The sequence below is a fragment of the Cupriavidus sp. 05N38 genome, from assembly GCF_056397345.1.
Genome location: NZ_JBFTNF010000053.1, coordinates 1 through 49,967 on the forward strand (window position 1 = coordinate 1; position 49,967 = coordinate 49,967).

A 49,967-nucleotide genomic window follows, 5' to 3' on the forward strand; every position below is an offset into this window, starting at 1 on the left:
ACGTCGAGCAGCAGGAAACGGATGCCGGCACAGAAGTGGTGGAGGTAACCCCAGATCAGGGCCAGCAGAACCAGCTTGACGAAGCCGCCGGACAGGAGCGCCGAGAACTTTGCGAAACTCAGTTCGGAGGTGACGCTTTGCTCGAACAGGTACAGGACGAAAGGAAGAAGGAGGAACATCATGGCACCGCTTGCGCGATGCAGGATGGACACCTTGCCGGCCCAGGGCAACCGGTAGCTCGCGATCTGCGAGATACCGATATTCCGGTATTCGGGCCTGGTTGGCTGCGATTTTTCCATGGGGGCTGATTCTCTTCGTTGGATTGATTCGTCGCCTTGGCCTCAAGTAGCATCTCCGCGGTCGTAGACAGCGGGATGTCGGCGAGGCACGATACGCGGCATTCTGGCCCTTCACTGATATACTGTCCAATATCTATCGCATCTTTCTGATATATATAAAACCAGATATCGTATGGAACTGCGGCATATTCGCTACTTCCTCGCCGTCGCTGATGAGCGCAACGTCACGCGGGCAGCAGAAAGGCTCGGCATTGGCCAACCGCCTCTCAGCCAGCAGATTCACGTGTTGGAGGACGAGCTAGGGGTAAAGCTGTTTCGCCGAACCGGGCATGGAGTGGTCCTGACTGAAGCGGGCGAGGCCTTTGCAACGGATGCTAGGCGAATACTCCATGACACTCGCGCGGCCGTAGAGAAAGCACAAAGCGCCGGACGGGGCGAAATCGGGCGCCTCAACATCGGGTTTACCGGCTCCGCCGCGTTCAACCCCGTGGTCTCCAGGCTGATCCGGGCATATCGGCAGGATTACCCCAATGTTGTCCTCACCCTGGCAGAAGGTAATACTTCACAACTCCTCGCCTATCTCAACGATGGCCGGGTCGATGTCGCCTTTGTCCGTTTGAGCGGGCAGTCACCGGCCGGGGTTCAACTGCAGCACATTGCCGTGGAGCCAATGAAGGTCGTGCTCCCCGCAACCCATCCTCTTGCGAAGCGACGCCGGATATCCCTCGACGCATTGGCGGAGGACCATTTTGTTCTGCTGCCTCGCGAAGCGAGTCCTACCTTGCATGACGTCATTATCGGCGCTTGCAAGCTGGCCGGTTTTGATCTCATCGCCGGGCAGGAAGCGCCGCAGCTCTCTTCCGTAGTGAATCTTGTTGCAGCGGAGTTTGGCGTGTCAATTGTTCCTGCCTCTGTTTGCCAGATTCAGGTCGAGGGCGTTGTGTATAAAGACATAATTGGCAGTCCAATCTCTATCCGCCTGGCGCTGGCGTCGAGGATTGAGCCAACACCTGCGAAGACGGCCAATTTTCTGGCGAAGGTTTCGGAGGCTGTGGCTGACGATCATTGAATTCTCCGTTTGACAGCTGGATTCGCGTCCGATGGTGAGCTGCCGCAATGATGGTACTCGCCGGACCGTTACCAGCGACATACGGTCGGGGAATGGCGCCCGCCTGCTGCAAATCCTCACACGGCGCCCGGCGCCCCACTAGCGCCGTCAGCGGCGCCATGCCTGGGCTGGCCGCCGCCAGCGCGCGCTGCTCGTCGAGGATGTCCTGCAGGATGGCATCCGTCGTATCCGGGTCGGCCAGCACCACTCGGAAAACGGCAATCGGGCGGCCACCCCGCTGTGTCGACATCAACAGAGTGCGCGATACAAACGAGTGGCCGGCATCGAGCTGCATTCCTGAAGGCTGATGGTCGGCGCATCCAGCGCGTCTAGGATCTTCTCGCGCCTGTCGGCAGAAGCCGTTGCCAGCGCGGCACGCACGGTCTCGGGCGCATGGCGATAGGTCAGGATGCAATACTGCGGTTGGCTATCGAGTTCGTAGGATGACAAGGACACACACAGCGTCCGGAAATTCTTGACAACAAGATGACCGGTCATATTATACTTGGGCCGGTGCCATAGGTGCACAAACCGAAGCGTTTCGAGCGAATGAGCATCGACGGCAGCTTGCCCGCATGGAACTGGGCGCAGTCGGACAGGCCATTTACATCGCGCCTTATGAACGTTAATGAGCTATCGATATGACCAAGACCCTACTAACCAGCCTGCTTGTTGCGGCCACGGCCACCGTCGCCGTGCCGGAAGTATTTGCGCAACAGCGAAAGGCTGTGGACCCCTATACCCAGGGCGCTAAAACCGAGAAGCCGGATCCGTACACCGACGGCGCAAAGACGGGAAAGTTTGATCCGTACACTGACGGCGCAAACTCGGGAAAGTTCGATTCGTACACCGACGGTGCAAGGTCGTCAACGGCCTCCCGGTTGGTCGATGACAAAGTCGAAACCAAGGTCCGCGCACGCGATCCATATACGGATGGCGCCAGGAGTGGTAAGCCGGATCCATATACGGAAGGCGCGCGCAAAAAACAATGATTGTGGAGACGTCTCATTCGGCACCGCACGGTGCCGAATGAGACTGGGCCATATTCAGCGTGCGTCGTGGCGCTGCCGCGAACGCTGTAATCCCTGGCCCTTGTTCAATTGGCGGCTATCGCCGCCCATAGCTAAGACAGGCCTCAGAGGCAGTCATTCAAGTCATTCAAGCGCGTGCAAGTCGCAGCATCTGTAGTGGACGTTCTATGTCAACAATGAAGAAGAAGTTGTTCGCCGCCATCGCCGGCGCAGTGCTTGCGCCAGCCGCTTGGGCGCAATCGTCCGTGACGCTCTATGGCGTCCTCACCACGAGCATCCAGTACGTCAACCACGCGCAGAACACCAGCAACGGCGTGCTGGCGCCGGGCAGCGGATCGGCCGTGTTCATGAACTCGTCGGGCATTGCACAGTCGCGTTTCGGCCTGCGCGGTGTGGAAGATCTGGGCGGCGGCCTGAAGAGCCTGTTCGTGCTGGAAAACCAGTTCAACGCCGACGACGGCAAGATGGGCAACGGCGGCCTGCTGTTCGGCCGCCAGGCATTTGTGGGCGTGCAGAACCCGTGGGGCAAGATCACATTTGGCCGCCAGTACACGTCCGCGTTCCTGACCATGGGCAGCTTCACGCCGGTGGCGTACGCCGGGGAGTTCGAGCCGTTGGTGGGTATTGCAGGACCGAACTTCCGCGAGAACAACATGGTGCAGTACCAGGGCACGTTCGGCCCGGTCACGGCCATGGCGCATTGGTCGTTTGGCGAGCGATCGGGGACCTTTGCCGTGGGTTCCGCTTATGGCGGGGGCCTGCAGTACAACAGCGGTCCGCTCGGACTGGCCGCCGCCTACGACGAAGTGAAGTCGCTCAATACCGCGCAGGCCGCCGGCACATCGGGCTCGAACGACTATGGCCGCGACATGCGCGCCATGCTGGGCGCCAGCTACCGGCTAGGCCAGGTCAAGATGGTGGCCGGCTATCGCTGGGGCAATTCGGTGGGGCCGGCAACCGGCACGCCGACACTGCTGCCGCATCGCGACGATATGTACTGGGTGGGCATGAACTGGGACGCCACCGCCGCGCTACGCCTGACGCTGGCCTATTACTACGACGACATCAAGGCGGCGCGCATCAACGGCGTATCGACCAACCCCAAGAACCCCCAGCAATATCTGGCGCTGGCCGACTACAGCCTGTCCAAGCGAACCGACGTGTTCTTCGCGGTGAACTACGCGCACAATGCGTCGCTGAACTGGGACAACATCGCCTACTTGCCGAACGGCCAGTCCGTGGGCTATTTGCCGTCGACCTCACAGGTCTACTACAAGACGCCCGATGCCAGCGGCCAGCTTGGCATTTCGTTGGGCATGCGGCACATCTTCTGATCGTCCTAGCTCATATCCTTATTAAAGTAGCAGGTAGCTCGAAAGGCTAAGATTTCCGCGATGACGTACACCTCACTATTTTTTTCGCCTTGCAATTCCGTCCGGAGAAGTTCATGAAGCGTGCCCTCGCATTGATCATCGCAGCAATTTCATCCGGGACTGCTCTTGCCGCAGGACCGTCGGATTCAGCAGATCGCTATGATTACAACATGCGCGCTACGAATAGGGATGGGTATGTTCCTGATGCTGCAAGATCTATGGACAAATTCGATCCATACACCGAAGGCGCCGACAAAAGTACTCGGGCGAATCTGGCCCCGACGAAAGTGAGGAGCCGTCACCCAAAGAGCACCAAGCCACATCGTACTGCCGTCACGGCGGAAAGATGAACAGTCTCGAAGGCCTGTGTTAGTCCGCCGCATCATTGAAATGACACTGGGCGAATTCGCCGCGACGGAACGTCCTACTTCCGCTTGATGGGCTTGGGATTCTTGTTGTGCTGACGGATATAGCGCATCAACTTGCGGTCCCGATCCTTCACCAGATGTGCGGGAAGCCCCGGAGTTTAGTCCGGGGTCGAGAGCACGGACGCCGCAGGCGTCCTAGTGGGACGCTTGCTGTTCCTCAATGTATTGCCGGAGGATATCTATCGGCGCACCGCCGCACGATGACGCGAAATAGGAAGGCGACCACAACACGCCCCGCCGCTTCAGCCACAGATGAGAGTCTCCAAACTGCTGTCGGAGCATACGTGATGACACGCCCTTCAGCGACGCGACGAGATTCGACAACGCCACCTTCGGCGGGTGGTTGACCAACAGGTGTACGTGGTCGTGCTCGCCGTTGAATTCCACGAACTCGGCCCGACAACGAGACCCAGTTCCGCAGCCTCAAGCGGTACTGCAGTCGCCCGAAGGTCTGGTTATCCGGCTTCGACCTGCAAAAACTGAACAATGGCTTCAGCAAGTGCGAAGGCGTCTCCATCGGGTCAGCCACGCAGCAGCAGGGGTGCGAAGAGTTCGCGACACGGCTCAAGCAGTTCAAACGGAAGCGTCTCAACTGGCGCGTGAGYGACCGCAAGTCCCCCAAATACTCGCTGGAATGGGTTCCATTCAAGGCCCGCGCGCTGACGTACAAGAACGGCCAGGTCCGCTTCAACGGCATTAATATTGGGCTGTGGGACTCATATGGCCTGTCGAAATACGAATTGAAGGCGGGCAGTTTCAACGAGGACTCGCGCGGGCGTTGGTATCTCAACGTGGCCGTCAAGGTACAGATCGAAGAAAAGCGCGTGCCGGATGGTGCGTCGGTGCTCGGCATCGACCTTGGCCTGAAGTCGCTTGCGCTATTGCAGTGGCGAAAAATTCGAGCCGAACCAGTGGTATCGCGAGTCGGAAGCGGCGCTGGGTATTGCGCAACGCGCTCGCAAGAAGAAGCGCGTGAAGGCTATCCACGCCAAAATCGCGAATCAGTGCAAGGACGCCATCCACAAGGAAACGTCGGCGCTTGTCAAAAAACATGCAGCAATCTTCATCGGCAACGTGAACGCGAAGGCGCTGGCACAAACGAACATGGCGAAGTCCGCGCTCGATGCCTCGTGGAGGACGTTCCGGACACAACTCAAGGACAAGGCCATCAGGCAGTGCGTGGTGTTCGCAGAGGTCAACGAAGCGTTTTCAACCCAAACGTGCTCGTGCTGTGGCGTTATCCCGCCCGGCAGTCCGAAAGGTAGGGCCGGACTTGGAATAAGGCAATGGACGTGCAGCGATTGCGGAGCGGTACACGACCGCGACACAAACGCCGCCCGGAATATTGCTCGCCTGGGACTTCAGGCGCTTACAGAAGGAATCTCCGGGGTTTAGCCCGGAGAGGAAGTCAATGAAGTGGTAGTTCAACTGTTCGCTGAGCAGTCGCCCCGCTTCTCACAGCTTTGTTTCGCTATCGGAAAGTTGACAACGCTATGGAATCAGTGACTGAAACGTTCGGCCGACATCGTCTTGACGAGCAGTGCTGCAGCAAACATCTGAATAACGGCCGCGGCGATGAAGCTTCCCGAATAGTCGCCCGTTGCGGTTTTCGCTAACCCAATCAACCAAGGAGAGGCGAAGCCGCCGAGGTTTGCGAAAGTGCTAATGAAGCCAATCGCAACGGCTACAGTTGTTGGCGTCAGCAGCCTTGGGGGAAACTGCCAGAACAGTGAAATGGCTGCCCCCATCGCACCAAGTGCTAGCGCGAGGAGAACAGTGGTGAGATACGGATGGCCATGCCACGCGAAGGTCACCGCCACAAATGAGACGGCAATGCAAAGCGAAGAAAAAACAAAATGGCTTTGGACTGATCTCTTTCGCGATGCGCTAGTGGAAATGGCAATGGTGATCAGGGCACCGAGGATGCATACCACTGCTGAAGCGGTACCGATGCTTCCGTAGTTGGTGAACCCTGACAGCTTGAGAATCGTCGGCATGAAGAAGACCAGTGCAGCATTTGCGTAAAGCGTACAGAAATAGACTGCGATCAGCAGCCACACGGCCCTATTTCTAATAACCTCAAGCATGCCTTCATTCTGCGCTGGCGCCTTTGCCTCACTGCGCAAGTCCGAGAGCATCAACGCCTTTTGCTTGTGGGATAGCCATCGCGCGGACGACGGATCGTTGGACAGCACAAAGGCGGCGACCATTCCAAGGATGACGGTCGGCACCGCCTGCACAAGGAACATCCACCGCCATCCAGCGAGGCCCATGTTTCCGCCGAGATGGTCGAACGCCACTGCCCCGGAAAGTCCGACAATAACCGGTGCCAGTGCGGCGAAAGACTGAAAGACCCCAAAATTCCTAGTGCGGATCCTCTCGGGAAACCAATATGTGAGGTACAGGATTACCCCAGGGTAAAACGCAGCCTCAAAGATACCGAGCAGCAGCCGCAAGGCGTAGAACTCTGCCGGCGTGTGAACAAACATCATTGCAAAGCTGGCCGTTCCGCAGCCAATCACGATCGCAGAGATCATTCGCTTCGCACCAACTTTCTTCAAAAGGAGCGTTCCCGGCATGGCGAATGCAACGTAGCCGATGAAGAAGATGCCGGCACCGAAGCCGTAGACCGCCTCACTAAAGCCGAGATCGGAGAGCATCTGCAACTTCGCGAACGCGATGTTCGCGCGATCCACCCAGGCCATCAACCAGATCATGGACAACAGTGGGATGATCCTCCAGGTGGCAGTAGAGTACGCGACCGTGAGTTCGGACGTGTCGGTCTCGCGGGAAGTGGCTGATAGGCTGTCAACATGTGCGTTCACAGTTTGTCTCCTGGTATTGCATTTTTTACGCGAAATGATTTGGCCGAAGCGTCGGACATCATGCCCGACGTTTCAGAGGGAATCAGACAAGAAATCCGACTAACTCGGCCGCAAACTGCTATGAAAATTGAAACTGCGAGCCGTGACCGGAATCTGGATATCGTGGTGAGTTTGCGATCTCGACGACCGAGATCGCGCCAGGTACGTTCGTCCTGCTTATCTCGGGGTATTTTTCGCGGCATGGGCTGCCGCCCACAACGAGCCGGGATTGATCCGATCGGGGTAGAGTTCCAGCATGTTGTCGTAAAGCTCGCGCGCAGTCGTAGTTTGGCTATTCACGCGCTCGAAATCCATGATGTATTGCCGCGTCGCTCGGATATGGCGAGGGCTGCTGTCGGGGTCGAGGGGGCCATGGCCAGCAATGACGTATTTCGGGTTCAGTGCCTCGATCTTGTCGATCGCTGCGAGCCAGGCTCGACGACCGTCTTCGTCCGACTCCCCAAGGTAGGGGTGCGTGCTGTTGTAGATAGCGTCTCCGGAAATTAGGAGTCCGATGGACGGTACGTGAAGTGCGGTTGTGTTGTCAGTATCCGTGTGGCCGATGTCCACCACGCGCAACTCGTGCCCTTCCAGGTCGAACGTATTTCCGGTAAGCACCTCCGCTGGAATTAGCTTGGGAGGAACTTGCCCTGGGAAGCGTTTGCTCCAAACCTTATCCGTCTCTTCGTCTCGGATTAACTGATGCATTGCTTCAACGACCTGCAGCGGTGCGATTGCCCGGGCATCTGGGAAGTGCTCGCGCATCTTGGCCAACCCGAAGAAGTGATCAGGATGCCCGTGCGTGATATAAATGGTCTCAAGATGCCGATCGTGTGCTTTGATCCAGTCGATCATTTCCTGAGTGTGTCCGTCGCTCAGGAAGGTGTCGATCAGGACGGCGTTGCGCTCGCCGTAGATCAGCGTGACTGTGTTGGCGACCCAGGTGAGGTCTTCCTTGCCCGGCGGAACCCCTTGGGTGGCGCTCGCACGCCGCTTAACCAGCAGTTCCCATTTCAGAGGCGTTGCGGCGATGCTTGATTCGTTCATGATTTGCTCCGAGTGCTTGACGATGTGGTGCTTGCGAGTATTCAGGCTTGCTGCGGGAAGAGGTGCTCCGTGAACCAGTTGGTGGCTGCGCTACAGGCAGCCGCCGATTGACCCAAGTACAGGTCATAATGGCCGCCGGGAAGCAGTACGAGTTTCTTTGGCTCCAATGCTTGCTCGTAGGCAGYCAGCGCGAGGTCGGTCGGGGTGGCCTTATCCTCGCTGGCGACTACCAGCAGCAAAGGCGTTGGTGAGACTCGTGAGATCCACGTTCCCGGTTCGTACATGCGGGCCCATCGCGTGGATCGGATCGTGACTTTGTTCTCCCAGGTTCCTTCTGGCATCGGCTGAAGATTGAAGTCGATGGCATCTTGGGAACGATAAGCAGCAGGAGTTGCCGGATCAGCACTTGCTAATGCCTGGTGCCGGGGAGGTTCTCCGCGAAGCTGGGCGCGCTCATCCTCGTTAAGCGCCTCTTCGAGTGCCGGCAAAGCTTCTGCGGATACCCGCCTTAAACCTTGCACGTAGCCACTGATGGTCGGCACTTGAGCGACCACAGCCTTTAGTCGACGATCGGTCGCGCCGAGCACGATGGCATGACCACCGGCGTAGCTGGTGCCCCAGAGCCCGATTCGTGACGAATCGACCGCGGGGTGGGATTCCAGGTACGAGATGGCACGGCGCCAGTCAGCGATCTGCTGCCACGGGTTGATGTCTTGGCGCGGCTCACCGCCACTCGCGCCAAAGCCTCGGTGTTCGTGTACAAGGACAACGAAGCCAGCTGCCGCGAAGGCTTCGGCGAACTTCTCTAGGGCATGGTAGCGCGTGCCGCCGTATCCATGCGCCATGGTGATGGCAGGATGAGGCCCCTTACCATCTGGCAGGAAGAGCCACGCAGCGAGTTCGATCCCGCCTTCTGCGGGAAAGTTGACGTCGATCTTTGAAGACATTAGCGGGAAACTCCAAGAAAATGCTTGCGCGTTGCGCGCATGTGGGGAAGGGGTAGAGGCGTTCATCAGCCGCCTTTCTGGGGGCGCAATGGCACCCGTGGTGGCGTTGCAAATTGGAGACCAAGGCGGGCCGCTTCGTAACACCATCCTTTACGTTTGGGTCAGTTGACTACAGAACTATTTACCCTGACATTTCAGCGTGATTGCGATGACGGCCTGCTAGTACACCCGGCTCACACTGTTGCCCGGACCTTCAAACGAGAACGACCTGGAGGATGACTTCAGTCGCTTCTTCGAGCGGCGTGACACTCTTCTCCGCTTTCATACGCAGCATGGCGCCCTCCCAACTGTTGAGAACGAAGTCGGCTAAAACAGACGCCGGCATTCCATTTTTAATGCTGCCCGCCTGCTGTGCCTCTTCGATTGTCGATGCGAAGATTGCGCTCCAAATCTGGAAATTCTCCGCAAGGCGACCACGAATGAGATCGCTCTCGTCGGCCGTCTCCAGCGTAAAGTTTCCCATCAAACAGCCCCGTCGGAACCCGAGCGTTGCGAAGTGGCTGATTCGCTCACCGAAGTAACCACGCAACCGGTCCACTGGAAGAAGATCTGCGTTGCCGAAGAACTCATTTAGCTTGCTCAGGCCGAGTTCGAAATAATGATCAACCACCTCCGCAGCAAATGCTTCCTTGCTTTCGAAAAGGTTGTAGAACGATCCTTTTGGAACGCCTGCAGTCTTAACGATGTCGCCAATCCCTACGCCATTGAATCCGTGGGAATGGAATTCTGAAAGGCCAGCTGTTATCAGCTTATTGCGTGTCTCAAGCCCGCGCTTGTTATGGACAGAATTATCCAAACCGTCTACCTCATGGACTATCTAGGTGCATATCACTTCGCCCTGCGCACTACGCAGAGTCGGACATGCTGGCACCATATGGACCACCTTGACCTGCCGGGAGCCCCTATGTTCGGAGGGTCGAATTCCTTCCTTTAAAGATTCGAAACGAAGTCTTCGACCACCCTGGCCACCGCCTCCGGCCGCTCAAGGTGAGGGAAATGTCCCGCGTCGCGCACCTCGCCAATTTGGACGTTCTGGAACCGCGGCGCGACCACTTCGCGGAGCATTTCTTCGGGAAAGGCCTTGTCATCCGTTACCAACACCAGTGTCGGTGCAGTCACTAACGATGGCAGCTGGCCGCCAGGATGCCCACCGATCCACGATGCCAATGTTTGCAAGGTGGAATGCTCTGACTCCGCCGGCGTGGCAAGGATCATGCGCAATTGAGTCTCTGCGTTGACACTTACAGCCAGACCGACGCGATTAAGCCCAGCATTGACCCGGTCCAGGTCACGTGCACCAGCCTCGAAGGCTTCCCGTGCCTCGGGCGGAAGAGGAGTGCCAGCGAGAGGAGCTGGTGTGAGGAGCACCAGACCTTGAAGCCGCTGTGCGATTCGCGATGCCGCCAATTCGGCGACAGGCGCTCCCATTGACTGCCCCACTAGCACGATGACGCTCTCTGGCGCCGCACCATCTGTTATTGCATCGATGACTTGGTCTGCATAGTCTTCAAGCAAGCCAGCGGTGTCTGCGTTGCTGCGTTCAACGGCATGCCGCTGGACCGCGATGATCCGCCATTCCTCTTCGGGCTTGAGGTTGTCGATCACCCACTGCCAACCCAAGGCGCTGTCACGCCAGCCGTGAACGAATACCAAGACCCGCTCGGTGCTACCGCCGTTGGAAAGATACTCGACCCCAGATGGGGTGATTTTGCGTGCGAAGTCGGATATCACGATTTCTCTACTCAAGAATATAGGTGCAATGTCATCACGAAAGGACGCTGTGCACAGACCACACCTCGGACAGCACGGCCACATCTGTACTCTTCTGCTGAATGTGCAAAATACGCCATCCGTCCTCGCGCCTCATTAGACTGAAGTTAACTACGCAGCGCTCGATCTCCGAATCGTCAGCTCGCCGACGAGACCAAATCACCCTGATCTGTGCGCTGTTCTTGTTGAATACGGTGACCTGGCGATCGGGTACGGCCGTGTGGCTGTAGCCAGCTGCTTTGAGTCGCGCATGGATAGGCGCCAGAATTCCAGCAACTTCCGCCTCTGTCGCTGCCAAGACGACCGGCTTGTCATCGATGCTTACCCATAGCGGCGCGCCCCAGTATTCGGTGACGAACGAAGAGTCTTCTCCTCGCTCACCCGCCGTGGCCCATCGCGGGAGATAGTCTGCAAAGAACCATTGCCATACCTCTTCCAAGGTGTTCTTCTCTTCAATCTGATTTGACACGTTTCCCATATCTAATGTCTCTGCTTGGTGGTTAAGAGCTGCGCAGGCGCTGCATACGTCCATGCTGTGGCAGCACAATTGCTCACCTTTCCTGTACGTCGCTGCAAGCTCAGGCTCGGAGCGGAAGGGCAGTAAGGCCACCACAAGGATGTCCCGTCTACGTCTGGCCGGGCTTGTATAATATGACCGGTCGTCTCAAAACTCAAGCCGAATTTATGTGGGGCTCAGGAAAGTGCAGCATCCCGATGCCGCGCTGGTCCGCTGCGACCAGAGGGGCACTGGGCTGAGTGGCCTGTATCTGCCAGGCCGGGATCTCGGGGCTGCCGACCGCGAACTGGTGGAGCCCATCGACGGTCAGGCCTTCAGATATCGCGGTGCAGGGCGTCCCGTCTGCGTCGCTGCAAAAAGCTCGACCCGAGCGGCATCGAAGTTGGACCACAAGCTCTCATCCGCCACCGATGGCCAAGTGACCAACTCACCCTTGTCGAACCCGGCCAAGGCAGCGTCAACCATGTCTTCGGCGGTCATCACCTTGTCTTTGTCGATGGCTGCCAGTGGTACACCCGACGCGCCCTCGGTCCAGATTTCCGTGGCAGTCACGCCGGGGAGGACAAGTTGTAGCTTCACGCCGGTCGTTGCGATCTCATTCTGAAGGCTGCGCGTAAATGCCAGCACGTATGCCTTCGTGCCACTGTAGRCTGCGCTGATAGGCAGGTATTGGATGGAAAGGATTGAAGCGATGTTGATGATGGCGCCCTCGTTCCTCGAAAGGAACCCCGGCAGCGCCGCATGGGTTAGGCGCGTTAGGGCTACGATGTTCAATGAAATCTGCGACAAGGAATCGCTTACTGCCGTGCTGGCGAGCGGGCGCATCTTCGACATGCCGGCGTTGTTAATAAGCAGGCTGATGCTCTGTTCCTCCGCCAGGACGGCCTCGACCTTTGCGAGGTCAGCGTCTTTCTCGAGGTCAGCCGTCAGCGTCTGGACATTGACGCCGTACGCCTTTGAGAGCTGCTCCGACACTGCTGCCAGTCGGTCAGCTCGACGCGCGACGAGGATTAGATTGAAGCCGCGAGCAGCGAGGCGATCGGCATACACAGCGCCAATGCCTGAAGAGGCGCCGGTAACGACTGCGGTCTTGTTGGTGGTGGACATGGATATCTCCTATTGATGGGGCTGGACTGATAGACAGACCAGTTGATGGTTTGACTTCATGGTCTGCAGTACCATCCGGCGCCGAGGGTCTTGCCAACAATGCGCTTCCAGGCAGACCCTTCCAACAGGGCTCGCGAGCATCAGGGAGCATTGCTCTTGCTGCACGCAGTCCGCGTCGTCTTCGATTCTCTCGCTGCTGCAAACGAAGGCATCGCTTTCAACGGTGAGCGCGCGTACGTCCAGCGTATTCTTCAGCGCCGCGAACACACCCTTAGCGAGAATCGGGATCTGGTGCATGCCTTACACGCGGGAGAAGGGGCCTCGATTAGGCACCTTCCTCCCGTTCTGATGTGATTCCCTCGGTGTGCCTGACGGCTACTGTCCGAGCTTCCCCAGGTATTCGCCGAGTTGCAGCTCGAAATCGAGCCCCTTCTCGGCCACGACCTTCCCGAGCTTCGGCCTGCGAGCGAGGAAGCCCTGCCAGGCAAGGGAGCGGCTGTACTCGCCGTAGGCGGCGTGTAGGTCTGCATCCGGCGGCAGAGTTGCCCGATTGACCTGGGCCTTGGCCGCAACCAGAGCCTCCTTGTCAAACGAGGCTAGACGCGACGCAACTGCCTCCACAAAGCGATCTAGGTCGACATCAGGAACGGCGCGTGTGATCCAGCCGTAGCGTTCGGCCGTTTCGGYGTCGTAGTCCTGAGCGCTTAGGATGGCTTCAAGCGCACGGTCACGGCCAATCAGGCGCGGCAGCCGTTCCGATCCACCGCCGCCAGGCACGATGCCGGTGCCCACCTCTGGTTGCGAGAAGTACGCTTGCTCCTTGCTCGCGTACCGAAGGTCCATCGCTAGGCTCAGCTCGTTGCCACCGCCTCGGGTGCGTCCCCGGATCGATCCGATGCTGATGAAGGGCGCCTTGGACAGCCGCACCACCAGGTCTACCCAGGCAGGCGTGGAATCATCCCCAGGCAAGTTGGGGAAATTCGCGGCCTGGCTCAGATCGAAGTGGTTGAAGAAGAAGCGCGGCGTGCTGCTGGTGAAGATGACAACCTGAACCGCCGGGTCCTCGCTCAACGACTTCACTACCTCGCGCAGCTGTGATACGGCCTCGGGCACAATCAGGTTCACGGGTGGGTTGGCATAGACCACCTTACGGATCTTTGGCGACACGACCTCCACTGTGACCATGCGCCCTAGCTTAGCTGTCGGAGCTTGAGCCAGGGCCGGCACGACATGGGTCGACACGATGGCTGCCGCCGTGATGAGTTGGGTGATGAGCTTCATTGGCCTTCTCCTTATTGCCCGAGGAAGGTGTTGACTTCGGCAGCGAACTGCTCCGGGTACTGGAACAGGAATGCATGCCCCGCGTCCGGGTAGATGCTTAGCGTCGAGTTCGGGATGTGCTGCGCCAGCAAGTGGGTGTTTACGGTCGGCACCATGATGTCGTTGTCGCCATTTGCAACCAGAGTAGGTTGCTTGATGGCGGCCAACCGGGTCAGCTTCGTGGGGTCAGGGATGCCCCAAGTGGAGATGGCGGTGAGGTGTGCATCACGCGTGGCAATGCTGACAGGCAGGTCGCGATCCGTTTGGCGCAACTGACGGCGCCGAAGGAACTCGATACCCTTGGCGCGGCTGGTGGCGCTTCTCTCGAAGAAGATGGTCAGGACATCTTCCGCGTCGCTCTTCTCGGCGAGTGCAACCTTCAGGACTTCGGGCACGTACATGTGCATGTCTTGGCCGCCCTGCGGGCCAGTCCCGGCGAGCACCATGCGGCGAACCTGATGGGGCCGCATCAGCGCGAATTCCTGGGCAATGAAACCGCCGAGCGAGAAGCCGAACAGGTCGCAGCGCTCAATCTTCAGCGCGTCGGCGAACGCTATGGCGCCGTGCGCCATCTCCCGGATGGTGTTGGGCGTCGCGCCGCTGGAGCCACCGACACCCACGTTGYCCATCAGGATGACCTCTCGCTGCTCGGAGATCGCGTCCACGAGCGCCGGATCCCAGTTGTCCAGGTTCGCACGGTAGTGGACGAAGAAGATCAGCGGCAAAGCATTGCCGTCGGCCTTGCCGAATCGCCGATACGCGTACTTGATGCCGTTACTGCCTTCAATGGTGAGATTTTGGGCATTGACCTGCCCAACCTTTGTCGTCATTTCGTGTCCTTGCTTCATACAACACGGCTGTGCCTTAGCCTCAACGGCACGTCAAATTAATCTGACCGGTCAGCTTCAATGGGGCAACAGTTGTCTCATCAAATGGCTTCGCTGTCGCCCCCGGCCTCCTGAACGCCTTAGGCGTTCACGTCGACGAGCGTGCGTCCACGCACTTCGCCTTTCAATACCTGCACTGCGCGGCCCGCGGCCTCATTCAGGCCGATGACCGTGGCCATGCTGTCGAGCAGACCCGGATCGAGATCCGTGGCGAGACGAGACCAGGCCTGCTCACGGATTGCCATAGGTGCATTCACCGTGTCGATGCCGCTCAGCGTTACGCCCCGAAGGATGAACGGTGCCATGTTGCCCGTCAGGTCCATGCCCTGCGCGAGGCCGCAGGCGGCCACCGTTCCACCGTACTTGGTCTGTGCGAGCACATTGACGAGCGTATGACTTCCGACGGTGTCGACTGCGCCGCTCCATCGCTCGGCGCCGAGGGGACGCTGTGGTGGGCTGGACAGAGTAGCCCGATCGATGATCTCGGCCGCGCCCAGCGAGCGCAGGTAAGCCTCTTCGGATGCGCGGCCGGTTGACGCGAGGACCCGATAGCCCAGTTTTGCGAGGACTGCGATGGCCACAGACCCCACGCCGCCAGCGGCACCAGTGACGATAACGTCACCGCCGCGCACGCCTCCGCGCTCGAGGGCGAGCACACTCAGCATGGCCGCGAACCCGGCGGTGCCGATAGTGGCCGCCTGACGAGTGGAGATGTTCGCCGGCAGTTTGACCAGCCAATCGCCACGTACACGGGCCCGCTGCGCAAATCCGCCGTGGTGTGTAGCGCCAAGCTCGTAGCCGTTCAGGACTACGTTGTCGCCAGGTTTAAAGTCTGGATGGGACGACGCTTCGACGGTGCCCGCAAGGTCGATACCCGGGATCATCGGGAACCTTTTGATGAAGCCGCCGAGCCTGGTGATTGCAAGACCGTCCTTGTAGTTGACGGTCGAGTAATCCACCTTGATCGTAACGTCGCCTTGATCGAGGTCTGCATCCGTCAGCTCCGCGAGCTGAGCCGCGAGCTTGCCGTCTACTTCCGTGACCTGTACGCCTTTGAACGTTCCCATACCTCTCCTTTTACACGGATGTTCGCCCACGCCAACTGACGCGGCAGCGGTCGGTAGTATAAGACGATTGGTCATATTGTGCATTCCGCTCGAGACAGGCACAATGACGGTATGACCTAGAACTGTGCGCGGGAGCCAATTTAGACATGGGAAGAGTGAGCGTTCGACCACAGCTTGTGGATGCCGCGCTGGAGGTTTTCCAGGCGCAAGGCTTCAATGCCTCAAGCGTTCAAGACTTGACGGAAGCCGCCGGCGTGCCTAAGGGCTCGTTCTATAACCATTTTGAAAGTAAGGAAGAACTGGCGCTTGAGGCGTTAAGCGTCTACGTCAGTCAGCACGGGATCGAAATCCTGCGCGACCAAAAATATGAGCCACTGGAACGGATGAAGCGCCACTTCCGTGCCAATTGGAAGGTGGTGCGCGAACGCGGCTACCGGAGTGGTTGTTTGTTGGGTTCGCTGAGTTCAGAAATGGCCGACTCCCATGAGGCGGCAAGGGTTGAGTTTGCGAATTATTACCGGGGCTGGTCTGCCGAAATAGCCAGAGTAATCGGGGAGGCGCAGGCCACGGGAGTGATCAGCGATTTGATCGACCGACAGGTCCTCGGTAGGTTCGTGCTGAACGCTTGGCAGGGAGCGCTAATCCGAGCAAAGGTGTCGAAAGACGAGGAGGCATTCAAGGATTTTCTGGCTGTCATCTTTGGTGTGATCCTAGCTCCGAAACTCAAGGACTGAGCAACTGAGTTGGTCGCCAAACGGCCTGTGTGGCCTAATCCACCTAGGCGGCATGGCGCCAAAGAAAGCGCTTACTTGCTGGGGGGCGTAGCCGCACGGCAGCAAGGATCAGGGTGGGCGCGTATCAGTTGGTCTTGAGAGCTGGGACTAGTTCCCGCGTTTTGTTTTTGCGCAGCAACGGCAGCGATATCAAGCGCCGTCTGCGCAATGCGTCCCCCTCGACCATCGTCTTGTGGTTTCCAGCGCCGAGGCCGAGTTGAGACGGCAAAGCCGCCAGAAAATGCGCGGCTCCCGAAGAGGGAAGGGGACTCACTTGCCCGTACGGCACCAGGGTTTATGCAACAATTCCCCACGGCGCTCCGAGACTTCCGTCGCTCAAATCTTCAAATCGACAGGCAAACTTTGCCGAAATGCTTGCCAGCTGCCTGGTAGCGAAACGCGTCGGCAATCTCGTCGAGTGGAAACGTACGGTCAATCGCGGGCTTCATGCCAGTTGCGTCGATCGCGCGCACCATGTCGACCTGATTCTTGCGGCTGCCGACAATGAGCCCCTGCAACTTCTGTTGACGAAGCATCAGGGAAACCGTCGGCACTTGACCGGCAATGCCGGTCAATACGCCGATCAGCGCGATGTGGCCACCGATCCGGCAGGCACGGATCGACTGTCCCAGCGTGTCCGGACCGCCCACTTCGACAACATTGTCGACGCCGCGACCGTTCGTGATTTCGAGTACCTTCGCAGCCCAATCGGTATCGCGTCGGTAGTTGATCAAGTGATCGGCGCCTAGCGCGCGGGCCTTTTCCAGCTTCTCGTCGGACGACGAGGTTGCAATCACCGTCGCACCCATCTGCTTGGCGAACTGCAGCGCGAAGATCGAGACGCCTCCCGTACCCTGGACAAGCACCGTGTCGCCGGCCTTCAGCGCGCTGTCGACAACCAGGGCGCGCCACGCGGTCAGCCCGGCAGTAGTCAAAGTCGCAGCCTCCGTATGGCTGTAGCCTCGCGGCGCGAGCGTGAACCACTGGGCTGGGCGGACGACGGCTTCCCGCGCGTATCCATCGACGCCGTCGCCCGGTGTCGTCGAAAAATCGGCTTGTGTCGGACCGCCGTCAAGCCACGATGGGAAGAACGTCGATACGACCGCGTCGCCGACCGAAAATTCGGTTACGCCGTCGCCGATCGCTTCGACAACGCCTGCGCCGTCCGACATGGGAATGCGACCGTCATCGGTGTGCATGCGTCCTGTGACTACACCCAAATCATGGAAATTGAGCGAGCTTGCGTGGATGCGTACGCGGATTTCTCCCGGCGCCGGCGAACCGGGATCGGCGAGATCCACGCGCTCGAGGTGCTCCAATGTGGCGGGTTGGCGCAAAGTAATAGCTTTCATCGAAGTAACTCCTGGTAATCGATTGACGGGTGCACTGCGCGATGCGGCTTCTGCGTCGAGTAGGCCAGAGCGCGCATTGATCGGTGCGCGCGGCCGAGGAAGATCCGCGACCACGTACGTCATGATTTTCCGGGTCTGCGTTGATTACCGCAAGAACGTACAATTAACTCAGGTACTACCAATCATGTAGGTATAAAGCTATGCGACCAAAACGCCTGGACAGCAAGAGTGGCTGCGCCGTCGAAGTGACGCTCTCCGTGATCGGCGGCTTATGGAAGCCGCTGATCCTCTTTCATTTGTTGCGCGAAAAGAAGCGATTTATGGAACTTACACGACTGATGCCAAACACCACGCAACGCATGCTGACGCTGCAACTGCGCGAACTGGAGGCGGACGGCATCGTTGCGCGCCATGTCTATCCGCAGATCCCGCCAAAGGTCGAATACGAGCTGACGCCCTTTGGTGAAACGCTCGCGCCGTTGCTGATCAGCCTGAGGGAGTGGGGTGACTCCTATCAGGCACGCGGCGCCAAAGACATTGCGCCAGGCAACGAGGGCAATACAGACGCGCCGCCTTCGCACGACAAGGACTTGAGGGCCGCAGTGTCGGGATGTCGGACTTGTCCCGCATAAGGCGCGGGTTGGGTTGCCTTACCAGAGTGTCCCCAATATCCCGATACTGAGGATCTATGTAGTGCGCTGTTCACAATCTGGAGACACTTGCGCGCGCGATCGCGTAGCGCACGCTCCAGCGGTGGATCGACGTACCTTTCTGTAATTGTTCGCTAAGTCAGCGGCACTCGCGATGAAAGGCGTGCAGAAAAGGGAAACAGCGGCGATCACAGTAGTGGTAAGGCGGTTCATACGTTGTCCTTTCGGGGGGATGCAAGCTACGGGTGGTGCAAGGGCGGACTACGCGTCGTGGAGTTCGAGAACGGCATCGCCGTACCCAACAGTCTCGCCATCGTCCACAAGCTGGTTTCCAGCCATCCCATCTGCCGGAGCGATGATGGCGCTCAATACCGAGTCAATGGTCAGGTAGCCCACGTGGTCTCCCTGCTTTACCGCATCGGTAGATGTCTCAGCCGCGAGAGGGTGTGCTCGACTGAATGCGCCAGTTGCATCAGATAGGACTTCCTTGCGCCGCGCAGGCTGGGGGGCGACGATTGAGCGGGTCGTTACAGTCGTCCCATGTGCATCGCTCGGCGATGCGGCCACGTCGGCAAAGCGTAGCGTCAAGGTTCGAGTGCCATCCCCACACGTCAACTCCGAAACGCCGGCTCGCTCAAGTCTGGCGACCAGGGAGGTAAGCTCTTCAGTGTTCATCATTGCCCTCCTTTGAAGCTGCGTCCCACAGCGATAGCAGTCTTTCCAGGTAGTGGATGTCTGCGCCGCCAGCGACGAAGGTGGGTTCATCCATCAGCTTGCGATGCAATGGCACAGTTGTCTGAATTCCTTCGATCCGAACCTCGTCAAGCGCGGCCTTCATTCGCGCTATGGCCTCCTCCCGAGTGACGCCATGTACCACGAGCTTCGCAATGAGGGAGTCATAGTGCGGTGGCACGACATAGCCCGGATACACATGTGAATCCACGCGGACACCCGGCCCGCCAGGTGCAATCCAATCGAGGATTTCTCCGGGGCAGGGCGTGAACTTCCATGGGTGCTCGGCGTTGATGCGGCATTCAATGGAGTGGCCGGAAAAGGAGACATCGCACTGCTTCACGCTGAGCTTCTCGCCGCGCGCAATGCGAAGCTGTTCGGCAACGATGTCAATACCGGTGACGAGTTCGGTCACGGGATGCTCGACCTGAACACGCGTATTCATCTCGATGAAGAAGAATTCACCGTTTTCGTACAGGAACTCGAACGTGCCGGCGCCGCGGTATCCAATCTGGACGCACGCTTGCGCGCAGAGCTCTCCGATCTTTGCTATCTCGCTTCGGGCGATGCCTGGTGCCGGAGACTCTTCAATGAGCTTCTGATGACGTCGTTGCGTGGAGCAGTCTCGCTCACCCAGCCAGACGGCATTGCCGTGCGTGTCGGCCAAGATCTGGATTTCGACGTGGCGCGGCGTCTTCAGATACCGCTCCAGATAGACAGTGGGATTCCCGAATGCGCGGCCAGCTTCCTCCCGCGTCACCGCTACCGCATTGACCAACTCGGCAGGGCTCTCGACGACGCGCATACCTCTACCGCCACCACCGCCCGCCGCCTTGACAATAAGCGGGTATCCGACGCGCTCTGCGACGTCAACAATGCGGTCTGGTTCTTCTGACAGTGGGCCATCTGAGCCAGGAACGCAGGGAACACCAGCTTTTGCCATGGCCTGCTTGGCGCTCACCTTGTCACCCATCAGCCGGATGGATTCGGAGGTCGGTCCCACGAAAACAAGTCCGGCGCTCTCGACTGCAGCAGCAAACGAGGCATTCTCGGAGAGAAAGCCGTATCCAGGATGCACGGCTCCCGCGCCTGTTGCCTTCGCGGCGAGAAGAATCTCTTGGTGATTCAGGTAGCTCTTCGACGATGGAGCAGGGCCGATGCATATCGCCTTGTCCGCCAATGCGACATGTCGAAGCGTGGCATCCGCCTCGGAGTGAGCCGCTACCGTCTTGAGTCCGAGTTTGYGACAAGCACGCAGAATTCTCAGTGCAATCTCACCACGGTTCGCTATGAGGACAGTATCAAACATGGGCTGCCTCCAGCTTCTCGATGACAAATAGCGGTGTGTCGGCGGAGATCGCCGCGCCGTCGGCAACGAGAATCTCCGCAATCCGTCCTGCACGGTCGGATTCAATCGGGTTGAGCAGCTTCATTGCTTCCACGATTGCCAAGGTTTGGCCTTCCTCGACGGTGTCACCAACCGACACGAACGAGGGTTGGTTCGGGGCAGGAGAGCGATAGAAGGTGCCAATCATCCCCGCAATCACACTATTTCGAGTGGTCGTCGCCGTGGGGGCCTCGGGGCCGTCGGCCTCTTCCGCCAACGCAGGCGCCAGATCCGCCACAAGTTGTTCGGACGTCCCGGCGGTGGGGCTAGGGCGTGATGAGCGCCTCTCGAGCTTCACCTGTCGCTGCCCGTCGCCATATTCGATTTCGCTGAGCGCCGTTGAGCTTTCAAGGACGTCGAGCAGCGTTTGCACGAACTTCAGGTCCATGTGTTCCTCAGCTGAATGACTTGACCACGATGCCAGCGCCCTCGAGCGTGCAACGGACTTTCGCCGCCATCTGGATGGCACCGGGCGTGTCGCTATGGACGCAGATGGTGTCAATCTGGACGGGGAGAAGCTTCCCGGAAATAGTTTCAATGGCGCCGGCCCGGACCATCCGCAGCATGCGGGCCGCCGCTTCGTCGCCGTCGTGCAGCACTGCGCCGGGCACGGAGCGATGTACCAGGTTCCCCTCCTCGGTATATGCACGGTCGGCGAAGACCTCGCGCCGCACAGACAAGCCCATCTCGGAAGCCACGCGCTCCATTGCAGCGCCAGCGAAAGTCATGCAGGTAAGGCTCGGGTCGACCGCCTTGATTGCACGTGCAATGGCTTTCGCGACGGCTTCGTCAGTCTGCGTCAGGTTTCCGAGCGCACCGTGTGCCTTGACGTAGGTAATCGGGTGACCGGCATATCGGGACAGCGCTTGCGCCGCGCCAATCTGATACGCAACCAGACGTTCAATTTCGCCGTGCGTGAACGGAATGACGCGACGACCGAAGCCCCACAGGTCGGGGAAGCCAGGATGGGCGCCCACAGCGACGCCACGAGCCTTTGCCAGCGCGAACGTCTTCGCCATGATTTCCGGGTCGCCCGCGTGCAATCCACAAGCGACATTGGCGGAGGTGACAATCTCGAGGATGGCAGCATCATCGCCCATACGGTAGGCGCCGAAACCCTCACCCATATCGGAATTAAGGTCTACTTCGATGGCGCTATTTTGTGTGCTCATGATTCTCGGTTCCTTGTTGAGGTTTGGGAGGCGGCTGGCTAGGCGCGCCCGGACATCATTGCCAGGGTGTCCCTGATGCGTAGTTCTTCGTCGCGTCTCGTTTGAAGTGCGGCTATCGCAGTATCAATGTCGGTGAGCCCGAATCGAATTCCGCAACCGATAGGAGCTTGCGAGAGCTTCCACAAGTCGGCTTCAATCACAGTGGCAATCTTCGGGTAGCCGCCGCACGTATTAGCTTCTGCAAGCTGGACGATGGCTTGACCCGACGGGGGGACCTGAATGGTTCCTGCGACGATGCCGTGAGAGAGCAGTTCGACGTGCTGCGATTGGTTCAGCACCGGTCCGTTGAGTCGATATCCAACGCGATTTGCGTCTGGCGTCACCTTGAACACATCTTGCAAGAAGGCCGTCTGCGACTCGGGCGTGAATCGCTCGAACTCCGCAGCAGGCAGTACACGGACGGTGATGCAGTTCGTGCTCAATTCATCCCAATAATCGAGCAAGCCCTCAGGAACCACGCCGAGCCCGACCTTCCAGGGACGGTCCGAAGCCGATAGCTCATTGCCGACCGCCAGGCGGTCCCCACGCATCAAGCCGCGACCCGAGGCACCACCGAAGGTGCCTTTCAGGTCGGTCGACTTCGAGCCCATGATTGGTTTGACGTCGATGCCGCCACCAATGGTCAAGTAGGCTCGGGCCCCGCGCCGCGGGCGCTCGATGACAAGGGTCTGCCCCGCCGAAGCAGTACGGCCCCACCAGGGCGCGAGGCGGTGTTCGTCCAGGCTTGCCTTGGCGTCTGCGCCTGTCACGGCAAAACGTGTGTCCTCGTGGAACTTGACGCGAAATGGGAACAGGTTGATTTCGATGCCCGCTTCCCCACGGTCATTTCCTACCAGCGCGTTACCGAACGACAGGGCGAAAGGGTCCATGGCGCCGCTGCGGCTGACGCCGTAACGCATGCATCCGTAGCGTCCGAGGTCCTGCACTACGTTTGGCGCACCGTTCGAGAGAATCTCTATCACGCCACAATCTCCTTGATGCTGAATCTGACCGTGTCCCCGGGCGCGAGCAAGCACGGACTGTCCTTGGTTGCGTCAAACATCTCCCGGTCGGTCATGCCGACGAGATGCCAGCCTGACGGCGCTGTGCATGGCATGACGCCGGCCTGGCTGCCGCCCACAATCACCGAGCCCTTCCGGACCTTCATGCGTGGCGTGCTTCGGCGAGGCACTGAAAGCGCTTCCGGAAGTCCCGTCATGTACGCGAATCCGGGCATTGAGCCAACGCACGCAACGGTGTAGACCCCTGAGCTATGCCGAAGGACATACTCGTCTATGGTGAGTGCCGCGCCTTCTGCGAGGTTCTTCAAGTCCTCGCCATACTCGCCGCCGTAGGTGACGGGGATGTCGAAATGCCTGCCGCAGCGGTGCGACGGCGTTGCGGACTCCCATAGCTGGCGCATCAGCGCCTGCGCTTTACGAGGGTGAAGCTGGAGGGGGTCGAATGTCAGGAGGAGGTTGTTGATGCCGAGTATCACCTCATGCGGCGTAGCCTTCCCTAAGCGCTGACGCAACTTGCTGGCCAGTGAAAGCAGGAATGACTGGATGTCGTTGTCGAAAGCGCCTGTGGAAGCGTCGAGCAAGAGCGCGCCGGAGCCCGCGGCGTGAATGTGGGCAGCGATGGTGTTGTCGGGCGCTGCCAGTTCCAGTGTGAGCGTCATGCTTGAAAGATGCCGGTTGCGAGTCGGGGTCCGGCCGCGCAATGACGCAGCGGCCGGGACTGGTCAGTGTTCCAGCGGCTTGTGAGCCGTTTCCTTGGCTGCGAGCAGGCTGGCCAAAGTGACCAGCAGGCCAGCTCCGATGTAGAGCGAGAGGGGGGTGGACGACTGATATGTCTTGTAGAGGCTGGCGAAGACGAGGGGCGCAAATCCCCCGCCGATGATGCCGCCCAGCGTCGCTGCAAGCGATGCTCCCGCATACCGGACACGCGTCGGGAACTGTTCCGTCACAAAGGCAGCTTGTGGGCCGTACATCATGGCCTGGAACAACATGCCGACTACGACGGCGATACAGATGTTCACCGGGTCGAGGGTGTTCATCAGCGCAAAGTATGCAAACGCCCAGCCAATCGACAACACGGTGCCCGCGCCATACACAAATCTCCGGCCGAGCTTGTCGCTGAGCGCGCCGAAGAGTGGCACCGAAACTGCATGGAGAGCAGCGCCGAGCATGGTTGCGGTCAGCGCCAGAGAGCGAGGCAGCTTGAGCACTGTCGTCACGTAAGTGAGCGTGAAAACCACGAGCAGGCCGTAGACAATGTCGGAGCCGATTCTCACGGCACCCGCAATCAGCAGACGCCGCCAGTAGCTGTGGAGTACTTCCTTCAGCGGCATCTTGGCTTTGCTATGGCCCCGCTCGAGCTGCTCGAACATCGGCGTCTCGTCCACGCCGCGGCGCAGCCACAGACCAAATGCAACGAGAAATACACTTGAAAGGAAAGGAATCCGCCAGCCCCACGCGTGGAACGCTTCGGTGGGGAGGAAGTAGGTGAAGAAGGTAATGAAGCCCGCACCTAGCAACGTGCCACAGGCAGGTCCAACCTGGGCGAAAGATGCATTGCGCCCACGTTGTTCCTGGCTGCCATGCTCCATCGAAAGCAGCACGGCACCCGCCCATTCACCTCCAATCGAGACGCCCTGGAGGAAACGWAGCGCGACCAGCAGGATGGGACTCCAGATTCCCCAGACTTCATAGGTGGGCAACATACCCATGAGGCCAGTCGACGCACCCATCAGCACCAACGTGGCGACCAGGACGAAGCGTCGCCCGAGCTTGTCACCGAGGTGGCCGAAGACAATGCCGCCGAAAGGCCGTGACAGGTATCCGACGGCGTAGGTCGAGAAGGCCAGGATGGTTCCAGACAACGGGTCCACCGACGGAAAGAACACGCTGTTGAAGACGAGCGCCGCCATGAGGTTGTAGACCGTGAAGTCGTACCATTCCAGCGTCGTACCAATTGAACTCGCGGCAGCGAGGCGCCGCATCTTTTGACGCGGAGCCGCGACATTGGCCAACTCGCCTGTTGGCGAAAAAATCGTTGTGTTGTCCATTACTTCAACTCCTCGCGAGACAGCTTCCACGTCAGCTGATAGCGGGCTGCATCGGCCGGCGAACAGGGAAGGGCTTCGATGGCATGGCGCAAGGCAGCTTCGTTCGAAGCGGAGTTGCTGCTTTCGATGATGTAGAGCGGACGCATCTTGCGCGTGGCAAGGTCCTCAAGGGGGAGCGGGCGGCTGAGCTCGTCATTCGGGCTGATGAGGTATGAGCGGACGAACGCATTGTCTTCCGCAAGTAGGGCCCCCACGTTCTTGCAATTCCCTTCCACGTCAGGAGTGGCGGCATTCAGCGGGAGCACTGCGACCCAACCTCCACTGCCTTGACCGACGTCTGCGGAAACGTCGCCAATCCGGCGCGTTGGGAGGAGCATTTTCGGCAGTACCTTCATGGACCAGGGAGTCTGGTTCTTGAAGGCATGGGAATATGCCGGTGAAGAAAATACTGAAATCGATTCCGCCCAATACAGGCCCAGATATTTCGGACGACCAGTTACCGCAATATAACGAGCCGCCGAGATAACTCCTTCCATCCGGACCCGCTCTTCAATATGTTCCCGGTCATACCAGGCGTTGAAATCTATTTCATCTTCAGGGCGAATATCCGATGCGACAAAAAGCATGCCAAGTCTATTCTCTGTCATTTCCCCACCTCGCTCGTTTTGGTAATTTGAATGCTACTAAGACGACGTAGTGAGGCACAAACGGGAATTTTTTCGACTACCTAATAGACTTTCTTTCGACCCTTAAGGGTTGGTGCACCAGGGCGATCGAAAATGGGGCATTTCTGGTGCATCAAGTGCCTTCTGGAGCTTTTGTGGCGAGGGTAATCCCTATTCATCTGGCCATGGAAGACTTCGGTTTATTCGGAATATGGGGGCTAGGGTAATCCCTGGGAGGGGCTCAAGGTGCTCCCGGAACCAAGAAATGCTGCGTGCGGATCGGTGAGTCCGCATCAATGCGGCGAGAATGATGCGGGCATTGAGCGCATAAATCGGTCTGCTTCCTGGCAAGCCAATTCGGCGACAAGTTTGATGGCGTCGGATTCGCGGCTTTCCAGATAGCTGACAATCAGGCCCTGAGGCGGGAGCGGCATGTCAGTTTCGATAATCCGCAGCTCACCCCTGACAACCTCCTCGCGTACCGGCGGCAGTGGTATTAATGCGTTTCCAAAACCGCATCGCACCAGTCGAGCAAGCGCAGCTATCGAATTAACGCAATGCACCTTTCCCATTGGCACACCAGCGCGCCGATACACGTCCCTAAGCACAAGGTAAGGCTGAGAGCCACGGCTCATTGTGACCACTGGTTGGGTAAGCAGCTCCCGGACGGCTACCTTGCGCTCGCCTTTATTGCCAGGCCCAACCCATCCCATCCGCATTGGGAGGCAGGTCGTGCTAACGACACCATCTCCGGCCAGCTGGTCGGTCTGGAGGGCAATATCGACATCCCCGTCGCGAAGACTCTTGTTCAGTCGGTCGGTGGACTCAGAACTCAGCTGGACTTCAATTCCCGGATAGGATGACTGGAGATGCTCGATGAAGCCCACGAGCCAAGTGTGGACCACGGTATCAATTGCACCGATGCGAACACTGCCGAGCACGTTCTGGTCCGACTGTCCGAGCTGCATGATGTACTTCTGCATCTCGAGAACCCGCTCGCCAAGCGGTATCAGCCGCATGCCTACCGGCGTCAGGCGCAAGTCCCCCGCATCTCGGGAAAAAACCCGGGCGCCGATTTCTTCCTCCAGTGATGCAATACGATTGGAAATCGTGGCCTGGGTGATGTGGAGCTTTTCGGCAGCGGCGCGAAAGCTACCTAACTGCACGACAAGGATGAAGCTCTCAAGAAAGCGAGTGTTCATGTGAGTACAAGGCCCGGTTTCATGCCGCTGCAACTACCTTCCGGCGCTACGGCGACGTCAGCGGCGCTCAGCACTTGTTACGAACGCATCGATGCGTCGCCACATCTCCACCGGATTGGAGTACATCGGAAAGTGGCCACAATCGCTGATTTCCGCGAGTTCGACGCCGGACTTGGCCAGGAGCGGCAAGTACGTCAGATAACTATTCTGTTCACCGTACATGAACATCCTCGGGAAAGGTAACGACAAGAACTTGCCCATGAGGTCGCCATGGTCCGACAGGTGCACCATCGACGTGAAGATGCCGGACACCGCCTGCGCACGGACCTTGTGACGCAGACTTGCGGCGTAAAGCGGCGAAGAGTACTGCGAGGAGTGCCAGTTTCGTTCGATGAAGTCGTTGAAGAACGCTTGAGTGTCATCGGCGGGGAAGTCCACAATCTGCCTGCTCAGGAAGCAGTCTTCCGGTGCGACGTTGCCCTCGATGTCCACAAAGCTCAATACTCGGTCGCGCAACTCATGCGCAAGCATCAGCGCTGTGAGTCCACCCATGGAGTGCCCGACCAAATGAAAGCGGTCGATGCCTGCATGGGCGAGCATCGCTTTGGCCGTCTCGACCAGGAAGGGAATACACACCTTGCGAAGGTCGCCACAGGCAGTCTCTCCACAGCCAGGTGCATCATAGGCAAGGAAGGGACGGCCACCGAATGCACGATTGATGGAGATGTCTGCGTAGTCTTCCTTCGTGGACCCGAACCCGTGCAAGAACACGATAGGCGCGCGCTCACCCGGACGACTGATGGCAGCGATTTTAAGCGCCACGCCGTCGACCTCCATCGATACAGTTTCCTTCCGGGTGTTTCTGTTCGTCGTTATCATTGGGATGCTGTTATCCTGAATTCCACAAGTGTCAATCGACCGTGGCGCCATATTGTTGTGTCGCGACGTAGGGCCAGTGATGTTGCCGACCCTACTTCCAATCTCACTCAAGAGACAGGCAGAACCGACGAATGGCTTCGCAGGCCTTACGCAGCGAATCGTTGTCCAGCGCGTATGCGATGCGGATGTATGGACCGAGCCCGAATGCGGAGCCGTGTACCACGGCGACGTTCGCTTCCTCAAGCAGTGCAAGCGCAACATCCTCGTCTGTGCGAAGCAGCGTGCCTGCGGGCGTGGTCTTGCGGAGCAGCCCTTCACACGAGGCAAACGCATAGAATGCGCCGCCCGGTACGGCACAACTCAGTCCCGGCGTATTGTTCAGCAGGTGCACCATCATGTCTCGCCGCGCCTGAAATACGGCCTTCGAGTCGCAGATGAAATCCTGAGGGCCTTGCAACGCGGCGAGAGCAGCATGCTGCGAGATTGAGGAGGCGCCAGAGGTTTGCTGTCCTTGCAGCTTCTCCATCGCCTCGAGCAGCCAGGCCGGCCCGGTGCCAAAGCCGATGCGCCARCCGGTCATKGCATAGGCTTTGGAGACGCCGTTCATGGTCAGCGTCCTGTCCTTGAGGCGCGGTTCCACCTGAGCCATGGTATGGAACTGCGCGCCATCGAAGGTGAGATGCTCGTAGATGTCATCCGACAGTATGAGCACGTGGGGATGGGCCAGCAGTACTTCGGCCAGCCCTGCCAACTCTGCTTGCGAGTAGACGGCACCGGTCGGGTTCGATGGGGAATTGAGAATCAGCCAACGAGTGCGCGGCGTGATGGCTTTGCCCAACGCGGCAGGCGTCAGCTTGAAGCCTACCTCGGCGCCACACTGTACGACCACCGGCGTGGCCCCACACAGCTGAACCATCTCGGGATAGCTCACCCAATAGGGCGCAGGGACGATGACCTCGTCGCCGGTGTTCAACGTGGCGGCCAGGGCGTTATAGATGACCTGCTTGCCGCCCGAGCAGACGATGGTGTCCTGCCAGCTTGTATCGAGGCCGTTCTCGCGTTTGAACTTCTCGGCGATGGCTTCCCGCAAGGCGCGCAGTCCCGCGACCTGAGTGTAGCGAGTATGGCCGCTGCGAATGGCGCCGATGGCCGCCTCACAAATGTGACCCGGCGTGTCGAAATCGGGCTCTCCCGCACACAGGGAAATAATCTTTGCACCGGTCGCGCGCTTTGCTGCGACGCGGTCCATCATGCGGTAGGTGGCCGACGGCTGGGCGTTGGCAAGATTGACGTTCAAACGCTGCTGTTCGGCTGCCATCACGCCTTCCTCTGCAAGGTATGGTAGCCAAGGGCTTCGCGCGCTTCACCCAGTGTCTTGCCGTTGGCAATGTGCTCGCGAATCTGCGATTCCACATCTTCAATCTTGCGTGCTAGTTCCGCGACTTCCTTGGCGCGCTCACGCGGAATGACGACGACGCCGTTGGCATCCGCTACAACGATATCGCGAGCGCAGACGCGGGCAGTGCCCACCGAAATCGGTGTGTTCACGGAATCGACCTGCACGCGGTCCTTGCCGGTGCGCATGAACCGGCCGCGCGTAAAGAGCGGGTAGCCGTCGCCGAGAGCTTTCGTCACGTCTCGACAGACACCGTCAATCACCGTCCCGGCGATGCCGCGTGCCCCCGCGTACTGCGTCATGATGTCGCCCCAGACTGTGCAGTCTGTGCGGCCGTCATTGTCGATGACAATGACGTCGCCGGGGTTCACATCGTCAATGAAGTCGCCGACGGTGCCGGGAGGGGTACTGGCGGACACGTACTTGACCGTGAAAGCCGGGCCGACCACAGGCTTGCGGTAGTTGTCCAGCGGCGCAATATCCAGGCACTGACCGGGCAGACCAAGCCGGTCCATCGCATCGGACACGCCAGGGGTGTCCAGGCCCTCGAAAAGGGATACCAGATCCTTGTCAGTCATTTTGCCTCCTTGCTGTTGATGGCTTCGAATTCCTTGTCGTGCATGACTTCTTCGACGGAGCGTCCAGCGCGCACTGCCTGCACCATGCCGTCCTGGCGACGCGCGATACGCTCTCCCAGGTCGAGCACTTCCTCAATTCGGCTCGCGGGGACGAAGACGGTGCCGCAACGGTCTGCGATGACATAGTCGTCCTCGTTGACGACCACACCCGCAAACTCGACGGGCTTGCCGGCGTCGACCTGCACCACGCGGTTTCGGGCGCTGATCATCGTGACGCCGCGGCCGAACACGGGATACCCGATGGATTCGCTGCCTTCGATATCGCGGCTCACGCCGTCGATAACGGAGCCTCGCACCCGCTTTGCTGCCGCGGCGTTGGCGAGGATGTCACCCCAGCAAGAGATGCCATCGATGCCGCCGGCGATTACCAGAATGCGATCATCAGTCTGAATCTGGGCGACTACCGGCGTGATGAGATGCGCGGTCGGTTTTGCATCGGTCTTGGGGCCAAGTTGTATGGTGCTCGCGCGACCCACAATCTTGGGGCAGTCCCAAAGCGGGCGAATGCCAAAGGTTGCACCAGGGAGATTGAGGAAGTCGAGGGCGTCCGAAACCGTATTGGTGTCGAGCGATGCCAGGCGGTCCAGCAGTGAAGGTGTACTCATGAGGAGAGGGTGTGTGGGGTTGCCATGTTCATACTGTCGGCGCTAGAGTTGTGAATGTAAATTCCGAATCCAGTAACCTTTCGATACGCCAAACCTATCAATCGTCATGATTAACTTCAGGCTTGTCCGGCATCTCTATCTGTTCCTCGCGGTGGCTGAAGAAGGGAATTTCGGGCGTGCCGCGAAGCGGCTTGGAATGTCCCAGCCGCCGCTGACGGAGCAGATTCAGGTGTTGGAACAGGCGCTTAAAGTGAAGCTCTTCGAGCGCGGCAGGAAGGGAGCGTCCCTGACTCCGGTTGGGGCGGCAATCCTCCCCGCGGTACGCAAGTTCGCAGAGCAACTGGACCGTCTCGAACTCGCAGTGCAGGAAGCAATTGCCGGCAGCACGGGTGTGCTAACGATTGGCGCGATCTCGTCGGCGCTGGTCGATACGTTGCCCGGCTTGATTGACGCACTGGGGAAGAGATTTCCTCAGTTGACCGTCTCAGTCAGGGAGATCGACAGCGTCGACGCGGTGCCAGCGCTGGAGAGGGGCGACATCGACTTGGCCTTCGCGCGACTCGAAGGCGACTTGGGGTCAACCATTGGCGCCGTTCCGCTGAAACAAGACCGACTCGCCGTTGCTCTACCGAAGACCCACAGGCTCGCGGACCTGCCCAGGGTTCGTCTCGCGAGCCTCTCCGAGGAGCCATTCGTCATCTTTTCTCGTGCTGTCAGTCCGACGTACTTCGACAGTATCATCGCAACTTGCCGCGCCGCGGGTTTTTCGCCGCGCATACTCCACGAAGTACGAACCGTTGCTACTCAGGTGGCGTTTGTTGGCTGTGGGCAAGGTATTGCGCTCGTGCCATCGTCTATGAAGAAGGCCGCACCCGAGAGCGTTGTTGTTCGTCCGTTAAAGGAGGCCGTCAATGTCGTCACCACCGCGATGGCCTGGTCGAAGAGCAGGCAGAGCCCTGCCGTTGAAGCCGCCATCGACATCCTTTCGAGTGGGAAAGTGGCTGCGTCGAAGTTAATCCAGCCACGCCAGGCGGGATAGGGGCCACCAGACTAACCATAGGTTTAGCGTATCGAATCCATCCGGTATTTGGAATTTACAGAAGTGAGGCGTTGCCGGAGAGTTCGCACATCACCGCGACCTTTCCAGGAGATGCCAGTGGCAACGTCCAACCTAGTAATCAATCCCGTTCCAGACCTCGCGCCTGCCGAAGTTATCGAGGCTTTCCGGAACGTGGTCACGCCGCACATCAGCGACAACCTGCAGCGGTTGTCCGGCGTAACAGGCCTGAAGCGATACAACCGCAGCCGCAAGCTTGTCGGTACGGCCATCACGGTAAAGGCTCGACCGGGTGACAATCTCCTGATTTACAAGGCCTTGATGGAGTTGCAACCCGGCCACGTTCTGGTTGTCGACGGCGGCGGTGATTGTACGAACGCCCTTGTGGGCGAGCTCATCATGCAATACGCGGCGGCGCGGGGCTGCGCCGGCTTTGTCCTGGACGGCGCCATCCGCGACACGGCCGCGTTCCATGACGCAGATTTCCCGTGTTACGCGAGGGGTGTCAGCCATCGAGGGCCCTACAAGATGGGACCGGGGTCCATGAACGCGCCAGTGACGATTGGGGGCCAGATTGTCTCTCCAGGCGACGTCGTTGTTGGAGATGAGGATGGCGTAGTCTCATTCCCGGTGTCTCAGGCAAGCGCTCTGCTGGATGCAGTCGCCCTCACCGCGAAGAACGAGCGGAAAATCATGGCAGAAATCGCGGGCGGCGTGAGGGAGCAGGAGTGGCTTCGCAAGGTGCTTGAGCCTCACGGCCTGTACTGATTTAGCGGTGAAGAAAGGGAGCTGTTCAGTTCGCCTCCCGAGCTCTCGACAATCAGGGCGCTTCCATGGCACCTGGAGACCGTCGCCTCATTGTCCAGTGCTTTCAGTATCCCTAGGTTGCCTGTTCGTCGGCCCCCAAATGCTTCGCAATGGGGGCCTCTTGCCACCGTACCAGAGGGGCGCCGGGCAGGTGCGGGGGCACTTAATCTGGCGACTTGCTTAGATGCTCGACCAGGAGTGCGGCCGAGCCGGAAGGCGCGCGGGCAGCGCTCGTGGCGATCAGAAGGCGTCTTTCTGCCCAGGCATCCTCGAGCCAAATGGCTTTCAAGCCCATAGGCTCCAGCTTCCGGAAGCAAACTCCGAGCGGCAGTACACCAATGCCCAGATTCGAGGCAATCATTTCCGACATCGCGTCGAAGCTGCGCACCTGGACTCGCAGCCGCAAAGGGAAGCCGATGTCGTGGGCGGCGCTGGAAATTGTGTTCAGCAATGAGCTTCCGCGATTCAGGCCGACAAAGTCATACGACAGGCAACTCCGGAAGTCGACTTTGTCGACTGCTGCCAGGGGGTGGGTCTTGGAGCAAAGGACGACCAGACGGTCCGTCCGATACGGAAGCACGTTCAGCCCGTGTGTCGGCGCGCCCTCGACGAATATTCCCACGTCGGCCAATCCTTCTACCAAGGCGCGAACGATGTCTCCACTAAGCTGCTCTTCCACCTCGACGCGGGTGTCCGGGTAGAGATGGAGAAAGCTTTCCAACGCGGAAGGCAGAAATTCGACCAAGGCAGACATGTTTGCCCATAGCCGGACGTGTCCCCGCGACCCGCTCGAATATTCGCTTAGCTCATTGCTAAACAGCTCGAACCCTTGGAACAGTCGCATCGCATGCTGGAGAGCGACATGTCCGGCCGGCGTCAGGCGTATCCCGTGCACCGTTCTCTCCATGAGAACGGCCTTGGACGCCGCTTCGAAATCGGAAATGCGGCGGCTCGCAGCCGAGAGCGCCAAATTGCACCGCTCAGCCCCCTTCGTGATGCTGCCGGTCTGAGCTACGGCGCAGAAGAGACGCAATGTGACGAAATCGACGCGGGCGGGGTTGATGAAGTCCTGTGACATGGACACATCCTAGCAAGAAAGCGCACATGCATCCTTCGCAAAACGCGAAGGATGCATGTGAAATTAGGAATTCCGCCCAATCGCCCAGCGCGCATACATTCGCTTCATTCGCGGAATTGCAAGAAGGAGACTCCCGTGATTCACCATTTGGACCATCTCGTACTGACCACGAGCAACGAGCAGGCATGCGTAGACTTCTACGTTGGCCTGCTGGGAATGACACTCGAGACATTCGGAGAAGGCCGCAAAGCCTTCAAGTTCGGCGAGCAGAAAATCAATCTGCATGTGAGGGGCAAGGAATTCGAGCCGAAGGCCCATCTTCCCGTGCCTGGCGCGCTGGACCTCTGCTTTATCGCGGCGATTGCGCTGGATGAAGTCATCGCGCAACTGAATGCCCGCGGCGCTCACATCATCGAAGGGCCAGTGGCCCGCACCGGGGCCAACTACCGCATTCGCTCGATCTACCTGCGCGACCCCGACCTCAATTTGATTGAAATCTCCGAGAGGGCCGACGCATGACTGGCGCAAAGTCCGACCGCACTATCGTTGGCTTCGTTGGCCTTGGCCAGATGGGCAAGCCAATGGCGCTGAACCTTATTCATGCCGACACGGACCTGCTGGTCGCGTCGAAGCTGCAAGACGCCTATCCGGAATTGCGGGCGGCGGGAGCTACGACGACTGAAGACCTCGCCGGATTGACCGACGCGCATATCGTGTTCCTGAGCCTGCCAGGCACGGCATCAGTACTCGATGTGCTGTTCGGCGAGGGCGGTTTGGCATCGCTGCTTCGCCCGGGGTCTATCGTCGTCGATACCAGCACCATGGAGCACGGTGCCACGATGGACATCCATGCTCGTCTTTCGGCTGCCGGCATCGCGTTCCTGGATGCGCCGGTGTCGGGTATGCAATCGCGCGCGGAAGCAGGAACGCTGACTGTCATGTGCGGCGGCGCCGAAGAGACATTCGAAACGGTCAGGCCGTGGCTCGAACGTATGGGCAACAACATTCTGTACATGGGTGACGCAGGCAGCGGACAGCTGACGAAACTCGTCAATCAGTTGCTGTTTGATATCAACTGTGCCGCGCTCGCAGAGATCCTGCCCATGTCGCGAAAGATGGGACTTGACCCGGAGAAGATTGCATCAGTCATCAACAGCGGCACGGGGCGCAGCTACGCCTCGGAATTCTTCCTGCCGCGCATCCTGGCACGCCACTTCAGCGACGGCTATCCGCTCAAGGCCGCCTACAAGGACCTGGTTAGCGCCGCCGAGCTTGGTGCGCGCCACTGCATCCCCATGCCGGTCCTTGCTGCCGCGACCGCGACCTATCAAATAAGCCTTCTGGCCGGCCACGGTACCAGCGACAAGGGCGCAATGACCCGATTCTTTGAAGACATGCTGGCCGTGCAGTTCGGCGCCGCAGCACCCCACATGGAGAACCAACATGGCTGAACCGCTTGGCCTCGACAATGGACTGACGAACTACGGTGACCGTGACTTCGCGCGTTACCTGCGCCGCTCGATGGCGCACTCGATGGGCATTTCTGGAGAGCTGCTCTCGCGACCCGTAATCGGCATCGCAGCTTCCCCTAGCGATTTCAACAACTGCCACCGCTACATGCCGCAACTGGTGGAAGCGGTTTCGCGTGGGGTGCTGGCCGCGGGCGGCCTTCCGCGCATGTTCCCCACTGTTTCTCTGGGCGAAGTGTTCCTTAACCCGACGAGCATGGTCTACCGCAACCTGATGTCGATGGACGTCGAGGAAATGGTACGGGCGCAGCCGATGGACGCTGTCGTGCTGATTGGCGGTTGCGACAAAACTGTACCCGCCCAGCTGATGGGCGCTGCATCTGCAAATCGTCCCGCAATTCAACTGGTCACCGGGCCGATGTCCACGGGCCGACACAAGGGTGAGCGACTGGGCGCGTGCACCGATTGCCGCCGCTTCTGGGGCAAGTTCCGCGCCGGAGAAATTGACCAGGGCGAAATCCAGATGGTGGAAACGCGACTGGCCACCACGGCGGGCACCTGCGCTGTGATGGGCACCGCCAGCACGATGGCCTGCATTGCAGAAGCCCTGGGCATGTCATTGCCCGGTACGGCGGCGATTCCTGCTGTCGACTCGCAGCGACTGGTAGCCGCGGAAGAGAGCGGCAGAGCGGCGGTGCGACTGGCGCACTCTCCCATTCTGCCTTCCCAGATCATGACCGGGCAGTCGGTCGAGAACGCATTCCGGGTGCTGATGGCGCTGGGCGGTTCGACCAACGCAATCATTCACCTGACCGCCGTTGCGGGGCGACTCGGCATCCGCATCAGCCCGCAACGCCTGAACGAGATTTCGGATGAGACACCAGTGCTGGTGGACCTTAAGCCCGTGGGTGAGGGCTATATGGAGGACTTCCACGCGGCCGGTGGTATGGGGGCGGTGCTCCGGGAGCTGCGCCCCTTGCTGAACCTGGACTGCCTCACGATTGACGGCAGCACACTTCGCGAGCGCCTCGATGAACCCGCCGGATGGATTGACCGAAAGGTCATTCGGTCGTTCGACCAGCCGGTAAGCAATGTCGGCGGGCTGATTGCGTTACATGGCAGCCTTGCACCCGATGGTGCAATCTTCAAGCGGGCCGCCGCCACGCCCTCCCTGTTCGAGACCGAAGGACGCGCAGTTGTCTTCGAAAGTCTGGAAGACTTGGCGGACCGAATCGATTCGCCCGACCTCGATGTCAACGCCAACGACATCCTCGTGCTGAAGAACGCCGGCCCACTGGCCGCGGGGATGCCGGAAGCCGGCTACCTTCCCATTCCCTCGAAGCTCGCGAAGGCTGGCGTGAAGGACATGGTGCGTATCTCGGATGCACGTATGAGCGGAACCGCCTACGGAACCATCGTGCTGCACGTATCGCCTGAGGCAGCGGCAGGAGGCCCGCTGGAAGCGGTACGCAACGGCGACCGGATTCGCTTGTCGGTGTCTCAAAAGAGCATCGACCTGCTGGTCGAGCCGGAAGAAATCGCACGCCGTCTTGCCGAGCGCAAGCCACTGCCTCGGAAGCGCGGCGGATATCAGGAGCTCTATCAGCGTACCGTCATGCAAGCCCCCGAAGGCTGCGACCTGGACTTCCTCGCCCAGTCCCGTATYTGACGCATTTCGTTTCCACCTCACTGGATTGGACCATGAATTTCTATCCTCAGTTGCTCGCGCGTGCCGAGCAAGGCAAGCCCGTGCGCGTTGGCCTCATTGGCGCAGGCAAGTTTGGCTCGATGTACCTGGCGCAGGTGCCTCGCACACCTGGCGTGCACATGGTTGGCATTGCTGACCTTGTGCCGGCAAACGCCCACGCCAGCCTTGAACGCGTGGGCTGGGAGCCCGGTCGCGCCAAGGCGGCATCGCTCGACGACGCGGTTCGCACAGGCTCGACGCATGTCGGAGACGATTGGGAGGCGCTTGTCGCGCACCCCGGTGTCGACATCATCATTGAATGTACGGGTAACCCGATTGCTGCCGTCGACCACTGTCTTGCCGCGTTCAAGCACGGCAAGCACGTCATCAATGTCACGGTCGAAGCCGATGCATTCTGCGGCCCGCTGCTGGCTCATCGTGCCCGCGAGGCTGGCGTGGTGTACTCCTTGGCCTATGGCGACCAACCGGGCCTGGCTTGCGAGCTGGTCGATTGGGCTCGCACGTGCGGGTTCCCTATCATCGCAGCGGGGCGAGGCCACAAGTGGCTGCCCAAGTTCCGCGAATCGACGCCCGATACGGTCTGGGACCACTGGGGCGTGACGGCCGAGCAGGCTCGCGTCGGCGGCATGAACCCGAAGATGTTCAATGCCTTCCTCGATGGTTCCAAGCCGGCTATCGAAAGCACTGCCATTGCAAATGCCACCGGTCTTCAGGTGCAGGCCGAAGGTATCACCTTCGCGCCGGCGTCCGTCGAGAAGATTCCCACCGTCATGCGTCTCAAGTCCGACGGCGGCGTGTTGTCGGCCAAGGGTGTGGTCGATGTGGTGTCGTCGCTGAACCCCGACGGTACCTCTGTGGGCTACGACATCCGCAAGGGTGTGTGGGTCTGCGTTGAGGCACCGACTGAGTACATTCGCCGCTGCTTCAAGGAGTACCAGGTCTTCACTGACCCCGACGGGCAGTGCATGGTGCAGTACAAGAAATGGCACCTCATCGGCCTGGAACTGGGCATCTCCGTGGCAAGCGTCGGGCTCCGCGGCGAACCGACTGGCGTGGCACAGCACTTCAATGCGGACGTCGTCGCAACCGCAAAGCGGGACTTGAAGGCAGGGGAAATGCTTGATGGCGAAGGCGGCTACACGGTGTTTGGCAAGCTCTTCCCAGCGAAGGAGTCGCTCCGTGTTGGCAGTCTGCCTCTGGGTCTCGCCCATAACCTGAAGCTGCGTCGCGATGTCTCCAAGGACCAGTCCCTCACTTGGGAGGACGTGGTCATCGACGCAGAGCAACCGGCCTACCGTGTTCGTAAAGAGATGGAAGCACTGTTCCGGAAGTAACGGAAAACCGGTGACAAGGCCGGGATGGCAAGGCCTTCCCGGCATATATATCAAGGAGACAGAAAAATGAAATGGAGCGTTAAAGCCGCTGTGACGGCGCTCGTACTTGTGTCCGCATGGCCGGTGCTGGCAGCAGACGCCTATCCCAGCAAGCCTGTCACGATGGTTGTCCCGAGCGCACCCGCCGGGTCGACCGATATAGTCGCGCGGCTCATCGGCGAGCAGCTGACCAAGGACCTGGGGCAGCCTATCGTGATTGAAAACCGGCCTGGTGCCAGTGGAAACATTGGCACAGAAGCTGTCGCACGAGCCAAGCCGGATGGCTACACGCTCCTGATGCAATATTCTGGCTATCACGTGGGCAATCCGGCGCTGTTTCCCCAAGCGCGCTGGAAACCCAAGGACTTCGTATCTGTGGCCCTGGTGATGCGTGCCCCGCATGTCGTCGCTGTCAGCGGCAAGATTCCGGCTCAGAACTTGCGCGACCTGATTGCCTTTGGCAAGAAGAACAATCGAGGCTTGTTCTTTGCGTCATCGGGCAACGGCTCCATCCAGCATATCGCGGGCGTCATGTTCGGCAATCAAGCGCAGGTCCCGGTAACCCACGTCCCGTACAAGGGTGCCGGCCCGGTGGTGAGCGACCTCATTGGCGGCCAGGTCGACATGTTCGTGACGACACCGCCGTCGGTAATCGGTCAGGTCAAGGCCGGGAAAATCAAGGCACTGGCTTACACGGGGCCCAAGCGCCATCCTTCGATGCCTGATGTCCCGACAACTGCCGAAGCGGGCCTGCCAAGCTACAACGTGGAGTCCTGGTTTGCGGTATTCGCGCCGGCGGGCACTCCGCCCGACATCGTCAAGAAGCTCTCCGCATCGATCCAGAAGATCGCGGAAAGCCCGGAGTACAAAAAGAAGATCGAGGAGCAGGGTGGCTTTGCTGCCTACATGGATCCTCCGACCCTGGATAAATTCGTGACCCAGGAACTCGCCACTTGGGCGAAGGTGATCAAGGACGGAAATATCACCGCCGAATAATACCGTGATACCTATCCGCCCTCTGTGCAATGCAGAGTTGGCTGATGGGTATTGTCCGACGAGGTTCAACGAGCGGAAAGCACTCTGCTGCGTGACCGGTTGTGGCAGCGGTCAGATCAACACGGCGAAATCTCTTTGGGACGGCGTTCCCTTCGACGGACTAGTCTTCGCGTGCCCCGCGTGCTGTCTCGCTCGCGCCTCATCTCCACGCGGCATTCGTGCCCAGGCTGAACTGCGGGATAGCATCTGTGCGGCGTCTACGGGATGAGCTCCAGTCAAGGAGTCGTGGCCGGCGTTCGCCCGAGCCGTATGGCCCATTCAGAAAATCCGGATTCTCCCCGTGCCTGTTCTCCGGCAACCTTGCCACTACCGAGGAAATAGGCAGGCCTGTAGCCTGCCAAGACGATATTGGAGACTGACATGATTTGCAGAACCGGAGTAAAGCGCCTTTGCCTTGGCGCCAAGTGGCTGGTCATGGGGGTAGTGGGGTTCGGGATTTCCTCGGGAGTGATGGCCGAAAATGCGTTCCCGTCAAAACCCATCACCCTCGTCGTGCCGTTTTCGGCCGGTGGTCCGACGGATGTGGTTTCCAGGGCGCTTGGTCAGGCCATGTCCAAGGACCTGGGGCAAAGCGTCATCGTGGAGAACCGCCTGGGCGCCGGCGGAACGGTGGCGGCTGCATATGTCGCTCGAGCACAGCCGGACGGCTACACCATCCTGATTCACCACAATGGGATGGCGACCGCGCCGGCGTTGTATAAGAAGCTTTCGTACGACCCGCTAAGGGACTTTGCGTACATCGGGCAAGTTGCCGATGTGCCAATGACGCTTCTCGGGCGTAAGGACCTTCCGCCCACAACGGCTGCTGACCTGGTCAAGTTCGTGACCCAGAACAAGGACAAGGTCTCTCTGGCCAACGCCGGTCTGGGTGCAGTCTCGCAACTGTGTGGGCTCCTGTTCGAGGAGGCCGTGAATGCGAAGATGAACTCGATTCCTTATCAGGGTACGGGGCCGGCACTTACTGCATTGCTGGGCGGTCAGGTCGACCTGCTGTGTGACCAGACGACCTCGACGCTGTCGCACATCAACGCCAACCGGCTCAAAGTTTATGGGGTCACCACGGCGAAGCGAATCAAGGCGCTTCCCAATACGCCGACCCTGCAAGAGGGTGGTCTCAAGGGTTTCGAGATGAAAGTGTGGCACGGGCTGTACGCTCCCAAGGGTACCCCGCCGGCAGTGACAGCACGTATCACGAAGGCTCTGCAGAAGGCGCTGCAGGACCCGATGGTCTCCAAACGACTCGATGAGCTTGGTGCCGAGATTGTTCCGGTAGACAAGCAAACTCCGGAGGGGCTGAAGACTTGGCTTAAGGCGGAAAGCGACAAGTGGCAACCGTTGTTGAAGACGATGAAGGTAGAGGCGGACTAAGACGCTCGCTTGCGTGGATGGCCCAGTACCACGGCCATGCGCGTCGGAGCTAGTGAAACCCGTGACGACGAAAACGCCGGCATTGCGAATGCAAGCCGGCGTTTTCGCGTTTTTGCCCCGCGCCAAGCGCGCATTCAGAACATCCTAGGACGACCCAGGGTTACGTCGGCCCGGCGCGTCGCCGCCTGTGCCAAAGGATGCGGGGTTGTCCCAGTGATTTCCGGGCGCAGCCAAAACATCCACTGATGGCAGCAGCATTATTTTCTATTTCACCATGCGCCTCCGTACTAGATACCATCGATGCAACGGGTATCGATGCACACACCACCCGACCAAATAATTACCTGGAAGAGACATGAAACGCTTGCTGGTTCAAGTGGGGATTGGTGCGCTCGTAACCTTTGGCGCTCAAGCGCAGCCGGCATACCCGGACCATCCGATTCGCATGGTTGTGGGTTTTGCCGCCGGTGGAAGCACGGACCTGGTGGCCCGCATTGTGGGCAACAAGCTGGGCGCCATACTGGGCCAATCTGTCGTCGTGGAGAACAAGGCGGGGGCGGGAGGCACTATCGCCACTGACGCCGTGGCCAAAAGCAAGGCCGACGGTTACACGCTGCTTTTTGGCACTAGTTCCCATGCCATCAACACTTCCTTGTACAAGACTCTGCCGTATGAGCCCAACGCGGTAGTGCCAGTTGCGCTGGTGGCAGCCGTGCCGATGGTTCTCGCCGTGAATCCGTCCGTCAAGGCAGACACGGCCAGGGAACTGGTCGACGACATCAAAAAGAATCCTGGGAAGTACAGCTACGGTTCGGCAGGAAAGGGTAGTGCGCTGCATATGGCGGTGGAGTTGCTCAAGTACCAAGAGCATCTAGACATTGTCCACGCGCCATTTCGAGGCGCAAGCCAGGCAGTTCAGTCTGTGATTTCCGGCGATCTCCAGTTCATCACTGATGCGGTTACTACCGCAGGACCGATGATCAAGGCCGGGCGCCTGAAGCCTCTTGCCGTGACGACGGGCACACGCTCCAGTGTGCTGCCGAATGTGCCGACGATGAAGGAGGCTGGCTTTCCAAACTACGAGACATCCATCTGGAACATGGTGATGGTGCCTCGAGGCACGCCGGCCCCTGTCGTGCAGAAGTTGAGCGCTGCGTTGTTGCAGACGGTCAAAGACCCGGAAGTCCGCGAGCGGCTAGCCAAGATTGGAGTTGAGCCCATCTTGGACTCCACACCCGACAAAGCCGCCAGGTTCGTTCAGGCCGAGACGCAACGATGGGCAGACGTTATCAAGGCAGGAAACATCCAGCCGGACTAACGGTCGCCAATGCATGCCGCTACGGGCCTACCCACTCGGCGCCTGGCCAAGCTCCATCAAGCACCAGCCGTTTGGCCAGGGTCACCAGTTCCGCCGAAACAAAGCTCGCGGCTGGGGACATTCGACGCGTAGCCGCATGTGCCAGCACGATTCGCCGGGAGAGGTTGGGGGAGGTAATTGGTGCAGCCGCCAAGATGCCTTTCTCCAGCTCTTCGGATACCGCCGAGCTGGGCAGAACCGTGTACCCAAAGCCCTTTGCAACCAGAGATTTCTGGACAGCCAGGGAATTGGTCTCGACCGCGATAGTGGGTTTGATTCCTGCGACAGCGCATGCATGCTCGACCACTGTGCGAAGACCGTGTGGCGCGTTTGGTAGCACCAGCGGAAGGTCTCGAAGGCTCTCGATGGTGTGYGCATCACCTTGTGGAACAGTGCCAGGCAGGCCGACCAGATAGAGCTGTTCGTCGAGCAGCGCCTCTACTTGCAGGCCAGGGGAAGCCTTGATGTCGTACAAGAGCGCTATCTCAACGTCGCCTGCCTCAAGCCACTGCAGGAGGTTGCCTGCGTAGCCCACATTGAGCCGGACAACGAGTTGCGGATGCTTGCCTTTCACGGTTGCGACAAGTTCTGCTGCCAGTAACTCACACGTGCTCGGCAGCAGACCGATGGCGGCTGTGCCTGAAATCGCCCCTTTCACTGGCTGAATCTCAGCCTTGGCCCGGTCCAGTTCGCGCAACGCGCGCCGGCCGTACTCAACCAATGTCTTACCGGCCTCCGTGAGGACCATTCCATGCCGCTCGCGCTCAAAAAGCTCTACACCGAACTCCTCCTCAAGCAGCCTGACATGTCGGGAAACGGCAGGTTGAACGATGCGAAGGAGTTCGGCGGCCTTGGTAGCGCTCCCGGTCTCGGCGATGGCCAGCAGTGCACGCAGTTGTTTGATGTCCATGTATCTCCGACGGCACGTTTTGACTATCCAAATTACTGATTGGAGGAATCAAATTATTGTATTTCATAAAGCCTTCCAGTCAATTATATGATAGCCGAAGTCATTCCCCACCGAGACAATCTCCCATGACCAATCCAAATTCCGAGCCCCTAGCCTGGCAAGAAGATATCTTTCAAGTCCTCAAGCAAAACGGGGTTCGCCAGGTTGCTTACGTGCCGGACGCCGGCCATTCTCATGTCATCAAACGGGCCAAAGAGGACCCCGAAATCCGCGACGTTGTTCTTACCACCGAAGAAGAAGGTGTCGGTGTTGTCAGCGGCGCATGGCTGGGTGGCGAGCGCGCGGTCCTGCTAATGCAGAGCAGTGGTGTTGGCAACTGCGTGAATATGTTCTCGCTGCTGGATAGTTGCCGCTTCCCGTTCTTCACCATCGTCACCATGCGCGGCGAGTACGCCGAGTTCAATCCGTGGCAAGCGCCAATGGGCTTGGCCACCGCCAAGGCGCTTGAGCTGATGGGCATCACGGTGTATCGCGTGGACGCGCCGGAAGATGCCGCAGAACTCATCGACGCGGGACTGGTCTCCGCATTCGACGCGGGACAACGCGTCGCCATTCTTCTCTCTCAAAGCCTCATCGGCCGCAAAAAGTGGGTGCGCTGAACATGACTACCTCGACCTCCAAGTCGGCGATTAACCGCCGCGAATTCGTTGCCGCCCTGCTGAGGCAGTTTCCCGATGCACTCGTCGTGACGGGTCTCGGCTCCCCTTCGTACGACGTTTTTGCGGCCGGGGACCGTCCTTCCAATTTTTATCTTTGGGGCGCCATGGGCGGGTCTACCTCGGTTGCGCTCGGGCTGGCCCTGGCACAACCGGAAAAGCAGGTCATTGCCATTACAGGCGATGGCGAGCAGCTGATGGGTATTGGCAGTCTCGCCACTGCCGCAGCTCAAAACCCCAGGAACCTGGCAGTTGTGATTCTTGACAACGGTCACTTCGGTGAGACCGGCATGCAGCAAAGCCATACCAGCCTGGGCACCAACCTCGCAAAGGTGGCAGCCGGATGCGGTGTGCGCTCGACGCTCGAAGTCTCCGAGATTGCGGAACTGGAGAAGCTGACGCAGGCAATCAAGAATGCGGATGGCATGACCGTGGCCCAGGTGTACATCGCCGCGGAAGAGCATCAGCGCGCTCTGCCCCCGCGCGACGGTGTCTTCGTCAAGAACCGCTTCCGTCAGCACCTGGGATTCGCGCCGCTCTAGCTCTAGTCTTCTAACCTATCCGGACAGCATTGCGCCATGAAGCAGTATCAAATGTTCATCGACGGGACCTTCGCGAATGCGAGCGATGGTCGTTGGTTCGAAACCCAGAATCCCTTCACCGGGAAAGCCTGGGCCCAGGTCGCTCGCGGCACGGAGGCGGACGTCGACCGCGCGGTCAACGCAGCCGATAATGCGTTCCGCGCTGGCCCGTGGGCAGAAATGACAGCCACCCAGCGTGGCGCTTTGCTGCGGAAGCTAGGAGACCTTATCGCCAGGGATGCCGAGCAGCTGGCTGAGTTTGAAGTGCGGGACAACGGCAAGTTGCTCGCTGAGATGAGCGCGCAGGTCAAGTATCTGCCGCAGTGGTTCTACTATTTCGGCGGCCTTGCCGACAAAATCGAGGGAACAGTCGTTCCGCTCGACAAGAAGGGCTACTTCAACTACACGCGGAATGAGCCCGTGGGGGTCGTGGCCGCCATTACACCGTGGAACTCCCCGCTAATGCTGTTGGCGTGGAAAATCGCGCCGGCGCTGGCCTCCGGGTGCACGGTAGTCGTAAAGCCGTCCGAATTCACTTCGGTCTCTGCTTTGGAATTGGCTCTGCTCTTCCAGGAAGCCGGCTTCCCGGCGGGGGTGTTCAATGTGGTGACGGGTTTCGGAGCCGAGGTTGGGTCGCCGCTTGTCACGCATCCACTTGTCAAGAAGGTGACGTTCACAGGCTCCGACGCCACCGGCCGCGCGATCAATCAGCAATGCGCGGCACAGTTTAAGCACGTGAGTCTGGAGTTGGGCGGCAAATCACCCAACATCGTGTTCAACGATGCAAGCATGGAGGATGCAGTTAACGGCGCTGTCTCGGGAATCTTCGCGGCCAGCGGACAAACCTGCATCGCAGGCTCGCGTCTGCTCCTGCAGGAGGATATCCACGACGAGTTCGTCGGGAAGCTCGTCGCGTTGGCGAAGACGGCAAAGCTTGGCAATCCAATGAACGCGTCGACGCAAGTTGGCCCCATCACGACGCCGGCGCAGTACGAAAAGGTTCTCGCCTATATCAAGATTGCAGCCGACGAGGGTGCAGACCTTGTGCTCGGCGGCCACCCTGCCTCTTGCGGCGATGGCTGGTTCGTCGAGCCCACCATCTTCTCCAATGTGACGCCGCAGATGCGCATCGCTCGCGAGGAAGTGTTTGGTCCGGTACTTTCGATTCTGAAATTCAAGGACGAAGACGACGCTGTCAGGATTGCCAACGACAGTTGCTACGGGCTTGGAGCCGGCGTGTGGACTTCAGATATCGGCAGGGCGTTCCGGATGGCGGAAAGGATTCAGGCTGGCACCGTGTGGGTGAATACCTATCGCGCCGTCAGCTTCATGTCCCCCTTTGGCGGCTACAAGGACTCGGGTCTGGGGCGTGAGAACGGAATTGATGCCATCCGCGCGTACCTCCAGACAAAGAGCGTGTGGATTAACACAGGCGCCCGTTCAGGGAATCCGTTCACTATTCGTTGAGTCGTGGCCTGCGCGGATGCTTGCGCCGCGCAGCGCCCGTATTTCCGGCGGTTGATAAGCTGCCTTCGGCTGCACCAGGGCGAATAGGTGCCGCGGCGCCTGCCAAAGAACGTGATGACAAAAAGCGGAATCTCACTGGATTTCGCTTCCACTGGGCGTCAGCCGAATAGGGAGCTTCGCCCCGGAGTGCTGCAGTCGGTTGATACCCAATTGCCGCTCATGCAACGCGTCCACACGGACTACCCCCCGCGGCCTCCGCGACTTTGATGAGTTCGTCGATAAGGGCCTTCGCGCAGCCAGGAAGCCCCTCCAGATCCCGGGCAATCACTACGCGCTCGCGTATGGCCCACGGTTCATCGAGTTCCAGAATTTCCAGCTTCATCGTCTGACGATGGCGGAGAGTCGTCGATAGCGGAAGGATGCCAATGCCAACCCCGGCTTCTATCATGCGGCACATGGCCTCGAAACTACGAACCTGAATTCGAATTTGCAGCTTGCGGCGCTCGTCGCGGACGAGGTCGGTAAGGAACGCGTGAAGTGTGCTTCCTTCATGCATGCTTACATGCTCATACTCTAGTGTGTCAACAAGCGAAACGTTCGACCTTTCCAGCAGGGGGTGCCCGACAGGCGTCACCAACACCAACTTGTCCGTACTGAAATGGACGACCTCGAGCCCCTCCGGGTTTAGCGGCCCAGAGATGATTCCCAAATCGGCGCTGGCGTCCAGCACCCCTCGAATAATGTCGCGCGTCTGGCGCTCCTGGAGGTCCACTGTGACTGCCGGTCGCTCTGCCATGAAGCGGGCAAGCACCTCAGGCATGAATTCCGTGACTGCGGTTGTATTCGCGAAGATGCGTATATGGCCGACCGAATCCTTCGAGAATTCCTCAAAGTCACTGCGCACGTGTTCGAACTGGCGCTCGATGACCCGCGCATGTCGAAGAAGACGTTCACCCGCGGGAGTGAGGGCCAGCCCCTTGCTTTCACGATAGAAGAGCCGGGTTCCCAGCTGGTCTTCCAGCGCCTTAAGTCTCGCACTAGCCGCAGCGGGGGACAAAAATGCCTTTTTCGCCCCGCGAGACAGGTTTTCCTCCTCGGCGATGCGTGCGAACAGTCGGAGGTCGGCGAAATCAAAGTGCATAAAGTACTCCTTCAGCATAACTGTATCAAGGCGTCACTTTTGTCGCAAAGGATGTTTTTAGGAACACCTGCCAGGCGTGGGTGGTAGTGCTCCCAGGCACTGCTTTCGGTGAGGCCGAACGAGTGGTTCGAGAATTCGAGATTTACCGTAGGTCACCGTGCTGCGAGACTAGTCCCAAGCGCAGGAATGCAAATATTCCGAGATGTAGCCGATACCTGCCGGTAAAGCAGGATGCGCCGGCATCGCGTGGCGAGTCCTGATTTAATAAGCGGCTGCCGTGCACCAGATTCTCTTGCCCGTTCCCGCTGCGGTGGGCTAGGCGAGGTACTTTCTTACTAAGGCTGCTATGCGTCCCCTTGATGGCATCACCGTTGTTTCTCTAGAACATGCAATTGCCGCCCCCTTTTGCACCCGCCAGTTGGCCGACCTAGGGGCTCGGGTCATCAAGGTCGAGCGGCCGAAAGTTGGCGATTTCGCCCGGGGTTACGACGAGCGGGTGGATGGCATGTCCTCGCATTTCGCCTGGACGAATCGCTCGAAGGAGAGTCTTGCTCTGGACCTCAAGCACCGCGAAGCGCCCGCCATCCTCCAGAAAATCCTCGACAAGGCCGACGTGCTTGTCCAGAACCTTGCCCCAGGTGCTGCTGACCGACTCGGCCTCTCCTACGAGGTGCTGTCGCAGCGGTACCCAGGCATCATCGTCTGTGACATCTCAGGGTATGGCAATGATGGCCCCTATCGCGACAAGAAGGCCTATGACCTGCTCATCCAGGCGGAGTCTGGATTTGTTTCTATCACCGGTACGCCTGAGAGCCCATCGAAAGCGGGTTGCTCCATTGCCGACATTGCGGCTGGCATGTACGCGTACACCAACATCCTGGCCGCATTGTTGCAGCGTGGAAAGACCTGCAGGGGTGCGCATATCGACGTCTCGATGCTGGAGAGTATGGTCGAATGGATGAACTATCCACTCTATTACGCTTTTGACGGGGCCACGCCGCCTCCGAGGGCAGGCGCATCGCATGCCACCATTTTTCCCTACGGCCTGTTCACGGCCGGTGACGGAAAGACCATCATTCTCGGTCTCCAGAACGAGCGCGAATGGGATGCCTTCTGCCGGGTTGTCCTGGAACAGCCTGCACTTGCCACGGACGAGCGGTTTGTCTCGAATTCACTCCGTGCCAAGAGCCGTGTGGCGCTTACGGAAATCATCACCGCTGCATTTTCCTCGCTGACTATCGATGCGGTCGTGGAGCGCCTGGAGCGCGCGCAGATTGCTAACGCGCGCATGAACGATATGAAGGATGTCTGGAATCATCCGCAACTCAAGGCGCGGGAGCGCTGGACGTCGGTCCAATCACCGGTAGGGGTCATTCCCGCATTGCTCCCACCCGGGATTCCGCAATCTTTCGAGCCGCGGATGGATGCGATCCCCGCGCTTGGCCAGCACAGCGAGAACATTCTTCGTGAACTCGGCTACACCAGTGATGATGTCGCCCGCTTGACCAGCGAAGGCGCAATCTGACGTCATGCTCTGCCGCGAACTGACGCGGCCCACTCAATTCGCTCTGCCTCTTCACGCCTCGTTCGGGAGGGAGGGGGCATGCGCGCGTGCTCACTGGAATCTGACCAAATGGCAACCATCACCTCTGCTCGTTCCTATCTCTTTGTGCCGGCCAATCGCCCCGAGCGCTTTGCCAAGGCCCACGCCTGCGGCGCAGATATGGTGATTCTTGACCTTGAGGATGCCGTTTCTGCTGAGGACAAGGACCGGGCCCGGCACCTCCTGGCGGACTACCTGGCAACCGGCGGCTCTGGAATGGTACGAATCAACGCGACGCAGACGCAATGGTTCGAGGGCGACGTCCGTGTGTGTCGCGAGGGCGGAGTCCGTGGCGTCGTTCTGCCGAAGGCGGAAAGCGCGGCAGATGTTGCGCTGGTGGTGAGGCATCTCCCTCCGGGCGTCAAGGTTCTCCCGCTTGTCGAGACCGCCAAAGGCATGGCCAATGTGAGCGAGATTGCTGCTGCGTCCGGGGTAGAGCGACTTGTATTCGGAACCGTGGATTTCCGGACTGAGCTTGGCATCGAGGGCGATGACGAGGAATTGCTCTACTTTCGTTCAATGCTCGTCTTAGCCTCGCGGGCTGCGGGGATTGCTTCGCCAGTGGATGGGGTGACGGTATCCATCTCCGATGTGGATGAACTGCGCAGGGCGAGTGAGCGCGGTCGGCGGCTGGGATTCGGGGCAAAGCTCTGTATCCATCCCGCGCAGGTTTCTGGGGTGAACGACGCCTATCGGCCTACCGCAATTCAGTTGGACTGGGCGAAGAAGGTTCTCGCGCGAGCCAAGACCAGCCCGGGCGCCTTCCAACTCGACGGAGAAATGGTAGATGCACCGGTCATCATGCGCGCGTCGGACCTGCTAAGGCAGGCCGGCGAGCAGCCGGATTGAAGGCATCCATCTTGTCTTTCACGCGCACTCCGCATTGCATTCTAGGAACTACAGTCCATCGTCTCTCAGGCGTGCGGCTGTCTGGAGCGAGACGCCAAACCAATCGTAGAACGACGCTTCCAGGTCGCCTTTGCTACCCCAGCCCACTCTGTCACGCAGGTCCGCGACGGAGAGCTCGAACTGTATCGACTCGAACAGCGCGCGCATGAGACGTTGCGTCCGGCATATATGCGTGAAGGCCATGCCTTGCGTGAACAGAGCGGTCCGGATCCGCTCGGGCGTCGTGCTCAGCGCATGAGCAACCGTGTGCGCATTCCAGTTCTCCTGCGGATGGTGAAAGACCGTTCCCGAAATCATGTCCCGCAGAAGCGGCGCMCATGAGGGTGTTTCCGCGCCTGGGTGCGATGGGCCCAGGGCAATTTCCTTTGGGTTCCCATCGGCGAGTTCCAGATAACAGCTGGACGCGAAAAACACGCTGCCGCCGAGTTGCAGGTCGATGGATTCGAAAGCTGGAATGTCGATAGCACGGTCCGTTCGCATAGTGCGCGAAAAGCCGCGTCGCGTAAGGACATGTTCGCCGTGACAGGAGGTAATCCGCATGGGAAATGCCGGCACGAGTCTGTGGAGCGCCACTCGGGAGCGACAACGAATCTGGACGCGCATGGGGTTTGCTGAGTCGGATGGTTTGAGCCAATCTTGGCCACAGTTTCGCGCTACGTAAATCCGATTTTTCCGAACGCGCCATTCGGATAAGCGCATGCTCGATGTTTTCTGTGCAGCCGAAAGGCTCGTTCCGAACTTGCGAATGGGAAGTTGCCTGTAGCCCGTGCATAGTGGGAGCCTAGGAAAACAGACCGAAGAGACGTTCATGGACACTGCCAAGCTGAAGGAGTGGGTCGGTAATTCAACCGAGTCCCACGACGAGATAACCGCGTTCCCCGTCAAGGCGCTCTCCGCGACCGTGGACCGTGAAGACCCCGCACCGGTTCCCGGAGACGCACTCGCCCCTCTCTGGCATTGGCTGTACTTCTTGCCGTTGCAC

51 protein-coding genes and 1 pseudogene are annotated in these 49,967 nt (G+C 59.4%); 21 read left to right on the forward strand and 31 right to left on the reverse strand.

All coding sequences use genetic code 11. The features are described from left to right. A partial coding sequence (gene sdhC, locus AC1DK4_RS29725) for a succinate dehydrogenase, cytochrome b556 subunit (protein ID WP_441619844.1) occupies window positions 1-299 on the reverse strand: 299 nt, incomplete at its 3' end. Between the two features lie 172 nt (window positions 300-471). Here sdhC and AC1DK4_RS29730 point away from each other — a divergent pair. Further along, the gene (locus AC1DK4_RS29730) at window positions 472-1,368 is read left to right on the forward strand and encodes a LysR family transcriptional regulator (RefSeq protein ID WP_441619846.1); all 897 of its coding nucleotides are present in this window, start codon (window positions 472-474) and stop codon (window positions 1,366-1,368) included. Between the two features lie 288 nt (window positions 1,369-1,656). On the opposite strand, the gene AC1DK4_RS29735 is transcribed toward AC1DK4_RS29730, so the two are convergent. Continuing rightward, a complete protein-coding gene (locus AC1DK4_RS29735; RefSeq protein WP_441619848.1) occupies window positions 1,657-1,905 on the reverse strand; it encodes a hypothetical protein in 249 nt (82 codons plus the stop codon). Between the two features lie 143 nt (window positions 1,906-2,048). Here AC1DK4_RS29735 and AC1DK4_RS29740 point away from each other — a divergent pair, with 143 nt between their 5' ends. The 3 genes from AC1DK4_RS29740 (at window position 2,049) to AC1DK4_RS29750 (ending at window position 4,161) form a co-directional block, all read left to right on the forward strand. Continuing rightward, entirely contained in the window at window positions 2,049-2,399 is a 351-nt protein-coding gene (locus tag AC1DK4_RS29740) for a hypothetical protein (protein WP_441619850.1), read from the forward strand. A gap of 206 nt (window positions 2,400-2,605) precedes the next feature. Then, window positions 2,606-3,772: a porin gene (locus AC1DK4_RS29745; protein WP_441619852.1), complete on the forward strand. Its 1,167-nt coding sequence runs from the start codon at window positions 2,606-2,608 to the stop codon at window positions 3,770-3,772. Between the two features lie 113 nt (window positions 3,773-3,885). Next, on the forward strand, window positions 3,886-4,161 hold the full coding sequence (locus AC1DK4_RS29750) for a hypothetical protein (RefSeq protein WP_441619854.1): 276 nt from the start codon (window positions 3,886-3,888) through the stop codon (window positions 4,159-4,161). Between the two features lie 213 nt (window positions 4,162-4,374). On the opposite strand, the pseudogene tnpA reads toward AC1DK4_RS29750, so the two are convergent. After that, window positions 4,375-4,635 (reverse strand): annotated as a pseudogene (gene tnpA / locus AC1DK4_RS29755) (IS200/IS605 family transposase); the annotation flags it as partial. A gap of 477 nt (window positions 4,636-5,112) precedes the next feature. Here tnpA and AC1DK4_RS29760 point away from each other — a divergent pair. Then, window positions 5,113-5,634: an RNA-guided endonuclease InsQ/TnpB family protein gene (locus tag AC1DK4_RS29760; protein ID WP_441619855.1), complete on the forward strand. Its 522-nt coding sequence runs from the start codon at window positions 5,113-5,115 to the stop codon at window positions 5,632-5,634. Window positions 5,635-5,738: 104 nt separating this feature from the next. On the opposite strand, the gene AC1DK4_RS29765 is transcribed toward AC1DK4_RS29760, so the two are convergent. The 10 genes from AC1DK4_RS29765 to acuI all read right to left on the reverse strand — a co-directional run bounded on the left by AC1DK4_RS29765 (window position 5,739) and on the right by acuI (window position 15,825). Continuing rightward, window positions 5,739-7,064 carry an MFS transporter gene (locus AC1DK4_RS29765; RefSeq protein ID WP_441619857.1) on the reverse strand — a complete coding sequence of 442 codons (1,326 nt, stop codon included), beginning with the start codon at window positions 7,062-7,064 and terminating at the stop codon, window positions 5,739-5,741. 216 nt (window positions 7,065-7,280) lie between these two features. Beyond that, window positions 7,281-8,150: an MBL fold metallo-hydrolase gene (locus tag AC1DK4_RS29770; RefSeq protein WP_441619859.1), complete on the reverse strand. Its 870-nt coding sequence runs from the start codon at window positions 8,148-8,150 to the stop codon at window positions 7,281-7,283. Window positions 8,151-8,191: 41 nt separating this feature from the next. Continuing rightward, window positions 8,192-9,097 carry an alpha/beta hydrolase gene (locus AC1DK4_RS29775; RefSeq protein ID WP_477131960.1) on the reverse strand — a complete coding sequence of 302 codons (906 nt, stop codon included), beginning with the start codon at window positions 9,095-9,097 and terminating at the stop codon, window positions 8,192-8,194. A 253-nt stretch (window positions 9,098-9,350) separates the two neighbouring features. Next, entirely contained in the window at window positions 9,351-9,953 is a 603-nt protein-coding gene (locus AC1DK4_RS29780) for a TetR/AcrR family transcriptional regulator (protein ID WP_441619861.1), read from the reverse strand. A gap of 134 nt (window positions 9,954-10,087) precedes the next feature. Further along, entirely contained in the window at window positions 10,088-10,903 is an 816-nt protein-coding gene (locus AC1DK4_RS29785; protein ID WP_477131954.1) for an alpha/beta fold hydrolase, read from the reverse strand. Window positions 10,904-10,922: 19 nt separating this feature from the next. Further along, window positions 10,923-11,396, reverse strand: coding sequence for a DUF6841 family protein (locus AC1DK4_RS29790; RefSeq protein ID WP_441619865.1), 474 nt, complete (start codon window positions 11,394-11,396; stop codon window positions 10,923-10,925). A 354-nt stretch (window positions 11,397-11,750) separates the two neighbouring features. Beyond that, on the reverse strand, window positions 11,751-12,551 hold the full coding sequence (locus tag AC1DK4_RS29795; RefSeq protein ID WP_477131955.1) for an SDR family NAD(P)-dependent oxidoreductase: 801 nt from the start codon (window positions 12,549-12,551) through the stop codon (window positions 11,751-11,753). Between the two features lie 375 nt (window positions 12,552-12,926). Further along, entirely contained in the window at window positions 12,927-13,832 is a 906-nt protein-coding gene (locus AC1DK4_RS29800; protein ID WP_477131956.1) for an enoyl-CoA hydratase/isomerase family protein, read from the reverse strand. An 11-nt stretch (window positions 13,833-13,843) separates the two neighbouring features. After that, complete coding sequence (locus tag AC1DK4_RS29805) at window positions 13,844-14,701, reverse strand: alpha/beta fold hydrolase (protein WP_477131957.1); 858 nt, start codon at window positions 14,699-14,701, stop codon at window positions 13,844-13,846. A gap of 137 nt (window positions 14,702-14,838) precedes the next feature. Next, on the reverse strand, window positions 14,839-15,825 hold the full coding sequence (gene acuI / locus AC1DK4_RS29810) for an acrylyl-CoA reductase (NADPH) (RefSeq protein ID WP_441619873.1): 987 nt from the start codon (window positions 15,823-15,825) through the stop codon (window positions 14,839-14,841). 146 nt (window positions 15,826-15,971) lie between these two features. Between acuI and AC1DK4_RS29815 the strand changes: the two genes are divergently transcribed. Beyond that, window positions 15,972-16,559: a TetR/AcrR family transcriptional regulator gene (locus AC1DK4_RS29815; RefSeq protein WP_441619875.1), complete on the forward strand. Its 588-nt coding sequence runs from the start codon at window positions 15,972-15,974 to the stop codon at window positions 16,557-16,559. A gap of 383 nt (window positions 16,560-16,942) precedes the next feature. Here the strand turns inward: AC1DK4_RS29815 and AC1DK4_RS29820 are convergent, their stop codons facing one another. Continuing rightward, window positions 16,943-17,950: a zinc-dependent alcohol dehydrogenase family protein gene (locus AC1DK4_RS29820; protein WP_441619877.1), complete on the reverse strand. Its 1,008-nt coding sequence runs from the start codon at window positions 17,948-17,950 to the stop codon at window positions 16,943-16,945. Window positions 17,951-18,150: 200 nt separating this feature from the next. On the opposite strand from AC1DK4_RS29820, the gene AC1DK4_RS29825 reads away from it, so the two are divergent. Next, entirely contained in the window at window positions 18,151-18,582 is a 432-nt protein-coding gene (locus tag AC1DK4_RS29825) for a winged helix-turn-helix transcriptional regulator (RefSeq protein WP_441619879.1), read from the forward strand. 279 nt (window positions 18,583-18,861) lie between these two features. On the opposite strand, the gene AC1DK4_RS29830 is transcribed toward AC1DK4_RS29825, so the two are convergent. The 13 genes from AC1DK4_RS29830 to AC1DK4_RS29890 form a co-directional block, all read right to left on the reverse strand. Beyond that, window positions 18,862-18,996: a hypothetical protein gene (locus tag AC1DK4_RS29830; protein WP_441619881.1), complete on the reverse strand. Its 135-nt coding sequence runs from the start codon at window positions 18,994-18,996 to the stop codon at window positions 18,862-18,864. Between the two features lie 268 nt (window positions 18,997-19,264). Next, window positions 19,265-20,641: an acetyl-CoA carboxylase biotin carboxylase subunit gene (gene accC / locus AC1DK4_RS29835; RefSeq protein WP_477131958.1), complete on the reverse strand. Its 1,377-nt coding sequence runs from the start codon at window positions 20,639-20,641 to the stop codon at window positions 19,265-19,267. Further along, entirely contained in the window at window positions 20,634-21,107 is a 474-nt protein-coding gene (locus AC1DK4_RS29840) for an acetyl-CoA carboxylase biotin carboxyl carrier protein (RefSeq protein ID WP_441619884.1), read from the reverse strand. Before AC1DK4_RS29840 ends, accC begins: the two co-directional genes overlap by 8 nt. Before the next feature lie 7 nt (window positions 21,108-21,114). Then, window positions 21,115-21,891, reverse strand: coding sequence for a LamB/YcsF family protein (locus AC1DK4_RS29845; protein ID WP_441619885.1), 777 nt, complete (start codon window positions 21,889-21,891; stop codon window positions 21,115-21,117). A gap of 38 nt (window positions 21,892-21,929) precedes the next feature. Continuing rightward, window positions 21,930-22,913, reverse strand: a complete 984-nt coding sequence (locus AC1DK4_RS29850; RefSeq protein WP_477116860.1) for a 5-oxoprolinase subunit C family protein — start codon at window positions 22,911-22,913, stop codon at window positions 21,930-21,932. Further along, on the reverse strand, window positions 22,910-23,611 hold the full coding sequence (pxpB, locus tag AC1DK4_RS29855) for a 5-oxoprolinase subunit PxpB (protein WP_441619888.1): 702 nt from the start codon (window positions 23,609-23,611) through the stop codon (window positions 22,910-22,912). Before pxpB ends, AC1DK4_RS29850 begins: the two co-directional genes overlap by 4 nt. Before the next feature lie 63 nt (window positions 23,612-23,674). Then, the gene (locus tag AC1DK4_RS29860) at window positions 23,675-24,934 is read right to left on the reverse strand and encodes an MFS transporter (RefSeq protein ID WP_441620020.1); all 1,260 of its coding nucleotides are present in this window, start codon (window positions 24,932-24,934) and stop codon (window positions 23,675-23,677) included. Between the two features lie 65 nt (window positions 24,935-24,999). After that, window positions 25,000-25,626, reverse strand: a complete 627-nt coding sequence (locus AC1DK4_RS29865) for a hypothetical protein (protein ID WP_441619890.1) — start codon at window positions 25,624-25,626, stop codon at window positions 25,000-25,002. Window positions 25,627-25,958: 332 nt separating this feature from the next. Then, window positions 25,959-26,867 (reverse strand): LysR family transcriptional regulator, encoded by a 909-nt coding sequence (locus AC1DK4_RS29870; RefSeq protein WP_441619892.1) that lies wholly within the window; start codon window positions 26,865-26,867, stop codon window positions 25,959-25,961. 57 nt (window positions 26,868-26,924) lie between these two features. After that, window positions 26,925-27,704 carry an alpha/beta fold hydrolase gene (locus AC1DK4_RS29875; protein WP_441619893.1) on the reverse strand — a complete coding sequence of 260 codons (780 nt, stop codon included), beginning with the start codon at window positions 27,702-27,704 and terminating at the stop codon, window positions 26,925-26,927. A gap of 145 nt (window positions 27,705-27,849) precedes the next feature. Continuing rightward, entirely contained in the window at window positions 27,850-29,064 is a 1,215-nt protein-coding gene (locus AC1DK4_RS29880) for a pyridoxal phosphate-dependent aminotransferase (protein ID WP_441619895.1), read from the reverse strand. After that, on the reverse strand, window positions 29,064-29,720 hold the full coding sequence (locus AC1DK4_RS29885; RefSeq protein WP_441619897.1) for an RraA family protein: 657 nt from the start codon (window positions 29,718-29,720) through the stop codon (window positions 29,064-29,066). Before AC1DK4_RS29885 ends, AC1DK4_RS29880 begins: the two co-directional genes overlap by 1 nt. After that, window positions 29,717-30,385, reverse strand: a complete 669-nt coding sequence (locus tag AC1DK4_RS29890) for an RraA family protein (RefSeq protein ID WP_441619899.1) — start codon at window positions 30,383-30,385, stop codon at window positions 29,717-29,719. Before AC1DK4_RS29890 ends, AC1DK4_RS29885 begins: the two co-directional genes overlap by 4 nt. Before the next feature lie 106 nt (window positions 30,386-30,491). Here AC1DK4_RS29890 and AC1DK4_RS29895 point away from each other — a divergent pair, with 106 nt between their 5' ends. Further along, entirely contained in the window at window positions 30,492-31,424 is a 933-nt protein-coding gene (locus tag AC1DK4_RS29895; protein ID WP_441619901.1) for a LysR family transcriptional regulator, read from the forward strand. A gap of 111 nt (window positions 31,425-31,535) precedes the next feature. Then, window positions 31,536-32,210: an RraA family protein gene (locus AC1DK4_RS29900; RefSeq protein WP_441619903.1), complete on the forward strand. Its 675-nt coding sequence runs from the start codon at window positions 31,536-31,538 to the stop codon at window positions 32,208-32,210. A 202-nt stretch (window positions 32,211-32,412) separates the two neighbouring features. Here AC1DK4_RS29900 and AC1DK4_RS29905 read toward each other — a convergent pair whose 3' ends face one another. Beyond that, entirely contained in the window at window positions 32,413-33,327 is a 915-nt protein-coding gene (locus AC1DK4_RS29905; RefSeq protein ID WP_441619905.1) for a LysR substrate-binding domain-containing protein, read from the reverse strand. Window positions 33,328-33,462: 135 nt separating this feature from the next. Between AC1DK4_RS29905 and AC1DK4_RS29910 the strand changes: the two genes are divergently transcribed. The 7 genes from AC1DK4_RS29910 to AC1DK4_RS29940 all read left to right on the forward strand — a co-directional run bounded on the left by AC1DK4_RS29910 (window position 33,463) and on the right by AC1DK4_RS29940 (window position 41,619). Then, window positions 33,463-33,846 (forward strand): VOC family protein, encoded by a 384-nt coding sequence (locus AC1DK4_RS29910; RefSeq protein ID WP_441619907.1) that lies wholly within the window; start codon window positions 33,463-33,465, stop codon window positions 33,844-33,846. Next, window positions 33,843-34,778 carry an NAD(P)-dependent oxidoreductase gene (locus AC1DK4_RS29915; protein WP_441619909.1) on the forward strand — a complete coding sequence of 312 codons (936 nt, stop codon included), beginning with the start codon at window positions 33,843-33,845 and terminating at the stop codon, window positions 34,776-34,778. Before AC1DK4_RS29910 ends, AC1DK4_RS29915 begins: the two co-directional genes overlap by 4 nt. After that, the gene (locus tag AC1DK4_RS29920) at window positions 34,771-36,465 is read left to right on the forward strand and encodes an IlvD/Edd family dehydratase (RefSeq protein WP_441619911.1); all 1,695 of its coding nucleotides are present in this window, start codon (window positions 34,771-34,773) and stop codon (window positions 36,463-36,465) included. Before AC1DK4_RS29915 ends, AC1DK4_RS29920 begins: the two co-directional genes overlap by 8 nt. 32 nt (window positions 36,466-36,497) lie before the next feature. After that, the gene (locus AC1DK4_RS29925) at window positions 36,498-37,838 is read left to right on the forward strand and encodes an NAD(P)H-dependent oxidoreductase (protein ID WP_441619913.1); all 1,341 of its coding nucleotides are present in this window, start codon (window positions 36,498-36,500) and stop codon (window positions 37,836-37,838) included. A gap of 66 nt (window positions 37,839-37,904) precedes the next feature. Beyond that, window positions 37,905-38,873 (forward strand): Bug family tripartite tricarboxylate transporter substrate binding protein, encoded by a 969-nt coding sequence (locus AC1DK4_RS29930; RefSeq protein WP_441619915.1) that lies wholly within the window; start codon window positions 37,905-37,907, stop codon window positions 38,871-38,873. 420 nt (window positions 38,874-39,293) lie between these two features. Further along, window positions 39,294-40,301, forward strand: a complete 1,008-nt coding sequence (locus tag AC1DK4_RS29935; RefSeq protein ID WP_441619917.1) for a tripartite tricarboxylate transporter substrate-binding protein — start codon at window positions 39,294-39,296, stop codon at window positions 40,299-40,301. 355 nt (window positions 40,302-40,656) lie between these two features. Beyond that, entirely contained in the window at window positions 40,657-41,619 is a 963-nt protein-coding gene (locus AC1DK4_RS29940; RefSeq protein ID WP_441619919.1) for a Bug family tripartite tricarboxylate transporter substrate binding protein, read from the forward strand. Between the two features lie 19 nt (window positions 41,620-41,638). Here AC1DK4_RS29940 and AC1DK4_RS29945 read toward each other — a convergent pair whose 3' ends face one another. After that, on the reverse strand, window positions 41,639-42,568 hold the full coding sequence (locus tag AC1DK4_RS29945) for a LysR family transcriptional regulator (RefSeq protein ID WP_441619921.1): 930 nt from the start codon (window positions 42,566-42,568) through the stop codon (window positions 41,639-41,641). 125 nt (window positions 42,569-42,693) lie between these two features. Between AC1DK4_RS29945 and AC1DK4_RS29950 the strand changes: the two genes are divergently transcribed. Genes AC1DK4_RS29950 through AC1DK4_RS29960 form a run of 3 tightly spaced genes read left to right on the forward strand, consistent with a single transcriptional unit; the run spans window position 42,694 to window position 45,332 of the window. Beyond that, window positions 42,694-43,227: a phosphonopyruvate decarboxylase gene (locus AC1DK4_RS29950; protein ID WP_441619923.1), complete on the forward strand. Its 534-nt coding sequence runs from the start codon at window positions 42,694-42,696 to the stop codon at window positions 43,225-43,227. Between the two features lie 2 nt (window positions 43,228-43,229). Further along, entirely contained in the window at window positions 43,230-43,826 is a 597-nt protein-coding gene (locus AC1DK4_RS29955) for a thiamine pyrophosphate-dependent enzyme (protein WP_441619925.1), read from the forward strand. Window positions 43,827-43,862: 36 nt separating this feature from the next. Continuing rightward, window positions 43,863-45,332, forward strand: coding sequence for an aldehyde dehydrogenase (locus tag AC1DK4_RS29960; RefSeq protein WP_441619927.1), 1,470 nt, complete (start codon window positions 43,863-43,865; stop codon window positions 45,330-45,332). Between the two features lie 217 nt (window positions 45,333-45,549). Here AC1DK4_RS29960 and AC1DK4_RS29965 read toward each other — a convergent pair whose 3' ends face one another. Beyond that, on the reverse strand, window positions 45,550-46,473 hold the full coding sequence (locus AC1DK4_RS29965; RefSeq protein ID WP_441619929.1) for a LysR family transcriptional regulator: 924 nt from the start codon (window positions 46,471-46,473) through the stop codon (window positions 45,550-45,552). Window positions 46,474-46,819: 346 nt separating this feature from the next. Between AC1DK4_RS29965 and AC1DK4_RS29970 the strand changes: the two genes are divergently transcribed. Further along, a complete protein-coding gene (locus AC1DK4_RS29970) occupies window positions 46,820-47,998 on the forward strand; it encodes a CaiB/BaiF CoA transferase family protein (RefSeq protein WP_441619931.1) in 1,179 nt (392 codons plus the stop codon). A 108-nt stretch (window positions 47,999-48,106) separates the two neighbouring features. Further along, entirely contained in the window at window positions 48,107-48,925 is an 819-nt protein-coding gene (locus AC1DK4_RS29975; protein ID WP_441619933.1) for an HpcH/HpaI aldolase/citrate lyase family protein, read from the forward strand. Window positions 48,926-48,973: 48 nt separating this feature from the next. Here AC1DK4_RS29975 and AC1DK4_RS29980 read toward each other — a convergent pair whose 3' ends face one another. After that, a complete protein-coding gene (locus AC1DK4_RS29980) occupies window positions 48,974-49,525 on the reverse strand; it encodes a hypothetical protein (protein WP_477131959.1) in 552 nt (183 codons plus the stop codon). Window positions 49,526-49,967: the final 442 nt, after the last annotated feature.

Coding starts and splice junctions, on each gene's coding strand:
- AC1DK4_RS29730 (WP_441619846.1), top strand. CDS start 472: ATGGAACTGCGGCATATTCGCTACTTCCTCGCCGTCGCTGATGAGCGC.
- AC1DK4_RS29735 (WP_441619848.1), bottom strand. CDS start 1,905: ATGACCGGTCATCTTGTTGTCAAGAATTTCCGGACGCTGTGTGTGTCC.
- AC1DK4_RS29740 (WP_441619850.1), top strand. CDS start 2,049: ATGACCAAGACCCTACTAACCAGCCTGCTTGTTGCGGCCACGGCCACC.
- AC1DK4_RS29745 (WP_441619852.1), top strand. CDS start 2,606: ATGTCAACAATGAAGAAGAAGTTGTTCGCCGCCATCGCCGGCGCAGTG.
- AC1DK4_RS29750 (WP_441619854.1), top strand. CDS start 3,886: ATGAAGCGTGCCCTCGCATTGATCATCGCAGCAATTTCATCCGGGACT.
- AC1DK4_RS29770 (WP_441619859.1), bottom strand. CDS start 8,150: ATGAACGAATCAAGCATCGCCGCAACGCCTCTGAAATGGGAACTGCTG.
- acuI (WP_441619873.1), bottom strand. CDS start 15,825: ATGGGAACGTTCAAAGGCGTACAGGTCACGGAAGTAGACGGCAAGCTC.
- AC1DK4_RS29815 (WP_441619875.1), top strand. CDS start 15,972: ATGGGAAGAGTGAGCGTTCGACCACAGCTTGTGGATGCCGCGCTGGAG.
- AC1DK4_RS29820 (WP_441619877.1), bottom strand. CDS start 17,950: ATGAAAGCTATTACTTTGCGCCAACCCGCCACATTGGAGCACCTCGAG.
- AC1DK4_RS29825 (WP_441619879.1), top strand. CDS start 18,151: ATGCGACCAAAACGCCTGGACAGCAAGAGTGGCTGCGCCGTCGAAGTG.
- AC1DK4_RS29840 (WP_441619884.1), bottom strand. CDS start 21,107: ATGGACCTGAAGTTCGTGCAAACGCTGCTCGACGTCCTTGAAAGCTCA.
- AC1DK4_RS29845 (WP_441619885.1), bottom strand. CDS start 21,891: ATGAGCACACAAAATAGCGCCATCGAAGTAGACCTTAATTCCGATATG.
- pxpB (WP_441619888.1), bottom strand. CDS start 23,611: ATGACGCTCACACTGGAACTGGCAGCGCCCGACAACACCATCGCTGCC.
- AC1DK4_RS29865 (WP_441619890.1), bottom strand. CDS start 25,626: ATGCTTTTTGTCGCATCGGATATTCGCCCTGAAGATGAAATAGATTTC.
- AC1DK4_RS29870 (WP_441619892.1), bottom strand. CDS start 26,867: ATGAACACTCGCTTTCTTGAGAGCTTCATCCTTGTCGTGCAGTTAGGT.
- AC1DK4_RS29875 (WP_441619893.1), bottom strand. CDS start 27,704: ATGGAGGTCGACGGCGTGGCGCTTAAAATCGCTGCCATCAGTCGTCCG.
- AC1DK4_RS29885 (WP_441619897.1), bottom strand. CDS start 29,720: ATGACTGACAAGGATCTGGTATCCCTTTTCGAGGGCCTGGACACCCCT.
- AC1DK4_RS29890 (WP_441619899.1), bottom strand. CDS start 30,385: ATGAGTACACCTTCACTGCTGGACCGCCTGGCATCGCTCGACACCAAT.
- AC1DK4_RS29895 (WP_441619901.1), top strand. CDS start 30,492: ATGATTAACTTCAGGCTTGTCCGGCATCTCTATCTGTTCCTCGCGGTG.
- AC1DK4_RS29900 (WP_441619903.1), top strand. CDS start 31,536: ATGCCAGTGGCAACGTCCAACCTAGTAATCAATCCCGTTCCAGACCTC.
- AC1DK4_RS29905 (WP_441619905.1), bottom strand. CDS start 33,327: ATGTCACAGGACTTCATCAACCCCGCCCGCGTCGATTTCGTCACATTG.
- AC1DK4_RS29915 (WP_441619909.1), top strand. CDS start 33,843: ATGACTGGCGCAAAGTCCGACCGCACTATCGTTGGCTTCGTTGGCCTT.
- AC1DK4_RS29925 (WP_441619913.1), top strand. CDS start 36,498: ATGAATTTCTATCCTCAGTTGCTCGCGCGTGCCGAGCAAGGCAAGCCC.
- AC1DK4_RS29930 (WP_441619915.1), top strand. CDS start 37,905: ATGAAATGGAGCGTTAAAGCCGCTGTGACGGCGCTCGTACTTGTGTCC.
- AC1DK4_RS29935 (WP_441619917.1), top strand. CDS start 39,294: ATGATTTGCAGAACCGGAGTAAAGCGCCTTTGCCTTGGCGCCAAGTGG.
- AC1DK4_RS29940 (WP_441619919.1), top strand. CDS start 40,657: ATGAAACGCTTGCTGGTTCAAGTGGGGATTGGTGCGCTCGTAACCTTT.
- AC1DK4_RS29950 (WP_441619923.1), top strand. CDS start 42,694: ATGACCAATCCAAATTCCGAGCCCCTAGCCTGGCAAGAAGATATCTTT.
- AC1DK4_RS29955 (WP_441619925.1), top strand. CDS start 43,230: ATGACTACCTCGACCTCCAAGTCGGCGATTAACCGCCGCGAATTCGTT.
- AC1DK4_RS29960 (WP_441619927.1), top strand. CDS start 43,863: ATGAAGCAGTATCAAATGTTCATCGACGGGACCTTCGCGAATGCGAGC.
- AC1DK4_RS29965 (WP_441619929.1), bottom strand. CDS start 46,473: ATGCACTTTGATTTCGCCGACCTCCGACTGTTCGCACGCATCGCCGAG.
- AC1DK4_RS29970 (WP_441619931.1), top strand. CDS start 46,820: ATGCGTCCCCTTGATGGCATCACCGTTGTTTCTCTAGAACATGCAATT.
- AC1DK4_RS29975 (WP_441619933.1), top strand. CDS start 48,107: ATGGCAACCATCACCTCTGCTCGTTCCTATCTCTTTGTGCCGGCCAAT.